Origin of the sequence: Streptomyces sp. NPDC015125 (assembly GCF_043080045.1) — a bacterium.
Lineage (GTDB): Bacteria > Actinomycetota > Actinomycetes > Streptomycetales > Streptomycetaceae > Streptomyces.
Genome location: NZ_JBIBVF010000022.1, coordinates 1 through 57671, shown reverse-complemented (window position 1 = coordinate 57671; position 57671 = coordinate 1). Strand labels below are relative to the sequence as shown.

The window sequence follows — 57671 nt, the reverse complement described above, 5'->3', positions numbered from 1 at the left end:
GTGGTCCTCCGGCCGGGCCTCGGTGATCGACATCGCCTCGGCCTGGCCGTACAGCCCGAACAGGACCGGGCCGAAGGCCTCGGCGGCCTGTGCCAGCCGGGTGGGTGAGGCCGCACAGCCGCCGTAGGAGATACGGGTGAGGGAGCCGAGGTCGGTGGCGGGGAGGGTGGGGTCGTCGAGGAGCCGGTAGAGGAGCGGCGGCAGCAGCCAGAGGTGGGTGATGCGGTGGCGGGCGACGGCGGCGAGTACGGCGGTGGGGTCGAAGGCGCGGTGCAGCACGACGGTGCCGCCGGCCACGAGCGTGGCATCGGCCAGGATGCCCGCGAGGTGGGCGAGCGGGGTGCAGGCCAGGAAGCGGGGCGGATCGCCGGCGGCCTCCATACGCTGGTGGATCACCATTCGGGCGTACGGCGCGTGTCGCATCCGGACGCCCTTGGGGATGCCGGTCGTGCCACCGGTGTGCCGGATGCACCAGTCGTCCTCGGGGCGCGCCGCGCTCGGCACCTCGGGAGTGGCGGGGAGTGCGGCACCGGCGGCGAGCAGGTCGGCGCCCAGATCGCCGGACCCCTCCCCCAGGGTCATGACCTCGGGGAGCGGGCCCCGGAGGTGGTGGAGCAGCGCCCGCGCGGTGTCGTGGAGGGCAGGGTCGACCAGGAGCACGGCGGCCTCCACGCTGGTGGCGATCCGGGCCAGGGTCTCGGCGGCCATGCCGTCGTAGAGGAAGACCACACGGGCGCCGAGGAGGCCCGCAGCGTAGCGGGCGGCGAGCGCCTCGGGGCGATTGCCGCTGAGGAGAGCGACGGTGTGGCCGCGGCCGGTGCCGTGGGCGGCGAGCACCGCCGCCATGCGGTGGACGGTGGCGTGCAGGGCGCCGGCGGTGATCTCTTCGCCGCCCTCCCCCACGGTTACCGCGGTGCGGGACGGGTCACGGGCGAGAGCGGTGAGGAGAGCGTCGACGTAACTGGTGAAGCCGGTGTCGGGCGTCATGGCGGTAAGTCCCTTGGTCCGGTGACGGGGCGGGTGAGGAAGCGGTCACGCCTTGACGCTACGGACGTTCGCTGATGCCCTCCACGACCAATGTCGCTATGTGGTCATGACCCGTCAGGCATGACTTGTGCTCATGACCCGTCAGGTATGACTTGTGCTCATGACCCGTCAGGCATGAGAGGGGGAAGCGTCTCCTCCGCCGCCGCCAGGATTTCGGTGACCCGGAGGCCGAAGCGGAGGTCGCAGGCGTTGGGCAGACCGGTCTCGGCGGCGGTCAGCAGGGCGTCGACCGCGTGGCGGTAGGCCACTTCGGGGCCGTCCTGGCGACGGGGCAGCGAGGTGATGCCCGCGGTGCCGCGAAGGGTGACCTCGACGCCGGACGCCGCGGCGGGCGCGGTCAGGCCGAGCGTCGCCGAACTGGCCGCTCCGCTGCTGTGCCGCATCGTCAGCAGCACGGCGTCGGCGGGGCCGCGGGTCGCGGTGACCGCTTCCGCATCGCCGAGGACCGGCAGGAGCACCGACAGCGCATGCGGGCCGACGTCCCACAGGCCGCCCTTCTCGCGGCGCCAGGGCGAGTCGGAGTACGGGCTGGAGCTGTCCTCGGCGAAGACCGAGCCGAGCCAGTCGGCGTGGGCGGTGAACCAGCCGCCGGCCGCGGCCTGGGCGGCGATCCACTCCCCTTCCTGCGCACCGAAGCGCGCCGTGAAGAACACCACCGAGGCGATACCCGCCCGGTCGGCGGCCGCGACGAGAGCGCGGGCCTCGGGCACGGCGGTGGCCACCGGCTTGTCCAGGAGGAGATGGCAGCCGGCCTCGGCGGCGCGGACCGCCAGCGGGACCTGGACGGACGGCGGCAGGGCGATCGCGAGGGCGTCGCAGGCCGCGAACAGCTCGTCGGGGCTCTCGTACGGGCGGGTGCGGTGGGCCTGGGCCAGCGCGGCTGAGGCCTCCGCCCTGCGCCCCCAGATGCCGGTGAACTCGACGCCGGGGTGGGCGGCGAGGGCGGGGGCGTGGACGCTCCGCGCCCAGGGTCCGGTGCCGAGGAGTCCGATGCGCGGGGTCGTCATGGGGCCAGTGTCTCGCGGGGTGCGGGCCGGGGCGTGGAGGAGGCACGGACGGCGCCGCGAGCCGGTGGCCGGTGGCTCTGCCGCCCGCGCCCCCTGGCCGGGGTCCGGGCGACGGGCGACGGGCGACGGGCAATGGGCAATGGGCAATGGGCGACGGGCTACGGACTACGGGCGACAGTTGGCAGGTGACCGGCGGCAGGCGGCAGGTGACCGGCGGCAGGCGGCAGGCGGCAGGCGGCAGGCGGCAGGCGGCAGGCGGCAGGCGGCAGGCGGCAGGCGGCAGGCGGCAGGCGAGGGTTGCGCCCCCGGCGTAATCCGTATGCCCCGCGCGCCCGGCCGGTGTTACGTTGCAGCGGCCGGCCGCGGGACTCCGGTGCGACTTCCGGACCTGCTCTGCAAAGCAACGATTCGCTGTTCGTGCCCCCATTCCCCGGCCGGCATCCGACTACGGGGGAGGAAGAGGGCGTGGAGAGCTCCGCGGATCTGGTGGCGGCCGAAGACGTGCTGCTGTTCGTGAACGCCGCGATCACCTCCACCGGGCAGCGCGAGTTCCACTCCGGCGCCTACGAACAGCGGCTGTCGCTGGACTTCCTGCACGACTACGTACGCGTCAACTACCGCCCGCTGTACGCCGCTTCGCTCGCCCTGGACATCAACGACCACAATGCGGCGCTGATCGTGCTCCGGCTCCTGGAGACAGCGGGTGAGGCCACGCCGGAGGAGCGGCACGTCGAGGGGCGGCTGATCGCGGCCCGGCTGGCACGGCTGCCGCCGCCACGCGTCTACCGCCTGTTCCGTGCGCTGCGCGCCGCCAAGGTCAACAACCGCCGCACCCGCGCCCTCATACGCGACTGGCTCGCCGCGCGCCCGGATCCGGCGCTCGACGCGGTGAAGTACCGGGCCGGCCTCAAGTGCGCGCTGCGGCATGCGCACCTGCCACCGCCCGGCGCGCCCGGAGACGACGGCGAGCTGGGCGACTTCCTGTTCGCGCCGGGCCGGCGCAAGCAGTACGCCACCCCGCTGCTGGACTCCTGGCGACGGGCGCACTACCAGCAAAAGGCGCTGTATCAGCTGCCGTTCACCGTCGCCGAGGGGTTCGCCGCGGCGCACCGCATCGAGCGCCGCGTCTTCCTGGAGCGCATCGCGCCGCAGATGACGCGGCTGGAGCGGCTGCGGGTGCAGGAGGCGGCGCGCGGCCGCGGTGCCGAGGTGGCCGCCGACCTGTCCCGGATGCCGTTGACCCGGCTCGCCGGGTACGTCCTCGCACTGCCGCTCGACGACCGCATCGCACGCCGCGCCGAGCTGACCGGCGCGCTGCGCACCGCGGCGCGGCGTACGGCGGGTGCACAGGCCGGGACCTGGGGGCGGGTGGCCGCCGTACTGGACGACAGCTTCTCCACGACCGGCTCGCGGCAGAAGCAGCGCCGTCCGCTGGTGACCGCGCTGGCCTGCCACTTCCTTCTGGAGGCGCTCGCGCCGTCGTACCTCCCGCTGTGGACGTCGGGGCGGCAGGACGCGCTGCTCGCCTACCCCTACGGGGCGACGCCGCTGGGCATGCGGCTGCTGGACGCGCTGGAGTACGCACCGCAGCGGCTGGTGATCGTCTCGGACGGCTTCGACAACGCGCCGCCCGGTCTGGCCGGGGAGGTGCTCCGGGTGTGGCGGACCAGGCTCGACCCGCAGGGCCGCACCTCGGTCGTGCACCTCAACCCGGTGTTCGACGCCGCGGACTTCGACGTCCGCAGGCTGGCCGCCTCGGTGCCGACCGCAGGGGTGCGCGATGCCGAGGATCTGCCGGCGCTGGTGCAGCTCGCCGGATTCGCGGAGGGGCATACGGGGCCGGCCGAACTGCGGGCCCATCTGGACGACAGGGTGCGGCAGTTCCTGGCCGCGGAAGAGCCGGCTCGGGCATCCGGGGGCGGGGAAGGGGGTACGGGGTGAGCAGGCTGGATCTGGAGGGGCTCAGCGCCCGTCCGGCGCAGCGATGGGGTGCGGTGCGGCTGGTGCCGCTGGTGCGTGCGGAGCCGATCTGCGAGCTGCGGCTGCACCGTGAGCTCTACCGGGACGGGCCGGGGACGGTACGGGCCGGCCGGCGGATGTCCTACACCTCCTACATTCCGCATGGATATGTGGCGAACTGGACGAGCGACGGCACACCGGCGGCCTCGTACGGCTCGCAGTTGAGCGCGGAGCGCGGACCGGTGGTCTGTGCGCCGCTGCACTTTCCGCGCAAGCTCGTCCAGAAGCGCGGCTGGCGGTCGCGGCCGGTCGGCGGCACCTCGGGCGGGCTGCGGTTCCTGCCGCTCCACCTTGCGCTCGACGGCTATCTGTCGCTGCACTTCGGGGGGCCGCCGATCGTGTGGGAGGAGTGGACCCGGCGGGCGGTGCGCGACGGCCTCTCGCCACGCGCGGAGCGGGCGTACCGGGGCGAGTCGGTGCCCGGCCTGGCGGATGCACTGCGGGTCTTCGAGATCCATCCGGGGCAGTGCGGGGTGATGGTGTACGTCGCCGACGCCCTCGCCGCCGCCTTCGTGGTGCCGCATCCGGACGACTACCGGGCGCTGCATGCCTCGCTGCTGCAGGACATGTACGGCGAGCTGATGTACCAGTACGGGCTCTACGGCGGACCGGTACCGGAGTTCCCGGTCCGGCTCTCCGCGGAGTACATCACCTCGCTCGCGGAGCTGCGCGCCGCTGCCGGGCGGCGGCAGCGGGAGTGGGAGGCCCAGCATTCCCAGCTGATGGCGGCCGAGCTGCTCGACGAGTCCTACGACGTGCGGGAGGTGCACCGGATGGGACAGTTCCGGCTGTCCCGCTTCCTGCCGCCGTTCGCACTGCACCGCGTCCAGCACATCGGCGAGGCGATCACGGACGGGAAGGGCCGGGTCGCCTACCTCAAGTCGTTCCGGCTCACCGACAAGCAGGTCCGCCGCGGCCATGTGCTGCACCGGCTCGCGACGCACGACTGGCACCTCGGGCGCACCGCGGAGGCGATGGGGATCGCCGTCGAGGAGCTGGCGCACCGCATTGAGCACCTGGGGTTCGAGGGGCTGCTGAAGCGGCGCTCCTGAGGCCTGCGCCACATGGGAATGATGTGAAGACGCCCACATTGAGGCCAAGAATCTCAGGCTCACAAGGGAGAATTCCTTGGAAACGGCTGGATGTCCGGCTCGGTAACCTGTGGTTCACAAATGGGCAACGGACGGGAAATGGCGCGTTGCGAGAGTGCGGCGGTACGCCCGCACCGTACCCGCACCCACGCTGAAGAGGACCCCGTGAGCATCAAGGCCGAGTACATCTGGATCGACGGCACGCAGCCGACCGCCAAGCTCCGCTCCAAGACCAGGATTCTGGCCGAGGGCAGCAAGCTGCCCCGGTGGGGCTTCGACGGGTCCAGCACCAACCAGGCCGAAGGTCACGCCTCGGACCTCGTCCTGGAGCCGGTGTTCAGCTGCCCGGACCCGATCCGCGGCGGCGACCACCTGCTGGTGCTGTGCGAGGTGCTCCACACCGACCTCACTCCGCACGCCTCCAACACGCGGGCGCTGCTGCGCCCGGTGGCGGAGCGGTTCGCCGGCCAGGAGCCGATCTTCGGTATCGAGCAGGAGTACACCTTCCTCAAGGGCGAGCGTCCGCTCGGCTTCCCCGAGGGCGGCGGCTTCCCGGCTCCTCAGGCCGACTACTACTGCGGCGTGGGCGCCGACGCGATCTTCGGCCGGGAGATCGTCGAGAAGCACCTCGACCTGTGCCTGGCGGCCGGTCTGGGCCTGTCCGGCATCAATGCCGAGGTCATGCCCGGACAGTGGGAGTTCCAGGTCGGCGCGCTGCCGCCGCTGGAGGTCTCGGACCACATGTGGGTGGCGCGCTGGCTGCTGCACCGGGTGGCGGAGGAGTTCGGCGTCACCGCGTCGCTGGACGCCAAGCCGGCCAAGGGCGACTGGAACGGCGCGGGCGCGCACACCAACTTCTCCACCCGCGCGATGCGGGAGGGCTACGACCCGATCATCACCGCCTGCGAGGCGCTGGGCCAGGACGGCAAGCCGCTGGAGCACGTCCGCCAGTACGGGACCGGCATCGAGGACCGGCTGACCGGCGCGCACGAGACCGCCCCCTGGGACGCGTACTCCTACGGCGCCTCCGACCGCGGCGCCTCGGTGCGCATCCCCTGGCAGGTCGAGGTCGAGAAGAAGGGCTACATCGAGGACCGGCGCCCGAACGCCAACGTCGACCCGTATGTCGTCACCCGGCTGATGGTGGACACCTGCTGCACGGAGCTGGCGCGGCGCGAGCAGATCTGACGGCTGCCGGAGCGTGGTGAGGGGCCGGACCGCTGCGGACGCTGGGAGTACCCACCGCGTCCGGAGTGGTCCGGCCGTTTCGCCTGTCCGTGCGCGCGTAGGGGTCGCGCGAGGTGCAGATCAGGGGCCGATTGTCAGTGCCGGCTGGCACGCTGGGGTCATGCTTGCGATCAGCGTCAAGACCGAGTCCGGACCGGACCGATCACGCCCCGACGAAGCGGAACTCACGGGGCTGCTGCGGCGGATCGGCGCCGACGACGACCATTTCGTGGTCGTCGAGCGGTTCCCCGAGGAGGACCAGGCGTTCGTGCAGGCCTGGCGGGACGACGACGGGCCGTTCACGGTCGAGTACCGCGACGGTGCGCCGGAGCGGCACTTCCGCGCGGAGAGCGGTGATGCCGAGCGGGTCGTGGAGGTCTTCCTGGACTGGGCGCGCGGCGGGGAGGCCTGGCGTACGGCGCTCGACTGGCAGTGGGCGGACCTGTATTCGACGCCCGGTCTGGCCCCGGAAACCCGTGCTCGCGCCGAGCAGCGGGCGCGTCTGGACATCCTTGGCGGTTTCCGGGACTTCCACGAGGTCGCGCAGGGCGTCTGCGAGGCCTTCGGCCCCAAGGACCCCCCGGTCTCGCTGGACGACGCACGGCGGATCGTCGGTGGCCTGTGGGAGGAGCGGCTCGCCGCACAGGCCGAGTGGCCCGAGGTGACCGACGCCGACCGGGTGGAACGGGCCTTCGAGGCCCTGGACGCCCAGGGCCTGACCGCCCGGATGAACTTCAGCTGTTGCAGCAACTGCGCGGTGGGCGAGATAGCGCACGAACGCGCCGAAGGGGACCGGGGCTTCGTCTTCTTCCACTTCCAGGACACCGAGGCGGCAGCGGAAGGCCATGGGCTGGCCGTGCGCTACGGCGCCTATGCGGATACCGGCGAGGCCGCCGCGGGGGACCGCGCCGCGGTCGGGCGGGCGGTGGTGGCGGCGCTCACCGGGGCGGGCCTGCCCGCCCTGTGGGACGGCGACCCGGACCGGGTCATCGAGGTCGCCCCACTGGACTGGCGCAAACGGCTACCGAGAACGGGAACGGGGGCCTGAGATGCCGATGGCCACATCACGGATGACGCCCCGTGGTCCCGTGTCCGGCGGTCCCGTGTCCGGCGGTCCCGTGTCACGTGCCGTATCGCGCGTCCTGACGACCGCCCTCCCCCGTGGTCTGCCGACCGCCGTGCCCTGGGCCGCGCCGCTCTACGTCGGTGCCGTACAGCTCGCTGCGTACGCCACCGCGCGGCTGCCCGGCCACCGGCGCACGGAACTGCTGCGTGCGCACTCCACCAATGTCGCCAATCTGCGGGCCGGAAAGTGGCAGACGCTGGTCACCAGCGCGGCATTCGTCGAGGAGCCGCTGCCGGTGGCCTACGGCGCCGCACTGCTCGCCGCCCTCGGCACGGCCGAGACGCGCTGGGGCACCTGGCGTACGGCAGGGGTGTTCGCGGCCGGTCACGTAGGGGCCAGCCTGCTCGTCTACGCGGCCTTGCGCTGCCGGTCGCCGGGAGGTACTCCCCCAACCGGCGCCGGGGCCTGCGCCGTTCACGCCCCCGAGGCCGCGGAGGAGGAGCCGCCGGACGCGACCGCGCGGGCCATCGATGTCGGCGCCAGCTACGGCTTCAACGCCACGGTGGGCGCACTCGCCGCGACCGTCCCGCACCGTGGCGCGCGCGCCGCGGCAACGGCCGGCCTGCTGGCACTGGGGACATGGCCCGTGCTGCGCCGCCGGCGGACGTTCACCGACGCCGGGCATCTGGCCGCGCTCGCGCTCGGGGTGGCAATGGGGACGGGGATGCGGGCCGGACAGGGGAGCCGGGCGGGAAGGGGCTGAGACGAGCACGGGCCGACGCGGGAGGAGGCCGAGACGGGAGGGGGCCGAGACGAGCGCGGGCCGAGGCGGGCGCGCAAGCTCCCGCTCCCGCTCCCGGTCACGGTCACGGCACCTGCGCGGCTTGCGCGCGGCGGAATCCCGTCACAGGGTCCACCGCACCAGGGACAGATCACCGACCGTCTGGTTCAATAGGCCCATGGCCAGCCTTACCGACACCGCGACAGGTCGCAGCGACCTTGAGCCTTTCTGGCCGTCCCGGCAGGCGCACGCATTCGACCGTCTGTGTTGCCGCGCGCACTGAGCGCGGGCCCGCACACCCCTCATCGACGCCGCTGACCGGCGTTTTACGCCCTGCCCGCGCGCACGACGTCCCCGACGCCCCTCTGCGCGAAAGAGCTGACTTCCGATGACGAACCTCCATACCCTCACCGCCGGTTCCGCCACGGCTCCCCTCCCGCCCCTCCCGGCTCACCCCGCCTCGCACCCCGCGCATCCCCCGCGCCACCGGCTGCGCGCCGTGGCGCCGGACGAGGCCCACGCATCGCCCGCCACCGCCCCGGGCGGAGGCGCTTCACCCCATGGCGTCCCCTCGGTCGCCGAGCTGCTGGACTCCGGCGCCACCTGGCTTCCGGCCCCGCAGCACAGCCTGCCCGCACTTCCCGGCCGGCCGCCGATGGTCGGCTATCTCGTCCTCGTACCGGCCGAGCAGGTCGCGACCGCCCCGGCGCCGGCCACCGGGCCCGGCGTGAGCGCGCCGACCGGCGACGAGATCGTGCGGATCGACCCCGAACAGCGCACCGTGCAGGTGCAGGGCCGGCCGCTGGACCTGACGTACCTCGAATTCGAGCTGCTGGCCCATCTGGTCGGGCATCCGCACCGGGTGCACACCCGCGACCAGCTGGTGTCCACGGTGTGGGGATACGGGCACGTCGGCGACGGCCGGACGGTCGATGTCCATGTCGCCCGGCTGCGGCGCAAGTTGGGCGCGGCGCACCGGTCGTCGATCGTGACGGTGCGGCGGGTCGGCTACAAGTACGTGCCGGGCATCTGAGGCCACGAGGCCCTGAAGCCCCGAGGCCCGGAAGCCTCAAGGCCCCGAAGCCTCAAGGCCCCGAAGCCGGGGCCCGGTTGCCCTCCGTCCCGGTGAGGGCGCGGCCGGGCAGGGGGAACCGCTCCCCCCGCCCGGCCTCACAGCGCGCGTATCCGGGGCCCGCACCGCTTCGGTGTGCCCCGTTCCCCGTCCTGTGATGCGGACCGGCGGTGCAGAGCACCCACGCAGCCCGCCACCACCAGCCCGGTCCCGGAGGCCAGCAGCATCCCCTCGGCCGGGGAATCGCTGAGCGCCGTACCGCCCAGACCGCCGAGCGCCGCGCTGCCCACCGCCCAGATGCCCGCGCCCACCGCGTCCAGCGCGACGAAGCGGCGCAACGGGAAGCGGACACTCCCGGTGGACAGGGCGGCGACCACCCGGCCGCCGGGCAGGAAGCGCCCGGCGACGATGAGCAGGGCGGCATGCCGTTCGACCCGCGCCCGGGCCCTGGCGTGCCGGGCCCGGCCGCGCTCCCCCCGCAGCAGCCGGGCGACCGCACGCGGGCCCGCGTACCGTCCCACGGCATAGCCGAGGCAGTCACCGGCCAGTGCCCCGGCCGCCGCCACGCCCGCGAGCAGGGCGAGCAGCGGCAGGTCGGGGCCGATGAGCACGGCGACCAGGACGACGGTGGTCTCGCTCGGCATGAACGGCAGCAGCGCGTCGAGGCCGGACACCAACAGGACGACCAGCCACAGCCAGGGCGAGCCCAGCATGCCCTGCAGGGGCTCGGTGAGCTGGTCCAGCTGCTCAAACATGGGCCGGGGTATCCGGTCTGGCAGGCCCCCGTACCGGAACCTCCGGTACGGGAACTTCCGGTACGGGAACTTCCGGTACGGGAACTTCCGGTACCGGCCCGGCAGGTACAGGTGGGAGAGCGGCGCGCGCGGGTGCCTGCCGTGGCACCGCCCCCGCTACCTCCCCCGCCACGGCCACCGCGCCCGACTCCGGCCGGCCGCCCAGCACCAGGCGCGCCGCCCGCTCCGCCAGCTCCCGCCGGTCCCAGAACCCGTCCGCCGCGTTCAGCACCGGATGGGCGGTGACGCGAACGGTCAGCGCCCGGGCGGCGAGCACCCTGCGCAGCGAGGCGGCAAAGGTGTCCTCGCCGCAGAACGCGGCCACCGTGCTGGGCAGGCCCTGCTGGGTGTAGCCGAGGGTCACCGGGCGGACCGGCGCACCCGCGTCGAGGGCGGCCTGGAAGGTGGCCCGGCGGAAGCCGCCCCGGTCGGCGGTGCACCAGGTGGTGGCCTGCGGGAAGACCGCCACCGACCGCCCGGAGCCCAGCAGTTCGGACACTTCCCGGACGGTGTGCTGCAGCCGGCGGGGGCTCGTACGGTCGATGAAGTGCGTACCGGCTCTGCGGGCCAGGCCGCCGACGACCGGCCAGGTGCCGACCTCGCGCTTGGCGAGCAGGGTGACCGGTTCGACGGCGAGCAGGGCGAGGATGTCGAGCCAGGAGATGTGGTTGACGACGATGAGGGTTCCGGGGCCGGTGTCGCCGGGGCCGGCGCCAAGGCCGAGGCCGGGGCCGGCGCCAAGGCCGAGGCCGGAGCCGAGGCCGGAGTCGGCGCCAAGGCCGGAGCCGGAGCCGGTACCGAGGCCGGGGCCGTTACCGGTGCCGGTGCCGGTGCCGTCCCCCGCCGTGAGCGCGGCCGCGCCCTCGACGCGGACTCCGAGCGCATCGAGCAGCGCCCCGGCGTGGGCCCGCAGCCGTACCGGATCGGCCATCCGCTCACCGTCCGTCAGCGCCCGCCGTACGGAACGGGCGAACGCGGCGCCGCGCCGGGCGATACGCGGCGCCGGGACGCGCGGCAGGGCGTGGGTGGCGCAGTCCGGAGTGCAGTCGGACCAGACGTCCCAGGGGCCGTTCACCGCTCCCCCAGGAAGTAGCGGCGGTAGCGGTCGCCGAGCCGTTCCATGTCCAGGACGACGAAGAAGTCGGCGACGTCGAACTCGGGGTCGTGGGCGGGCGCGCCGCAGATGAAGGCGCCGATCCGCAGATAGCCGCGGAGCAGCGGCGGCAGCTGGGCCAGGGTGGGGCGCGCGGGGACGGGGACGGTGGGGTGCCAGGGGTGGTGCGGGGTGACCTGCAGCTCGGGCGGGGCGGCGTAGCGGGTGCGGCCCAGCCCCCAGGCGTGGGCGGCGGCGGTACCGCCGTCGGCGAGCGGGACGGAGGCGCAGCCGGCGAGGTAGCGGTGGCCGGAGAGCAGGGTGTAGCGGGCGAGCGCGGCCCACATCTGGGTCATGACGGCGCCGCTGCGGTGGGCGGGATGGACACAGGAGCGGCCGGCCTCGATGAGGGAGGGGCGCAGCTCCGCCAGCGCGCCGAGGTCGAACTCGCCGTCGGAGTAGAGCCGCGGGCTGCGGCCGGGCGGCAGCAGCCGGTAGGTGCCGACCACGTCGCCGGTGGCGGTGTGGGTGACGACGAGGTGGTCGGCGAGGTCGTCGACGGCGTCGATGTCGTGGCCGGCCAGCGGGGAGTGCAGGGTGGCGCCCATCTCGCCGGCGAAGACCCGGTGGCGCAGCCGCTGTGCGGCGCGGATCTGCTCGCGGGTGTCGGCGATCTCCGCGGTGTAGCCGGGGTCGGCGGCGGGAGCGTGGCCGGGACCGGCGGGGGCGGCGTCGGGTGTGGGAGCGGGTACGGATACGGGGGCGGAAGCGGTGCGGGGAACGGCAGTGGACGCGGTCGATGCCATGCTCATGAGAGCCCTCCGGGGGGAGTGGGGAGGCTGTGCGAGTCGACGGGCGGTGAGACAGCGGGGCCGGCGGGCCGCACGGAGCGAGCAGCCGGTGCACTGCTCCGCTGCTCCGCGGTCGTCCGGGTACGCCCTGGGTGCGGGCGCACACCGATGACCTGGCCCTTCTCTACGCGGCAGACTGTTCCCGGGCCCGCCGGCCGGGCGCGTGAAGCCCAGGGAGCGAACGGGTGAGGGTCCGCGGAACACTGGTCGCCGCGCTCCGGGGCCGGGCGCGCGCCGGCCGCGCGGGGTGGTGGCCGCGCGGGGTGGTGGCCCGGCCGGTGTGTCCGGGGCCCGTCGCATACCGTCTTGGACTGAGGCCGGGCGACCGTTAGCGTGCCACCCGCACGGAGACTGTTTGTTACCACCGAGCAGTGGGAGCACACATGAGCCGACCGTCACGACGCGCACTGTTGGGAACCGCCGGAGCGATCGGGGCCGGGGCGGCGCTCGGCGGTGCCGCCCCCGCCTCCGGCTCCACGGCCGCCGCGAAGCCCGCCCGCCGCCAGGAGCGGACACCGGCGGATGACACCGGAGCGGCGTACGACACCGGAGCCGCATACGACACGGGACCCGCGCGGGCGGCGCTGGCCCGGCTGCTGCCCCGGCACGCCGATCAGTTCCAACTGGTGCCGCTGGCCCCGGACGGCGGCACCGACCGCTTCCGGGTGGACGGCCGGGCGGGGCGGATCACGGTCTCCGGGACCACCCCCGCCGTACTCCTGACCGGCGTCCACTGGTACCTCAAGTACACCTGCCGGGCCCAGCTGTCCTGGGCCGGCGACCAGGTGGAGCTTCCCGGCCGGCTGCCCGCCCCGGCCTCGCCGGTCGACCGGTCCACTTCGCTGCGCCACCGCTTCGCCCTCAACGACACCCACGACGGCTACACCGCCCCGTACGCGGACTGGCCGCACTGGGAGCGGATGATCGATGTGCTGGCGCTGCACGGGGTGAACGAGGTGCTGGTCACCCCGGGCGCCGAGGCCGTCTACCACCGGCTGCTGACCGACTTCGGCTACTCCGACACCGAGGCCCGCACCTGGCTCCCCGCGCCCTCGCACCAGCCGTGGTGGCTGCTGCAGAACCTGAGCGGCTACGACGGCCCGCTCAGCCGCCCGCTGATCGACAAACGCGCCGAGCTGGGCCGCAGGATCACCGACCGGCTGCGCGAGCTCGGCATGCATCCCGTCCTTCCCGGCTACTTCGGCACCGTCCCGGACGGTTTCGCCGCCCGCAACCCCGGCGCGCGGACCGTGCCGCAGGGCACCTGGTCCGGCCTCAAGCGCCCCGACTGGCTCGATCCGCGCACCGAGGTGTTCGCCGCGGCCGCCGCGTCCTTCTACCGCCATCAGCGCCAACTCCTCGGCCCCGCCGACCACTTCAAGATGGATCTGCTGCACGAGGGCGGCGACCCCGGGGACGTTCCCGTACCGGATGCCGCCCGCGCCGTCGAGAAGGCGCTGCGCACCGCCCGCCCCGATGCCACCTGGGTGATCCTGGGCTGGCAGGGCAATCCCCGGCGCGATCTGCTGGACGCCGTCGACCACGACCGGATGCTGATCGTGGACGGCCTCAGCGACCTGGAGACGGTCACCGACCGGGAGCGGGACTGGGGCGGGGTGCCGTACGCCTTCGGCTCCATCCCCAACTTCGGCGGCCGCACCACCATCGGCGCCAAGACCCAGATCTGGGCCGAGCGCTTCACCGCCTGGCGCGACAAGCCGGGCAGCAAGCTCGCCGGGACCGCCTACATGCCGGAGGCCGCCGAACGCGACCCGGCCGCGTTCGAGCTGTTCGGCGAACTGGCCTGGCGGGAACGCCCGGTGGACCGCGCCGCCTGGTTCGACGGCTATGCCGACCTGCGCTACGGCGCCCGCGACGACGGGGCCCGCGCCGCGTACGCCGCGCTGCGCACCAGCGCGTACGAGATCTCCAGCAAGGACGGCCGGCCGCACGACTCGGTCTTCGCCGCCCGTCCCGGCCTGGCGGCCCGCTCCGGCACGATCTACGCCACCCACACCCCCGCCTTCGACCCGGCGGCGTTCGACACCGCCTTCGCCGCGCTGCTGACGGTCCGCCCGGCGCTGCGCGGCAGCGACGCCTACCGCCACGATCTGACGGACGCCGCCCGGCAGGCCCTCGCCAACCGGTCCTGGCAGCTGATCGGGCAGCTCCAGGAGGCCTACCGGCGCAAGGACCGCACGACGTTCCGTGCGCTGTCGGAGCTGTGGCTGCGGCTGATGCGGCTCAGTGACGAGGTCACCGGCGCACACCGGCTGTTCCTGCTCGGGCCCTGGCTGGCACAGGCCAAGGCCATGGCGACCGGCGCCGAGGAGGAGGCGCGGCTGGAACACAGTGCCCGTGCGCTGATCACCACCTGGGCGGACCGGGCCACCGCCGACGGCGGTTCGCTCGCCAACTACGCCAACCGCGACTGGCACGGCCTGATCCGCGAGGTCCATCTCCCGCAGTGGCAGGCCTACCTGGACGAACTCGCGGACGCGCTGGCCGCGGACCGGCCGCCGAAGACCTTCGACTGGTACGCCCTGGAAGAGCCCTGGACCCGCGCGCGCACCGCCCATCCGCTGCGCCCGACGACCGATGCGTACCGCACCGCGCGGCGGGTCCGCGACACCCTCGCCACGGCCCCCTACCAGGGCACCGTCACGGTCACCGCCGACCCGTCCGCGCTGCCGCCGGGCGGCCGGGCCACCGTCACCGCGGCGCTGCGCAACGTCAACGGGCTGCGGGCGACCGGCCGGGTGGACTTCGCGCTGAGCGGCGTCGAGGCCACCGCGTCGAGCCCGGTGTCGCTGCCGCAGCTCCCGCCAGGCGGCACCGGCCGGGCCCGCTGGCAGGTCACCGCCCCCGCCGGTCCCCTGAACGCCCCCCTGCACCCGCTCCCGTACGACCTCACCGTCGACTACGGCCCGAAGGGCGCGCCACGGGTCCGCGCGGCGCAGCACGGCACCCTGTTCGTGGCAGGGCCGCTGGACGACGCACTGCGGACCGTCACCACCAATGCGGCGGTTTTCGGCCAGTTGGACGACCGACTGGCCGTCCACGGCGGGGGCGCGGACCTGTGGAAGGGCACCGCCGAGTTCGGCGCGGTCTACCGGCCGGGCGCGCTCACCGCCGGCGGCTCGGCCACGGTCGAGGTGACCTCCCAGGACCCGACCGGCCCCTGGGCCCGCGCCGGCCTCGTCGTCCGCAACCGCCTCGCCGCACCGTCCTCACCCTCAGCCCCGGGCGCTCCGTCCGCCCCGTCCGCCCCGGACGCCCCGGACACCCCGGATGCCCCGTCAGCCGCAGGCGCTCCGGACGCCCTCGGCTTCCTCAACCTGTCCGTGACCCCCGCCAACGGCGTCGTGCTGTCCTACGACGCGGACGGCGACGGCACCCTGGACACCTACCGGCGGATCACCGGCGTCACCGCGCCCGTCCTGCTCCGCCTGACCCGCGGGAAGGACGCCGCGGCCGCGGGCACCTACACCGGCTCCTGCTCCACCGACGACGGCGCGACCTGGCGCGAGATCGCCACCGTCTCGGTCCCCGGAGCCGCCGCCCGGCAGGACACCGGTCTGCACCAGTGTGCCGCCAACTCCGCGGCCGGGGACCGCGGGACGGCGGAATTCCGCCGCTGGAAGCTCGCCTGACCGCCGCGTACCCTGACCGGGAACGCACCACGAGCGAGGGGATCACGGTATGAGTGCCGCAGCTGAGAAGGAGTGGCTCTACGCCCTCGACATTTCCGATGCCACCTGGCAGCGCGCCCCCGGAGACGCCGAGGAGGCCGTGGAGATCGCCTTCCTGGAGCGGGGCGCGGTGGCCATGCGCAACTCCACGGACCCCGATGTGGTACTGCGCTACACCGAGGCGGAATGGCGGGCGTTCGTACTCGGCGCGCGGGACGGCGAGTTCGACCTGCAGCGCTGAAGCCGGCCCGTCCGGCAGTCATTGCGGCCACCGCGGTCCACGCACCGCGGTGGCCGCGGCCGTGTGATCGTCACCCGTCAGGGCGCCCGGGAGGGCCGGTGACCATCACAGGAATCACTCGTTTCACCGAACGTGAAGCAGCAGCAAGCGACACCCCAGCGTCCGGACCGCACCTCCCCCGGCAGCCTTGAGGACATCGGTGACGTCATCGACGTCGAGCAGGCCGAGGCGGCGCTGGTCGAGCACTACCCCCGGCTGGTCCGGCTGGCCTACCTGGTCCTGCCGCCGGGCCCCAGCCGCGGCCGGCGGGTGCTGGCAGCCCACGCCGTAGTGCAACGGACCCTGCCGCGCCAGCGCAGCTCCACCCGCGGGCTGGGACTGCCCGCCCAGCGCGCCGGCACGGACGCGGCGATCGACGCCGGCTATGCCTTCGTACGGCTGCGGGTCCTGCGGGCCGCCCTGGCCGCCGGCCGCTCGCGCCGGTGGCTGCCGGTGCCGCCGCCCCCGTTCCCCCAGGTCTGGGGCCTGCGGCTGTTCCCGCGCTCCGGCGGGGCCGATGAACTCGCGTTGGACCAGGCGCTGTCGGCGCTGTCCGGGCCGGGGCGGGCCGCGTTCGTGCTGCGCGATCTGGAGCGGCTGAGCGCACCCGAGACGCGCCGGGTGCTGGAGGCCGCCGGGGTGGCACACCCCCGTGAGGCGCTGGACGAGGCGGAGCGGGCCACGACGCCGGCCGGCAGCCGGGATCGGTCGCTGCTGGAGTCGCCGGAGTTCGACCCCTGCGCGCTGCAGGCCAGGCCGACGGACCTGATCCGGCGGCGGCAGCACGGCCGGGCGGTGCTGACCGCCGGTGTGGCGGTGCTGGTGTGCGGGGCGCTGCTGGGGATGCCGGGCGACGGCTGGGGCCCGGACGGCGCCGCCGCCCCGACGTACGCACGCAACGCGGCGGCCGAAGCGGCCCTGGACCCCGGCAAGCTCGCCGTGACCTCCGCGACCGCCTGGAAGAACGCCGCCCGGCAGGACTTCTCGGCCTGGCCGGCCCGCGGCGACCGGATCCACGACAAGGCGCTGCTGCGGCGGGCCCTGGCCGTGTGGGCCAGGCCCGGTGCCGGGGTGCCGGTCTCGGCGACGCCCGGCACCCCGTCCGGACCGGCGGCGGGCCCGGCCCAACTGCTCTTCGCGGGCGTGGTGGACCACGTCGTGGTGGTGCTCATGCACGACGGACTGCGGGTGGTGCGCTACGCGGAGGCGGCCGACGGCGAGGGGCAGAGCGACGGCACGGGCGCGGCGGTGGACTTCGCGCGGACCGACGGTGCGACGGCGGATTCGGCCAGCGCACTGGTCGTGAGCCGCACGCAGGGCAATGTCCGCTACCTGACCGCACCGTGGGTGAAGTCGGCCCGGCTGGTCGATCTGGTCAAGCCGGACGCGCGGGGCGGTCGGTTGCGGATCGGGGCCGACGGCACGACCGATCCGGTGCCCACACCGCTGCCCGCGGCGACGTGCACGACCTGGCCGGCGCTGCGAATGGGCGGCCACCTGCTCACCGACCTCGGTGAACTGACCCCGGCACGGCTGACGTACGGCACCCCCCGCAAGCCGGGCGGGGTGACCACGCCGCGCGCCAGGACCGCCTGGGCGCGCACGGCCTGCCAACTGGCTGCGGTGCGCGGTCAGGGCGTCCGCGCGGTGAACTCCTGGGAGTTCGCCCACCAGCCCCTGCCCGGGGGCGCGGGCAGCGCGGCCTGGCTGTGCACCCGCGCCGAGACCTGGCGCGGTCCGGGCAGCCGGACGATGGCCCAGATCCAGACACCGGCAGCGGGCGGCCGGCCCTACGCGGCCGGCACGGTGGCGGCCCGCGCCGAGGGCGGTACGGCCTGCGGCCCCCGGGCGCCGCGGGCCCTGGCCGGGGTGCTGTGGAAGTCCGCCACCGGGCAGTGGTGGCTGCTGGCCGCGGGCAGCAGCCAGGTCAGGTCGATCACCACCACCGGCGACGTGCACGGCCAGTCCCCCGGACGCCTGCTGACCCTCCCGGCGAAGTCGGGCTACCGGGCGGAGCTGAGAGGGCGGCTGGCGAACGGGAAGTCGATGGGGGCGGTGGGCTAGAGGGGGCCTGCCCGGTCTAGGTGGGCTGCCGGACACGTCGGGTGAGTCATGAAGGCTGCGGCGAGTCGCGCTGGGGCGTGAGGTGGTTCTTCTCGGCGAGGACGCCGGCCTGAAAGCGGCTGTCGGCCCCAAGGCTCTCCATGATCTCGGCGATGTGACGTCGGCACGTACGCACGGACAGCCCGACGCGCCGGGCGACCACTTCGTCTTTCGCCCCCGTGGCGAGCAGGCGGACGATCGCCCGCTGGAGTTGGCCGGAGACATTCTCATAACCGGTCGTATCGGCGGCGAAGGGACTGGCGGAGGACCAGATCGTCTCAAATGTGCGGAGGAGGAAAACCAGCATGGAGGGCTCTCGCACAAGGAGGGCGCCGTTTCCGTCCAGCGTGGTGCGATCAGGGAGGACGGCCAGCTCTCCGTCGAACACGATCATCTTGTCCGGCAGTTCGTCCGTTGTGCGCACGACGGCGCCTGCTTTGCTCACCTGCTCTACGTACAGGCGCGTAGGAAGGCTGCCGCGGGCCGTGTGCTGATAGAGAGTGCGCATCCGTACACCACGCCGGAGCATGTCCAAGTCACGGCTCAGGGCATCCTGCAGCTTGCCCGGGTCTCGACCGCCGCCGGGCTGAATCGTGAGAACCTCCTCGGCGCAGCGCCCCGCCGCTTCATTGAGTACCGAGTGGACCACGTCGGCACTGGCGAGTGCGTCCGTCGCGCGATCGCGTCCGCGCTCAAGAGCGGTCCGCTCGTACAGCGGCGCCAACGCCGCAAGCTCTGACCGTGCCTTGTCGATGGTCTGCTGCCGACGCAGGACCTCGTCCTCCATGGGGCGCAGTAACTCCGCCGCGGCAGCCTGCGGGCTTGCGGGAACCATGAGCCCGTCACCGCCGGGGACCTGCCGGAGGAGCCCCCATGCCGCGAGAGTTGCCGCCGCTGCCCTTGCTTCACCGTCGTCTATCCCTAACGCGGCGGCGACGTCGCCAGCCCGGAAGGCTCCGGCGGTGAGGGATGCACGCAGGACCGACGTATCGAGCGGCCCAAGAGCCGGCAAGCTCGGCATGGATAGGTCGCGACTATTCACTTATGCCCCTTTTGCTCTGATGCGATAAAGGTGTCATGCAGTTTAGTGCCGGTGGTATCTGCATGACTCATCAGGCTCGGCCGGTGCAGTCTTGTCATGTCGACGAAAGCGCGGCGAATCCAGAGGACACAGGGGCGACTTTAGGCCCTCGAAGGGGGAAGAAATGAAGGCCGAGAGAACCGGAATGATCATCTTCGCAATTCTCGGATTTGGCTTCCTTGCAGGGTCCGCTTCCACTTCGGGCGCCGGACATGAGCCGGCCGGTGTCCTCGCGAGCGCAGCGTCGACAGACACGGGCTGGGTTGCACCCGCCGACACAGGCTGGGTTGCGCCGGCCGACACGGGCTGGTGAACACCTCACAACGGTGAAACTATGGGGAATGGCGCAATGACCTCACAGAGCAGTGCCGTTTTTCAACATTCACCCACTCCGTGGACAGTTGGAGAGCTTCGGCAGTCCCTGGAGGGTCTGCATCCAGACGCCATCCTTGCGATCTACGTTGCCACGACTCCAGGCAGAGAAGCCTGGGAGGAGCAAGTGGTCGTAGGCCTATGGAAGCCAGAATCCCTGAACTGCTCCAACCACATGGCGATAGTCCTCGCCGATATGCCGGCAGGGCTGTACCTGAGAACGGCAGAGCAGTGATGTGACCCAGCTCCCTTTACCCGCAACACCACTTACCCACTCACGAATCTTCCTCCTTGGGAGGTGAGTTCATGCAGATCCAGATCCGCAAGGTCGAGCACATCAAGGCAACCGGAAACGGCGCCAACTGCTGAGCTCCGACATCCAGCCCTTCCCAAGCCAGAGGAGGTGAACTTCATGCAGATCCAGATCCGCAAGGTCGAGCACATCAAGGCAACCGGCAACGGCGCCAACTGCTGAGCTCCGACATCCGGCCCAATCAAAATGAAAGCACGTATCGGGTGGTGCCGAAGACGCGAAACTGCGTCTTCGGCACCCGCCGCTTGGCGGAAGAGCAGGAGAGCTTGGAGTGGACACTACGAGAATCGCACTCAAAACCTGCGAGTGGGGGCGTGTCGACGACGCACTGCTCGTTGTCTGCGACCCGGCAGTTCAGATCGAGCTTGAAGACCCGAAGGGGCAGACCGAGACGTTTTTACGAGTCCTTTCGGCCGGCCCCACCACTCGCCGAGAGCTTCAGCAGAATCTGGCGGACCAAGGCCTCACCATTTCGATGCCGGACATTCTCGCTGCTGTGCAGACGTTGGACTCTCTTCGATTGCTCGAAGACCCAAGCCGGCAGTCCTTGGGCGACCCAAGGGAAGATGAGCGATACCACAGCAATTTGGCATTCTTTGATCTTTTCGCTTCTCTCAAGCGTTCCAGGACCGAGCTTCAGCAGCAGTTGCTGGGGGCTCACGTCCTGCAACTGGGCACCGGCGGCATGGGCTCCTCGGTGATCCAACACCTGGCAGGTCTGGGTGTAGGGCACATCACGCTGTTGGACTTCGATGTCATCGAGCCCCGGAACTTCTCTCGCCAGTTCCTGTACAGGAACAGCGACATCGGCCGGCCCAAAGTCCAGCGGGCCGCGGAATGGCTTCGCGCATTCGATCCCGGCATTCGGGTTGACGTGGTGGAAGAGAAGGTTGGCGGTCCGTCGGACGTGGCCGCCCTGCTCGATGGGGTGGACGTCGTCTCCGCCGGTATCGACCGCCCCGCGGCAGTGGACGACTGGGTGAACGAGGCATGCATGGAGGCTTGTGTTCCCTATGTCCGTGGGGGCGTCAGCGGCAGCCGCCTGGTCTACTTCTCCGTGGACCCCGGGCACAGCCCGTGCCTGGCCTGCATCCGGAAGAGTGAAGAGGAGGCTGCAGCCGGATCGGCGATTGAGGCTTCGGTCAACAGGCTCAGCAGTCAGCTGTCGTTTCTGAACCGTGCGATCGGTCCCGTGACGGGATTGCTGGGATCCGTGGTGGCCTTTGAACTACTGCGTTACGTGACACGGTACGAGGAGCCTCAAGCGGCAGGCACGTGGGTCACCTGGGACGCCGCCAACGGCCTTGCGCAGCGCCGGGAGCCGTGGCGTGCAGATCCCGGCTGCCACCTTTGCCGGCGCGCCCGGCAGCGCACAGCACGTCCGGTCGAGGCCGTCGCATGACCACGTGCTCTGCAGAGCGGGTCCGGCTCCGCCCCTTGACTCTGGTGGAGGAGACCACGGACCAGGTACTCGTGGGAGACCCTGAAACTGCCACGTTCATCACCGTCCCTACTGTCGGCGCACTGGTGATCCGCGCACTCCAGCGGGGCGCGAGCCCGGAAGAGGCAGCCCGGGAGGCGGAAGCGAGTGCGGGTGAGCCGGTCGACGTGGTGGCGTTTGTCGAGGCACTTCATGAACTCGGTTTCGTCGACGAAGGAGATGGGGAACCAGCCGAGACGTCCGCCGGCCCCGAGGTGCAGCGGACGGCGCCGATCCAGCAACGCCGCTGGGTGAGTGCCCTGGACCCACGTCGGGCCCGGCCCTTCTTCTCTCCGGCCGCCTGGACGTTATACGGGGCAGCGCTGGTGTTCTGCATCGGCCTGTTCATTCTTCGACCCGACCTGATTCCGCGACCGCAGGACACCTTCGTGTTCGAGAATCGCGGACTGGCCCTGCTGTTCCTTCTGCCACTCAGCTACCTGCAAACCGCGCTGCATGAGGCATGGCACTGGTTGGGCGCACGGGCTGCAGGCGTTTCCGCCCGTTTCGGAATCGATCGGCGTCTGTGCTTCCTCGTCTTCGAAACCGATCTGTCGCAGCTGTGGTCTCTTCCTCGTCGCCGACGATATGCACCGCTGCTCGCCGGTTTGGCGATTGATTCACTTCTGCTGGCAGTCCTGCTCGCCGTCCAACTCGTAGGTGAAACCGCCTCCCTGCCACTGCTGCATCCGCTGGCAGAGCTGGCATCCGCGATGTCATTTGTGACGTTCAGCGCCATTGCCTGGCAGTGCATGATCTTCATGCGGAACGATCTGTATGCCGTGCTGGTCACCGCGACGGGATGCAACAACCTCTGGGAAGTAAAGAGTCTCCTGCTGAAGCGATCCATGGGGCGGCTTTCCCCCGACCAGCACAGGCAGCTTGCTCAGGCGCACCCTCAAGATGTGGCAGTCGGACGATGGTTCCGGTGGCTCTACCTCCTTGGCGTACCCCTTGTCCTCGCCTACTACGCGGTGTTCCAAGTGCCGATTCTCCTCGGTGCTTTGCATTGGACGGCCGAGGGTCTGTCAGGAGATCCCACCAGCGGGGCATTCTGGCTGACGTTCGGAGAGTCGCTGCTGATCTACTTGCCGCTGTTGCTCGTATTCATCACTTCCGTCAAAGCCCGGATCGACAAGAACAGGGCACACTCTGCGCGTATGTGACAGCCGGGTAACGGACCCCCACCCGACAGGTCACGGGCGAGTGGCCACCAACAGGTCCACCACATAGGCCTCTTCCACCGCCGCGTCGGGGAACACCCCGTGCAGTCGCCTGCGCTCCTCGCGGAGAAAGGCCCGCCTGTCGTCCTCGGCAAGGACGAGGAACGCCGAGCGGCTGGTGATGTTGGCAAGGTGCGTGTCGAGCGGGACCCTGCGGCTCCACCGCACCTGGCGGCGCGCGACCCGGAGCCCCGACAGGCCCGCGAGCCGGATGGCGTCGCTGTCGTCGGGACGCGTCCGGGAAGAGGGCGTCACTCCGCAGTGGTGCGCGATCCGCTCGTGCTGGTCACGGATCCAGGGCACGTCAAAGGCGGTGGTGTTCCACCAGATCGCGAGTGCACCGCCCGGACGCAGCACCCGCAGCGCCTCCGGGACGGAGCGGGCGGCGTCGGTCCACTGCCAGGACTGTGCGAGGTGATGAGGTCGTGGGAGACGTCCGCGAGCGGGAGGGCGATTCCGGTGCCCGCGCCGACATCGGCGACGCGGGCACCCGCCAGGGGCCGGCGCATGACCTGTGCGACGAAATCGAAGAGCGCGGGCGGATACGAAGGCCGGCCTGCCGCGTACTGGTCAGCGGCCGCGTTGAACGCATGGGCGCGGGAGTCGGCGGTCATCCCCACATCATCGTCCCCCGCCCGCCCCGCCGACCACCGGCCGATCGCCTGCCCGCCTGCCCGCCTGCCCGCCCCGGTGACATTTCCGGTCGCACGCTACGGACGCGCAGCGTCGGCTCGCCGTACCGGGGGCCGGGACGCCGCCGCCCGCTCGTCGGCGTCCGACAGCCAGAAGTACAGCGGCGGCAGGGCGAGTTCGAGGACCGTCAGGACGACCTGGAAGCTCTGCGGCGGCCCGTGGAGCGCCATCGACAGCAGCCGGCCGATGCCGCCGAGCAGGAAGATGCCGGCGAGCCACCGCACCGCCGTGGACGGGATCGGCGACTGCCGCGCCGCCCAGATCCAGGCGAGTCCGTAGCCGAGGAAGACCGCTCCGTAGTACCGCTCCCGGCTGTCGACGGTCGCGCCGGCCGAGCCCTCACCCGGTACCGAGTCGATGCCGAGCACGAGATGAAAGACGCCGATCGCCGCGCAGGCGGACCCCATTGCCAGCACCAGCCACTTGAGAAGTCCGGCCATCAGGCGGCCACCTTTCCCCACTAGTGGATGCCTGTCTACCAGCGGGAACGTACGACTGGTAGTAGACAGGTGTCAAGTAACCTGGGGGTGTGACCGCGCGCCGCAGACTCGACCCCGCCGAACGCCGGAGCCAACTGCTCGGCGTCGGCGCCCAGCTCTTCGCGGCGAAGCCGTACGACGAGGTGTTCATGGAGGAGGTCGCCGAACGGGGCGGCATCTCCCGCGCCCTGCTCTACCGCTACTTCCCGAACAAGCGCGATCTGTTCGCCGCGGTCTACCGGCAGGCCGCCGACCGGCTGCTGGCCCGGACGGAACTCGACCCGGCCCGCCCCGTGCGCGAGCAGCTGTCCGCCGGACTCGACGCGCACATCGACTACTTCGTCGCGAACCGGAACACCGTGCTCGCGGCGAACCGGGTGCTCGCCGGCGACCCGGTGATCCAGGCCGTCATCACCGACGAGCTGGCCGAGCTTCGACGGCGGCTGCTCGACTCCACGGAGCTCGGCGAGGGCCCCCGTCACATGGTGTCGGCGGCACTGATGAGCTGGATGGTGTTCGTCCGCACCCTGTGCGTGGACTGGCTGACGCACCAGGCGTTCAGCCGCGGCGAGCTGCACGACATGTGCGTCGGCGCCCTGCTGGGAGCGCTGCGGCCGGTCATGAACCTCGACCGGCCGCCGTCCGGCGGCGAGGAGTGGCCCACGGACCGTCGGCCCGGCCCTGCCGAGGCCCGTTGACCCCTACGGGGGGGAGCCCCACGGCGGGTAAGCCGACAGCGCGGGAGACGGAACAATCGCTCCATGGATGAGATCACCTTCCGGCTCGCCGACGACGGCGACGATCTGCCGGGCCTGGTCGCGCTGTACGACGCCGCGGCCCGCTGGATGCAGGCGTCCGGCATCGACCAGTGGAAGCCCGGCAGCAAGGACGAGGAGCACTTCCGGCTGCGGCGGAAGGACGGCGAGGTCTGGCTTGCGGAGGTCGCCGGGCGGCGGGTGGGCGCTTTCGAACTGTGGTGGCGCGACGAGCCCGCCTGGGGGCCGCAGCCACCGGTGGCGGGCTACGTACACCGGCTGATGGTGGACCGCGACCGGGCACCGGCCGGAACCGGGCGGGCGATGCTGGCGCATGCCGAGCGGCGGATAGCCGGGGCGGGCCGCGCGTGGGCCAGGCTGGACTGCCTCGCATCCAACCCGCGGCTGCGCACCTACTACGAGGGCGCCGGCTACACCGTCGTCGGCGAGCAGCCCTTCAAGGAGGGGAACGGCGGCAACCGGTACGCCGTCACCCTCCTCGAAAAGCGGCTGAAGGCCTGACGCGGGCCTCAGCCGCGGCGGAAGACCGCGACCGTGCGGCCCGGCACGGTGAAGGTGCCCGACGACCGTGCGTACGACGCGGTGGCGGTGGTCCGGTCCGCGCCGTGGGCCTGGACGGGATGCAGGGCGTAGCGCTCGCCAGCGAGTGCGCGGACGGTCTGGTCCTGGCGGGCCGGGGTGGCGTTGAGAACGACGACGAGGTTGCCGAGGCGCATGGTGATCACGCCGGGGGTCTCGTCCTTCCCGGAGAGCGGGAAGGACAGCGCCGACTGGACCCGGGCGGTGGTCGGAAGGCCGAAGGCCGGTTCCGTGGCGTGGATGCGCAGCAGGTCGCGGTAGGCGGCGGAGGCGTGGTGGATCGCGGCACAGCCGGGACGGAGCGCGGGGTCGGCCAGCAGGGGCCGGGCGTAGGGCCACTTGTCCTTGTTGCCGGCGGCCGGGGGCAGTCCGCGGCCGAAGCCGTTGCCGTCGGCGCAGTTCCAGTGCAGGGCGTTGAACCAGTCGCCGCTGTCGAAGGAGTTGCGGTCCAGGGACTTGGAGCGCAGGAGGTCGGATCCGGCCTGGGAGAGCGCCGGGCCCTGCGAGAGGGCGGCGGTGGCGAGGGCGAGCACCTGCATACGGGAGCGGTCGGCGGCGCCGGTGTGCTGCGGGAGTTTGTAGGCGAGGGCGTCGTAGAGCGTTTCGTTGTCGTGGGCGTCGGCGTAGGCGAGGGCGTCACCGGGGGCGGCGGCGTAGCCGGCCGGGGCGCCGTTGTAGTCGACCTGCGAGCCCTTGACGCGGTGGCCGGTGGTGTCGGTGAAGGTGTAGTCGGCGAGGTTGCCGGTGAGGCCGACCTTGATGAGGTCCTGGTAGTGGAGGAGCCGTGCGCGCTGCTCGGCCGGACTCCCGTTCTCCTTCGAGGAGTTGGGGTCGGTGTACAGGCCCGAGGCGAAGCCCTGGATGCGGGGGTCGCCGTCGAACGGGCCGCCGCCGCGTACCGCGTCCCGGGCCCGGTCGCTGAAGGTCGCGATGCCGGTGCCGGCCATGTTCCGCTGGGTGGCCTGGACGAAGCGGGCGTCGTTCGCGGCCTCCCCGAAGTTCCAGCCCTCCCCATAGAGGATGATCTTCTTCCCGTCGACGCCGTCCTTCTCCGGGGTCAGCGCGTCGAGGGCCTCCCTGACGGCCAGGATGTTGGCCTTGGGGTGGTGACCCATGAGGTCGAAGCGGAAGCCGTCGACCTTGTACTCCTTGGCCCAGGTGACGAGGGAGTCGACGACGAGCTTGCCCATCATGGTGTGCTCGGGCGCGGTGCCCGAGCAGCAGGTGGAGGTGGCGACGCTGCCGTCGTCCATGAGCCGCTGGTAGTAGCCGGGGACGATGCGGTCCAGTACGGAGTGCGGGTCCTGGCCGCTCGCGGCGGTGTGGTTGTAGACGACGTCCATGACGGTGCGCAGTCCGGCGCCGTTGAGGCCCTGCACCATGCGGCGGAACTCGACCGTGCGGGCCGCGCCGCCCGGGTCGGAGGCGTAGGACCCTTCCGGGACGGTGTAGTGGAGCGGGTCGTAGCCCCAGTTGTAGGCGTCGCGCCCGGCCGTCTTGCCGACGCAGTCCTGCTGGCGGTCGGAGTCGGGGGCGTACGAGGCCGGATCGCAGCCGGGACGGGCCTGGTCGGCGCGCCGCTCGGGGGTGGTGGCGAAGTCGAAGGCGGGCAGCAGGTGGACGTAGGACGTGCCGGAGCGGGCGAGGGCGGCGAGGTGCCGCATGCCGTCCGAGCGGCGGTCGGTGAAAGCGAGGTACTGCCCCGGGTGGCGGGAGGTGCGGTCCTCGACGGAGAAGTCGCGGATCTGCAGCTCCTGGATGCGGGCGCGGCGCAGCGGCACCGCGGCGGGTTTCGTCAGCCGTGACCAGCCGGGCGGGGCGAGCTCCGGGGCGTCGAGGTCGGTGACCAGGCTGCGGGCCGAGTCGGCGGTCAGTGCGGTGGAGTAGGGGTCGGTGACCTTGTTGGTGACGGTCTTTCCGACGGTGGGCGCCCAGACCGTGACGAGGTAGCGGTACGGTTTTCCGGCCCAGTCGCGGGTGCCGGTGACGCGCCAGATGCCGGTGGTGTCATCGCGTCGCATCGGGACCGTACGGCCGTCGAGTTCGAGGGCGACCGTGCGGGCGGTGGGCGCCCAGACGGAGAGGGCGGGACGGCCGTGGCGGAAGACCGGACCGAGCGCGGCGTGCCGGGCGCGGGCGCCGTAGAGGTCGTCCAGGACGCCGGGTATCTGGACGCCGGTCGTGGCACTCCCCCCGTCGGCCGTGCGCTGGGTGGCGCGGAGTCTGCCGCGCAGGGCGGTACGGGCGAGGTGCCGGTCGCGGGGGTCGACGGTGAAGGCCGGGTAGCCCGTCAGCTGCGGATAGGCGAGCCGTTCGGACGGGCCGAGGGTGCCGGGCGTGAGCCGTATCCGCTTGCCGTGCGCCCCGAACTCCAACTGGGAGGCGGTGTGTTCCGCGCCCTTCCAGACGACGGTGTCGCGGTCGATCCACTGGGCCCGGGCCTGCTCCGGGCCGGCCGCCTGCGCAGGGTGCGGCGGGGACGAGACGACCAGGGTCGCCGCGCCGAGGGCAACGGCGAGGGCGGCGGCCAGGTTCCGGCGGGAGCGGGGGCGGCGCGCAGCGGGGAACCGGCGTGTGGTGGAGGACATGGGTCATGGTTCTATCCGCGCCGATTCCTTACTGCAAGACCTTACGCAAGACATTGCAAGGGTGTTACGTTCCCGCAGTAGCCGGTCCGGCCGACCGGAGGCCCGCCTTGCGGGTCCACGCGCCTGGACGGTCGGACCGGTGCCACTCCCCCCACCCGACTCCCCTACGGCCCCGCTACAGCCCCGCCGGGATGTCCAGTTCGGCGCGGACCACCTTGCCCACCGGGGCCCGGTCGACGACCTCCCAGCGGTCGGCGAGCGCAGCCACCAGTGGGAGACCGCGCCCCGTTTCACAGTCCGGGGGCGGGAGCGTAAGCGCGCCGGGGGACGGCGGGCGTTTCTCCGTGCGGGTGTCGGCGACCTCGATGCGGAGGGTCGCGGGGCGCGCGGCGGCGGCGCCGGGGTGGACGCAGGACAGGGTCGCGAGGCGCAGCTCGAAGTCCCGGCCGGGGACCCGGCCGTGTGTCACGGCATTCGCGGCGAGTTCGGCGACGACCGCGGCGGCCGTATCGGACAGCTCGCCGCCGTAGGGGAAGCCCCACTGATCGAGCCGGTACACGGCAAGGCGGCGGGCGAGACGGGCGCCGAGGCGGGTCGCGCTGAACCGCATGGTGAACACACGTACGGTAACCGGGGCTTGGGTAATCCGGAAGGTTGCTTGGACTGGCATGCGCCCTACGGTGACGCCCCCATGGCAGCCGTGGCCAGGGTTTCCGCCCCTACGGAGCTCGTACGCAGGGTGAGCGTACGAGTGCAAAGGGTGGACATCGGCGATAACGGAACGTAACCATGGGTGAGTTGTGCGCGTGGCACGACAGACGCAGGGGAGGTGGCCGGTATGGCCGGCAAAGCGGGCAACAGCGAGCCCGAAACCACCGACAGCCTCAGGGCCTTCGGGGCCGTGGTCAAGGCGTTCCGGAAGCGAGCGAAACTGACGCAGGAGGGGCTGGCGCGACGGGTGGGATTCTCCGCCGGGACCGTCGCCTCGATCGAGCAGGGGCGCAGGCTCCCGCCACCGGAGTTCATCGAGCGGGCCGAGCGGGTGCTGGACGCCTTCGGGGTACTGCGGGCGATGGCGACGCAGTTGGCCCGGCAGCCGGGATTGGCCGCGTGGTTCCGGCAGTGGGCCCGGCTGGAGGAGCAGGCGATCAGCCTGTACACGTACGAATGCCGGTTGATGCCGGGGCTGTTACAGACCGAGGCGTACGCGCGCGAGCTGTTCGAGCACCGCATTCCGCTGCTGACCGACGAGGAGACCGAGACGAAGGTGACCGCCCGACTGGACCGGCAGAAACTGCTGCGGGACCGGCCGAACACGGCGTTCAGTTTCATCGTCGACGAGCATGTCTTCCTGCGCCGGACCGGCGGCGCTGACGTGGCCCGGGAGCTTCTTGACCATGTGCTGGAGACCGCCCGGCGCCTCCGGAATGTCGAGCTGCAAGTCATGCCGCTGGCGAGGGGAGTTCATGCGGGGATGGACGGACCGCTGCGGCTTCTGGAGACGCCGAGCAACCGGTGGTACGGCTACTGCGAGGGGCAGGAGAGCGGCCTCCTCATTTCTGACGCGAAGACCATCAGCACACTGCACATGCGCTATGCGAAACTGCGTTCGCAGGCCCTCACTCCGGAGGACTCCCGGAGCCTGCTGACGCAGATGCGAGGAGCGCTATGAACACCACCGAACTGGCCTGGTTCAAGAGCAGCTACAGCGGCAGCTCCGGCGACGACTGCGTGGAGGTCGCCCTCTCCTGGTACAAGTCCAGCTACAGCAGCGGCGATGGCGACGACTGCGTCGAGATCGCCGCCTGCCCCACCACCGTCCACATCCGCGACTCCAAGGACACGGCCGGCCCGCAGCTCGCCGTGCCCGCCCCGGCCTGGGCGGAGTTCGTGGCGTACGCCGCTCACGGGGCCTGACCGCCCCCTCGTACGGCACCGTCCGTCGGGCCCCTCGTGGCTCCGGGGGATCGGTGCCTGTGAGGATGGGTGATCATGAACCTGTGGATTCTTGCGGTCACGCTGGTGAAGATGGCCATCGGACGGCCGGCACACAAGCGCTACCCCGCCGTCTTGACCAGCCATCAAAAGTGGATCGTCTCGCTGGACGCGATCCTTACGGAGCGCAATTGGGGCGGTCGCCATCTGGCGCTCTATCCGTTGAAGCGGATCAACCCCATGCAATCCCGTGTGAGCCTGAAGACCGGCTGGGGCGTCACCTCGCCCGAGAGTTTCCACTCGACCCTGCAGTGGTTGGCCACCGAGGGCCACCGGATGCAGCTGGCCTCGGTGCTCGGGCGCCCGCCGGTGGCATGGGACTTCGGCCGCTACGTCTGGGTCGTCCGCGCCGGGTTCGCCGCCGGGTACGTCGACGAGCCGGGCGCCTGGCGGTTGCTGAGCACTGTGGTGGCGCCCGTGGCCCAGACCTACCGCTCCTGGCAGCAGTTCGCCGACGACTTCGTGGCCGGACGGGAGCTGTGGATGCGCTCGGCGGGCAGCGAATGGTCCGGAACGCAGGAGGACACCGTCAGTGCGGTGCGGAGCCTGCTGGACCCCACGAACGGTGAAAGTCCCTGGCAGCAGGTGCCGTGGGAGACCATCTACCAGGTCGACCAGCAGATCGGCCGACACTGACGGAGGGCCCCGGCTCTCACTGCTCAACCGCCCCCGTAGCCCCCCGGCACCACCAACTCCGGCTGGAAGACGAGCTGGGAGTCGCCTCCTCGCCGTCCGGCCCGGAGGGCCGTCCGCCGCTGCTGCCACCGATGGCGGCGGAGGGCCGCCCCACCCGCGGTCTACCGGCCCGCGGCCTCCGCGAGGGTATGGGCGACCAGAGCGTTGGCGTGGCCGTGGCCCAGGCCGTGTTCGGTCTTGAGCCAGGCCACCAGCTCCATGTGCTTGGTCAGCGGTGAGGCGGTGATCAGGCTCTTCCACTCGGCTATCGGACGGCCGTACTTCTTCTCGATCGACGGGAAGTAACTCGCGGGGCCCTGCACGGTGTTGGTCATGGTCGCAGCATGACACCCCCCACTGACAATCCGGCGGGCCCGCGTCCGCCCCGGCCCCCGGGGCGCGCGGTCAGGGCCGCACCGCCGCCCCCGTGGAACCCCGCACCACCAGTTCCGGCTGGAAGACGAACTCGGTGCGGCGGGGCGGTTCCCGGCGGCCCGCCGCCCGTTCGTGGATCTCCTCGATCAGGGCGCCGACCGCCGCCGTCGCCATGGCCTGGACCGGCTGGCGGACGGTGGTCAGCGGCGGGTCGGTGAAGGCGATGAGCTGGGAGTCGTCGAAGCCGACGACCGAGATATCGGCCGGGACGGCCAGGCCGCGCTGGCGGGCCGCGCGGACGACGCCGAGCGCCATCAGGTCGCTGCCGCAGACGACGCCGGTGCAGCCGTCGTCGAGCAGTGTGGCGGCGGCCGCATGTCCGCCTTCCACGCTGAACAGGGTGTGCTGGACGCGTCGTTCGGCCTGCCCCCTCGACAGGCCGAACGACTCGCCCAGTGCCGCCGCGAAGCCCTCGGCCTTGCGGCGGGAGGGCACATAGCGGGCCGGGCCGACGGCCAGCCCGATCCGCTCGTGGCCCAGCTCGGCCAGGTGGCGCACGGCCATCCGGGCCGCCGCGCCGTCGTCCGGTGAGACGAACGGCGCGTCGATGTGTGCGTTGTAGCCGTTGATGAGGACGAACGGGACGCCGCGGGCGGCCAGGCGGGCGTAGCGGGACGGGTCGGCGCCGGTGTCCGCGTGCAGGCCGGACAGGAAGACGATGCCGGTGACACCGCGCTCCTCCAACTGCTCGACGAGTTCGTCCTCGGTGGCGCCGCCGGGCATCTGGGTGCACAGCACCGGGGTGTAGCCGTGGCCGGCCAGCGACTGCTCGATGATCTGGGCGAAGGCGGGGAAGATCGGGTTGGTCAGTTCGGGGATGACCAGGCCGACCAGCCCGGCGCTGCGCCGCCGCAGCCGGACCGGGCGCTCGTAGCCGAGCACGTCGAGCGCGGCGAGCACCCGCCGCCGGGTGCCCGCCGCGACGCCCGCCTTGCCGTTCAGGACCCGGCTGACGGTCGCCTCGCTGACCTGCGCCTGGGCGGCGATGTCGGACAGCCGGGGGACGGCCGTGGCGTCGGCGGGATCGGGCAGGGTCATTCCTCCCACCAGACGGTGGTGTCGGCGGGCAGTTCAAAGGCCCTCTCGGAGGTGTGCGGTTCGACGCCCCCCTCGGACGTGTGCAGTTCGACGTCCCCCTCGGACGTGTCCAGTGGGCGGGAGGAGAGCAGCAGCCGGCCGTGGGCGGGCAGGCGGGCCGGGGTCCCGGTCGTGTTGACCGTGCAGACCAGGCCGCCGGGGCGGCGGAAGGCCAGGACGCCGTCGGGGGCGTCCAGCCACTCGACCGCGTCGCCCGCGCCGAGGCCGGGGTGGGCGCGGCGCAGGGTCAGGGCGGTGCGGTAGAGCTCCAGGGTGGAGGCGGGGTCGCCGGTCTGGGCCGCGACGGTGAGCGGCGCCCAGTCGGCGGGCTGGGGCAGCCAGCTGTCACCGTCGCCGAAGCCGTACGGGGCCGCGTCGCCGCTCCACGGGAGCGGGACCCGGCAGCCGTCGCGCAGGCCGTCCTGGCCGGTGGCCCGGAAGAAGGAGGGGTCCTGGCGGACCTCGTCGGGCAGGTCGGTGACCTCGGGCAGGCCCAGTTCCTCGCCTTGGTAGAGGTAGGCGGAGCCGGGCAGTGCCAGCATCAGGAGGGTGGCGGCGCGGGCGCGGGCGAGGCTGCCGCCGAGGCGGGTGGTGTGGCGTACGACGTCGTGGTTGGACAGCACCCAGGTGGTGGGGGCCCCCACCGGGCGCATGGCGTCGAGGGAGGAGTCGATCGCCTCGCGGAGGGCGGCCGCGTCCCATTCCGCGTTCAAGTAATGGAAGTTGAAGGCCTGGTGGAGTTCGTCGGGGCGGAGGTAGCGGGCGGTGCGGTCGGCGGTGGGGGTCCAGGCCTCGGCGACCGCGATCCGTTCGCCGGAGTACTCGTCGAGGACGGTGCGCCAGGAGCGGTAGATGTCGTGGACGCCGTCCTGGTCGAAGAACGGCAGGACCTGGTTGCCCAGCAGCTTCAGTTGTTCGCCGTGGCCCATGTCGGGCAGGCCGGGGGCCTTGACCAGGCCGTGGGCCACGTCGACCCGGAAGCCGTCCACGCCCAGGTCCAGCCAGAAGCGGAGGATGGAGCGGAACTCGTCCTGGACGGCGGGGTGGTCCCAGTTGAAGTCGGGCTGTTCGGGGGCGAAGAGGTGGAGGTACCACTCGCCGTCGGGCACCCGGGTCCAGGCCGGGCCGCCGAACAGGGACTCCCAGTCGTTGGGCGGCTCCTCGCCGTTCTCACCGCGTCCCTTGCGGAAGTGGAAGCGCTCGCGCAGTACCGAACCCGGGCCCTCGGCCAGTCCGCGGCGGAACCATTCGTGCTGGTCGGAGCAGTGATTGGGGACGAGGTCGACGATGATGCGCAGGCCGAGTCGGTGGGCCTCGGCGATGACGGCCTCGGCGTCGGCCAGGGTGCCGAACATCGGGTCGATGGTGCGGTAGTCGGCGACGTCGTAGCCGGCGTCGGCCTGCGGGGAGGCGTAGAAGGGGCTGAGCCAGACGGCGTCCACGCCCAGGTCGCGCAGGTACGGCAGTCTGCTGCGGATGCCCGGCAGGTCCCCCATGCCGTCGCCGTTGCCGTCGGCGAAGCTGCGCGGATAGACCTGGTAGATCACCGCGTGGCGCCACCAGTCGGTGGCCGGAGTGGTGGTGTGCTGTGAAGTCATGTCAACCCTTGGTGGTGCCGGCGGTCAGTCCGGCGACGAGGTGGCGCTGGGCGAAGGCGAAGACGAGGGCGGCCGGCACGGCGATGATCACGGCGGCGGCGGTCATCGAACCCCAGTCGTTGGTGTACTGGTTGACGAAGGTCTGCAGGCCGCCGGCGAGCGTCAGGTTCTCCTCGCCGGTCATGAAGGCGGAGGCGTAGGCGACCTCCGCCCAGGCGGTGACGAAGGTGTAGAAGCCGGTCACGGCCAGGCCCGGTCGGGCGAGCGGGAGGACCAGGCGCCAGAAGGTGCCGAAGGGGTTGAGGCCGTCGACCCGTCCGGACTCGTCGATCTCCACCGGGATGGTGTCGAAGTAGCCCTTCATCATCCAGGCGCAGAAGGGGACGGCGATGGTCAGGTAGGTGATGACCAGGCCGGCCGGCTGGTTGAGCAGGCCCAGGCTCGCCAGCAGGTTGTACAGCGGCACGATCAGCACCGCGACCGGGAACATCTGGGTGATCAGCAGCAGCCACATCAGCGGGCGCATCCCGGGGAAGCGGAAGCGGCTGACGGCGTAGCCGGTGGTGGCGGCGAGGAAGACACCGAGGACGGTGGTCAGCCCGACGATGATCACGGAGTTCTTGAACCAGGTCAGGAACTCGGTGTCGGCCAGTACGTGGGTGTAGTTGGCGGCGGTGAAGTGGGTGACGAGGCTGGTGGAGAAGGCGTCGTTGGTGGGTTTGAAGGACGTCACCAGCAGCCAGAGCGGCGGGAAGACGGCGACGAACGCGGCGATGATCAGCGCCGCGTGCAGCCCCAGGGACGCCGGGCGGGAGCGTTGGTGGCGCTTACGGGGCGCGGGCCGGTGCGAGGCGGGCGTCCGGGGCGCGGACGTCCGGTTGCTTCGTGTGCGGGTCATGGTCATGGTCACCACACCTCTCCCTGCTTGCGCAGCGCCCGGCGGTAGACCACCGCGACGACCGAGAGCAGGACCAGGATCAGGACGCCCCAGGCCGCGGACTCGGAGAAGTTGCGGGGGCTGTCGAGGAAGGAGAGCCGGTAGGCGTAGGTCACCAGGATCTCGGTGGCGTCGCCGGGGCCGCCCCGGGTCAGCAGGAAGATCACCGGGAACATGTTGAAGGTCCAGATGGTGGAGAGCAGGATCACCGTGCTGCTGACGGCGCGCAGTCCGGGGACGGTGATGTTGCGGAACCGCTGCCAAGGCCCTGCGCCGTCCATCTCGGCGGCCTCGTACAGCTCGCCGGGTATGGACTGCAGTCCGCCGAGCAGCGCGACGAGCATGAAGGGCACGCCCAGCCAGACGTTGACGGCGATGACCGAGAGCTTGGCCCAGGTCGGGTCGTTGAGCCACGGGACCGCGTCGATACCGCCGCCGGCCAGCAGCTTGTTGAGGATGCCGTTCTTCTCGTTGTAGAGCATCCGCCAGGTGAAGACCGAGATGAAGGCGGGGATGGCCCAGGGCAGGATCAGTGCCAGGCGGTAGAAGGTGCGGCCGCGCAGCGTGCGGTTGAGCATGTTGGCCAGGGCGAGGCCGATCAGGAAGGTCAGCGAGACACAGCCGACGGTCCACAGGACGGTCCAGCCCAGGCGGTCCCAGAAGACGCCGTCGGCCAGTACGGCCTGGTAGTTGTCCAGGCCGGTGAACTTGTAGGTGGCGGGGAGGTGGTTGACGCCGATGTTCCGCTCGACGTTGGCCTCGTTGGCGTCGGTGAGCGAGAGGAAGACGCCGCGCACCAGCGGATAGCCGATGATCACCCCGATGACGAGTACCACCGGGGCGACCATCGTCCATGCGTACCAGTGGGTGCCCAGCGCCCGGCGCACCCGAACAGCAAAGGTCACTTGTAGTCCTTGAGCAGCTTCCGGTAGGCGTCGCCGGTCGCCTTGGCGGCCTGCTCGGGCGTGGAGGCGCCGGTGAGCACCTTGTTCATCTGGACCTTGATCGGCTCGAAGAGGGAGTTGCCCTCGGCGATCCAGGGGCGCTGGACGGCACCGTCGACGGCGGGCTTGAAGAACTTGACCATCTCGTTGTTCTTGACGGCCGGCACCTCGTACACGGACTTGCGGGTGGGCAGCAGGCTGAGCTTCTCGTTGGTCTGCTGCTGGACCTTGGCCGAGCTCATGTACGTGACGAAGGCGTAGGAGGCCTGGAGGTTCTTGCTGCCCGCATAAACGGAGAGGTTCCAGCCGCCCTGCGGGGAGCCCTGGGCGGTGCTGCCGGCAGGCACGGGGGCGACGCCGAGGTTCTCCTTGTCGGCGGGGGACTTGAAGGCCTTGCCGGCGCGGGCGCCCTCGATGTCCCAGGGGCCGTCGACGGCCATCGCGACGGTGCCGTCCTTGAGGGCCTTGAGCTGGTTCTCCTGGCCGTCGGTGGCATCGGTGACGGCGGCCTTGGAGTCGACCAGGCTCTTGAGGGTCCGGAAGGCCTTGACGCCGGCGCCGTCGTCGATCTCCACGACCTTGTCGCGGGCGTTGACCAGGTCGCCGCCCTCGCCGTAGAGGTAGGGCAGGAACCAGTAGGGGTCGTCGCCGCGCAGGTAGAGGGCGGTGGCGCCGGTCTTCGCCTTGATCTTCTTGGCGGCGGTGGCCAGTTCGGCGAAGGACTTGGGCACCTCGACGCCGGCGTCCTTGAGGAGCTTCTTGTTGTAGAAGAGGCCCAGGGTGTCGATGACCTGGGGTGCGGCGTAGGTCTTGCCCTTGAACTTGGTCGAGCCGACGGCCTGCGGGAGGTAGTCGTCGGTCTTGTCGAGGGCGGGGGTGCCGTCGAGGGGCGCGAGGTAGCCGAGGTTGGCGAAGTCGGCGACCCAGGCGACCTCGGTGCGCATCACGTCGGGGGCGCCGGAGTTGCCGCCGGCGGCGTTCTTGAACTTGGCGTTGGCGTCACCGAACGGCACGTTCACATACTTGACGTGGACCTTCGGGTGCTCCTTCTGGAAACCTTCGGCAAGCTTGCGGTACGTCGCCTTCTCGGCGTCGTTGGAGGTGTCCCAGAAGGTAACGGTTCCGGACAGTTCGCCCCCGCTGTTGCCGCCGCTGCCGCCGTCACCTCCGCCGCACGCCGTCGCCGCCAGCGCCAGGCCCGCTACCAGCGCGGTGGCCGCTGCACCCCGTATGCCACGCCGCATGTGAACTCCTTAGGGAAATGCCTCAGATGGCGGTCAGGAACGTAACAGCGCGGAAAACAAACCGAAAGACCTTGCGGCAAATTTCTGCAAGACTGCGGGAACGAAGTGCAACGAGATGGCTGGAAGGGGACCCTCCGGGCGCTCCCGGCACCGTCACCCCGCGCCCGCCCGGGCGTTGATTCCTTGAAGGCACCGACGCCTCTTGACCTCGACAGGGACGGCAGATGACCCAGGAGCTCACTTCCCCCAGCCCCGCCCCCCAGGCCCCCGGACCGGGCCGAGGTCCGGGATGGTGGCGCGACGCCGTCATCTACCAGGTGTACGTCCGCTCCTTCGCCGACAGCGACGGCGACGGCATCGGTGATCTGCGCGGGGCCCGCGAACGGCTGCCGTACCTCAGGGACCTGGGGGTGGACGCCGTCTGGCTCACCCCCTTCTACGCCTCACCCCAGGCCGACGGCGGCTACGACGTCGCCGACTACCGCGCCGTCGACCCGCTCTTCGGCACCCTCCAGGACGCCGGCGAACTCCTGCGCGACGCCCACGACCTGGGCCTGCGGGTGATCGTCGACATCGTCCCCAACCACACCTCCGACCGGCACCCGTGGTTCACGGACCCGGAGCTCGCCCGGCAGCGCTACCTCTTCCGCCCCGGCAAGGGCGAGGGCGGCGAACTCCCGCCCAACGACTGGGAGTCCATCTTCGGCGGCCCGGCCTGGACCCGCACCGACCGGGGCGACTGGTACCTGCACCTCTTCGCCCCCGAGCAGCCCGATCTGAACTGGGACAACCCGGAGGTGCACGCCGAATTCGAGGCCATCATGCGCTTCTGGCTCGACCTCGGGGTGGACGGCTTCCGGGTCGATGTCGCCCACGGCATGATCAAGGCACCCGGTCTGCCGGACATCGGCCACGGCGCCCAGGCCCAGCTGATCGGCAGCCAGGTGCTGCCGTTCTTCGACCAGGACGGCGTGCACGCCATCCACCGCGCCTGGCGGCGGCTGCTGGACGGCTACGGCGACGCCCACGGCAGGCAGGTGATCGGCGTCGCCGAGGCCTGGGCGCCCACCGCGGAACGCCTCGCCCTGTACGTACGCCCCGACGAACTCCACCAGGCCTTCAACTTCCAGTTCCTGAACGCCCCGTGGCAGACCGACGCGCTGCGCTCGGTGATCGACGCCTCGCTCGCCGCCACCGCCTCGGTCGGCGCCCCCACCACCTGGGTGCTGTCCAACCACGACGTCGTACGCCACACCACCCGCCTCGGCGGCAGCCTCGCCCGCGCCCGCGCCGCCACCCTCCTGATGCTGGCACTGCCCGGCTCCGCCTACCTCTACCAAGGCGAGGAACTGGGCCTGCCCGAGGTCACCGACCTGCCCGACGAGGTCCGCCAGGACCCGGCGTTCTTCCGCGGCGGCCGGGCCACCGGCGCGGCGGGCCCCGGCACCGACACCGAGTCCGCCCCGGACGGCGTCGCCTCCACCAGCGGCCAGGACGGCTTCCGCGACGGCTGCCGGGTGCCGCTGCCCTGGTCCGGCGAGGCGCCGCCGTACGGCTTCGGGCCCGGCGGCAGCTGGCTGCCGCAGCCCGCCGACTGGGCGCCGCTCACCGTCGCGGCCCAGACCGGCGACCCCGCCTCCACCCTGGAGCTCTACCGCACCGCCCTCGATCTGCGGCGCCGGCTGCCCGGGCTCGGCGACGGCACGATGAGCTGGGCGCCCGCCCCCGACGGGGTGCTCGCCTTCACCCGCCCCGGCGTGCTGTGCACCGTCAACACTCTGGGGCACGACATCGAACTCCCCACCCCCGGAACACCGCTGCTCTCCAGCGCCCCGGTGCCCGTCGACGGCGCCGCCGCCCACCTCCCCGGTGACAGCTGCACCTGGTGGGCAATCTGACAGCAGACCGGTACAGTCCCACCCATGACCGCCCGGCTCTCCGATATCGCAGCACAGGCGGGTGTCAGCGAGGCCACCGTCAGCCGGGTTCTCAACGGGAAGCCCGGGGTCTCCGCCACCACCCGCCAGTCCGTGCTCGCCGCCCTCGACGTGCTGGGCTACGAGCGCCCGGTGCGGCTGCGGCAGCGCAGCGCGGGGCTGGTCGGACTGATCACGCCGGAGCTGGAGAACCCGATCTTCCCGGCCTTTGCGCAGGTCATCGGGCAGGCGCTGACCCGCCAGGGCTATACGCCGGTCCTTGCGACGCAGACGCCGGGCGGCTCCACGGAGGACGAGCTGACCGAGATGCTGGTGGACCGCGGGGTGGCCGGCATCATCTTCGTCTCCGGGCTGCACGCCGACACCTCCGCCGATATGCAGCGCTATGAACAGCTGCGCGGCCAGGGCGTGCCGTTCGTCCTCATCAACGGCTTCTCCGACAAGGTGCAGGCGCCCTTCGTCTCCCCCGACGACCGGGCCGCGGTGGACCTGGCCGTCACCCACCTCAGCGCGCTCGGCCACCGGCGGATCGGGCTGGCGCTCGGCCCCAAGCGCTTCGTGCCCGTGCAGCGCAAGATCGAGGGCTTTGTGCGCGCCCTGCAGGAGCGGCTGCAGACCGGCCCGGCCGAGGCGGAGCGGTTCATCCAGCACTCCCTCTACACACTGGAGGGCGGCCAGGCCGCGGCGAGCGCGCTGATCGAGCGGGGCGCCACGGCCCTCGTCTGCGCCAGCGACATGATGGCGCTCGGTGCGATCCGGGCGGCCCGGCAGCGCGGGCTCGACGTCCCGCGCGAGATCTCCGTGGTCGGCTTCGACGACTCCCCGCTCATCGCCTTCACCGACCCGCCGCTGACCACGATCCGGCAGCCGGTCACGGCCATGGGGCAGGCGGCCGTGCGCGCGCTGCTGGAGGAGATCGGCGGCACCCCGGCCCCGCACAGCGAGTTCGTCTTCCACCCCGAGCTGGTGGTGCGCGGATCGACCGCCTCGGCCCCGAAGCCGGCCGGGATCCCGAAGCCGCTGCGGGCTACCTGAGGGCTCCCTGAGGGCTGCTTCCCCCAGAAGTACCGGGGTCCGGCGTCCCTCTTGAGACCGATATGCCGCTTCGAATACCCGACCGAAGGATGATCGCCGGTACGCCCCTTTCTGGCAGACTGTCTGCCTATGGGTGAAGCGAATACGAGGACTTTGGACGGCCTGCCGACCACCCCGCCGCCCAAGGGGGAACGCGCGGACCACCCGGTGGCCGAGAGGCGGATGGCCCGTCTGCGTGCTCCTCGCACCCCCCGGCTCTGGTTCGAAATCCTGCTGATCGGGGTCGGTTACTGGACGTACTCGGTGATCCGCAACGCGGTGCCCGAGCAGAAGGCCAAGGCCCTGAGGAACGCCGACTGGATCTGGCAGGCGGAGCACTCCCTCGGTATCGCCGTCGAACACACCGTCAATCACGCGGTGAACTCCGTGACTTGGCTGATCGTCACGATGAACTACTACTACGCGACGCTGCACTTCATCGTGACGATCGGGGTGCTGGTCTGGCTCTACCGCTGGCACCCCGGCCGCTACGCCGCCGCCCGGCTGGCGCTCTTCGCCACCACCGGCGTCGCCCTGATCGGCTACTACTTCTACCCGTTGGCGCCACCCCGGCTGATGCCGGACGGCGGCTTCGTCGACACCCTCGTCCACCACGGGACCTGGGGCTCGATGGCGTCCGGCAACCTCGCCTCGATGTCCAACCAGTACGCCGCGATGCCGTCGATGCACATCGGCTGGTCCCTGTGGTGCGGCATCACCATCGCCCTGCTCGCCAAACCCCTGTGGGCCAAGGCCCTCGGACTGCTCTACCCCGCCACGACCCTGCTGGTCATCGTCTCCACCGCCAACCACTTCTGGCTGGACGCGATGGGCGGAGTGGTGTGCCTCGCCTTCGGGTTCGGGCTGGCGTGTGTCTGGTACGGGACGCTGCCGCACCGGCTGACACGGGTTGCGGTGGCTTAGGCCTCCCACGCTTTCGGCTTTCCCGCCGTGGTTGTTCCTCGCCGTTTGTCGCCCGCTGCGGGTCCGCTGCGGGTCCGCTGCGCTTTGCCTCTGGCCCACGTTTTTGGCTGGCCCGCCGTGGGGGCTGCTCGCCGTTGCGCCTGGCGGCGGGCGGGGTCCGCTGCGCGGGGCGGGTCCGCTGCGCGGGGCGTTGCCGCTGCGCGGGGCGTTGCCGCTGCGCGGGGCGTTGCCGCTGCGCGGGGCTGTCGGGGTGCGGTGACGGGCCTGCGCGGGTGGGTGTCCGGACTGCTTCGCTTTACGTCCGGACACCCACCCGCTCCGGCCCGTCACCTCCCGTTGGGGGTGGTGGAAAAGGCTGGTGGGGGTGGACGTGGGTGGTCAGGTGCGCCTCGTCGGCACGGGGAAATGGGTCACTCCGGAACGGCCAGGAAGAGCCCGCACGGCCGTGACCGTGGCCTGCCCCCACCCACGTTCACTTATCCACTCACGGGAGGGGACGGGCCGGAGGGGCCGGTGTGTGGGACGTAAAGCGAAGCAGTCCCACACACCGGCCCCGGAGGCCCGTCACCGCACCCACAGCCCCGCGCAGCGGACCCCGCCCGCCGCTGGGGGTACCTCCCACGCCCCTTAGGCAGTGGGGGAGCAACGGCGAGACGAAAACACGGCGGGAAGGCCGAAAACGCCCGCCGGGGCGTAGCCCATGGGCTACGCCCCGTAAAAGAGCTGTTCCACGACGCCCCGCGCCCGCCGCGTAACCCGGCGGTAGTCGTCGATCATCTCGCCGATGTGGCCCTCCTCGTAGCCGAGGTAGCGGCCCACCGCCGCCACTTCCCGGCCGTCGACCGGGAAGGTGTCGCCGGGGCGGCCGCGCACCACCATCACGGCGTTGCGCACCCGCGCCGCCAGCACCCATGCCTCGTCGAGGGTCTGGGCGTCCTCGGTGCCGATCAGACCGGCGGAGTGCGCGGCGGCCAGTGCCTCGCGGGTACGGGTGGTGCGCAGGCCGGGGACCTCCCAGCCGTGCTGCATCTGCAGCAGTTGCACCGTCCACTCCACGTCGCTGAGGCCGCCGCGGCCGAGCTTGGCGTGGGTGGTGGGGTCGGCGCCGCGGGGCAGCCGCTCGGCCTCCATCCGGGCCTTGAGCTTGCGGATCTCACGGACCGCGTCGTCGCCGAGGCCCTCGGCCGGATAGCGCAGCGGGTCGATCAGCTCGATGAACCGCTCCCCCAGCTCCGCGTCGCCCGCGACCGGTTCGGCGCGCAGCAGGGCCTGCGACTCCCACACCAGCGACCAGCGCCGGTAGTAGGCGGCGTACGAGGCGAGCGTGCGCACCAGCGGCCCGGACCTGCCCTCCGGGCGCAGGTCCGCGTCGATGGGCAACGGCGGGTCGGAGGAGGGGAGTTCGAGCAGCCGGCGCATCTCGTTGGCGACGGCGTGGGCGGCCTTGGCGGCCTCCTGTTCGTCGGCGCCCTCGCGCGGTTCGTGGACGAACAGGACATCGGCGTCCGAGCCGTAGCTCAGCTCACGGCCGCCGAACCGGCCCATGCCGATCACCGTGAAGCGGGTGGGCAGGGTATCGCCCCACTGCTGGCGGACCGCGGCGCGCAGGGCGCCGGCGAGGGTGGCGGCGTTGAGGTCGGAGACCGCGGAGCCGACCGCGTCGACGGAGTGGCCGTGATCGTTGTCCGCCGGGCTGAACTCCGTGCCGTACGCGCCGATGACGTCCGCGGCGGCCGTCCGGAACAGCTCTCTGCGGCGCACTCCGCGGGCCGCCGCGACCGCCGCCTCCGCGCCCTCCGCGCGGCCGACCGCGGCCAGCACCTCCTGCTCCAGCGCGGCCCGGCTGCGCGGCTGCAGCCCGTCGGGGGCACCGAGCAGCGCGACCGCCTCGGGGGCGCGCAGCAGCAGATCGGGGGCGAGCCGGCCGGCGGACAGCACCCGGGCGAGGTTCTCGGCGGCCGCGCCCTCGTCGCGCAGCAGCCGCAGATACCAGGGCGTCTTGCCGAGCGCGTCGGAGACCTTGCGGAAGTTGAGCAGTCCGGCGTCCGGGTCGGCGGAGTCCGCGAACCAGGCCAGCAGCACCGGCAGCAGCGTCCGCTGGATGGCGGCCTTGCGGGTCACGCCGGACGCCAGCGCCTCCAGATGCCGCAGCGCGGCCACCGGGTCGGCGTAGCCGAGCGCTTCGAGGCGGTGGCCGGCGGCCCGGGCGGAGAGCCGGGTCTCGCCGGGCTCCAGGGTGGCGACGGCATCGAGCAGCGGACGGTAGAAGAGCTTCTCGTGCAGCCGGCGCACTTCCCGGGCGTGCCACTTCCACTCCTTGCGGAGGGTGTCGACCGGTTCGGTCCGCAGGCCCAACGAGCGCGCCAGGCGCCGCTGTGCGGCCTCGTCCTCGGGCATCAGGTGGGTACGCCGCATCCGGAAGAGCTGGATGCGGTGCTCCAGCGTGCGCAGGAAGCGGTAGGCGGCGTCCAGGGCCGCGGCATCCTGGCGTCCGACGTAGCCGCCGGCCGCCAGCGCCGCCAGGGCGTCCAGGGTGGTGGCGCTGCGCAGCGTGGCATCGCTGCGGCCGTGCACCAACTGCAGGAGCTGGACGGCGAATTCGACATCGCGCAGGCCGCCGGGGCCGAGCTTGAGCTCCCGCTCGACCTGGGCCGCGGGGATGTTCTCGACGACCCGGCGGCGCATCTGGCGCACATCGCCGACGAAGTTCTCCCGCTCGGCGACCTCCCACACCATCGGCGCCAGCGCGTCCACGTACTCCTGGCCCAGCTGCAGGTCACCGGCCATCGGGCGGGCCTTGAGCAGCGCCTGGAACTCCCAGGTCTTGGCCCAGCGCTGGTAGTAGGCGAGATGGCTGGAGAGGGTGCGCACCAGCGGTCCGTTGCGGCCCTCGGGGCGCAGATTGGCGTCCACCGGCCAGATCGTGCCCTCGACGGTGTTGTCCGAGCACAGGCGCATCATGCGGGCGGCGAGCCGGGTCGCGGCCTGCATCGCCTGGGCCTCGTCCACGCCCTCCTTGGCCTCGGCGACGAAGATGACATCGACGTCCGAGACGTAGTTCAGCTCACGGCCGCCGCATTTGCCCATGCCGATCACCGCCAGCCGGCACACCGCGGCGTCCCCGGGCGCCTCCTCGTAGCTGATCTCCAGGGCGGCCCGTACCGTGGCGGTGGCCAGGTCCGCCAGCTCGGCGGCGGCCTCGGCGACATCGGTCGTGCCGCACACATCGCGGGCCGCGATGCCCAGCAGGGAGCGGCGGTAGGCGGTGCGCAGCGCATCGGCGCGCGGGCGTTCGGCGTTCTGTCCGGCCCAGATCCCCTCGGCGAGCGCCAGCTCGAACTCGGGGGTGGTGGGGTGCAGATCGACCGACTCGTAGGTGACCAGCGACTGCCAGTCGTGCGGGTGCCGGACGAGATGGTCGGCGAGCGCCTCGGAGGCGCCCAGCACCCCCAGCAGCCGGTCGCGCAGCGGTTTCGCCGCGACGATCGTGCTCAGCAGCGCCTGCTGCTCGTCCGGTTCCTGTGCCTCCACCAGCCGGACCAGGCTGTGCAGCGCCAGGTCCGGGTCGGCGGTGGCGCCCAGCGCTTCGAGCAACACCGAGTCATCGCGTACGGAGGCGAGTTCGGGCACGTCGAGCAGCTGCCCGGCCGCCGAGGGGTCGGTGAAACCGTGTCTCAGCAGCCGGGCGAAGGTGCTGCTCCGCCGGCCCTGCGGAGCGGGAAGTGCCATGGGTGCAGCCTCTCGGTGGCGCGGTGGCTCAGAGCACGGGCAGCATCTTGCGCAGCTCGAAGGCGGTGACCTCGGAGCGGTACTCCTCCCACTCCTGCTTCTTGTTGCGCAGGAAGAAGTCGAAGACGTGCTCGCCGAGGGTCTCGGCGACCAGTTCGCTGCGCTCCATCAGTTCGATGGCCTCGCCGAGGTTCTGCGGCAGCGGCGCGATGCCCATCGCCCGGCGCTCGGAGTCGGACAGCGCCCAGACGTCGTCGTCGGCGCCGGCCGGCAGCTCGTAGCCCTCCTCGATGCCCTTGAGACCGGCCGCGAGCAGCACCGCGTAGGTCAGATAGGGGTTGGCGCCGGAGTCGATGGAGCGGACCTCGACCCGCGTGGAGCCCATCTTGCCGGGCTTGTACATCGGGACGCGGATGAGTGCGGAGCGGTTGTTGTGGCCCCAGCAGATGTACGAGGGGGCCTCGCCCCCGGCGCCCGCGGTGCGGTTGGCGCCGCCCCAGATGCGCTTGTAGGAGTTGACCCACTGGTTGGTGACGGCGGAGATCTCCCCCGCGTGCCGCAGCAGACCGGCGATGAACGAGCGCCCGACCTTGGAGAGTTGGTACTCCGAGCCGGACTCGTGGAAGGCGTTGCGGTCGCCCTCGAAGAGGGAGAGGTGGGTGTGCATGCCCGAGCCCGGGTACTCCGAGAACGGCTTGGGCATGAACGTGGCCTGGACGCCCTGCTCCAGGGCCACCTGCTTCATGACCAGCCGGAACGTCATGATGTTGTCGGCGGTCGAGAGGGCGTCGGCGTAGCGCAGGTCGATCTCCTGCTGGCCGGGGGCGCCCTCGTGGTGGCTGAACTCCACCGAGATGCCCATCGACTCCAGCATCGTGATCGCCTGCCGGCGGAAGTCCATGCCGACGTTCTGCGGGGTGTGGTCGAAGTAGCCCGAGGAGTCGCCGGGGGTCGGCCGCTGGCCGTCCACGGGCTTGTCCTTGAGCAGGAAGAACTCGATCTCCGGGTGGGTGTAGAAGGTGAACCCGAGGTCGGAGGTCTTGGCCAGGATGCGCTTGAGGACATAGCGCGGGTCGGCGTAGGAGGGGGAGCCGTCCGGCATCAGGATGTCGCAGAACATCCGGGCGGTGCCGGGGGCCTCGGCGCGCCAGGGCAGGATCTGGAAGGTGCCCGGGTCCGGCTTGGCGATCATGTCGGACTCGTACACCCGGGCAAACCCCTCGATGGCCGAGCCGTCGAAGCCGATGCCCTCGTCGAAGGCCTGCTCCAGCTCCGCGGGAGCCACCGCCACGGACTTGAGGAATCCGAGAACATCGGTGAACCACAGCCGTACGAAGCGGATGTCGCGCTCCTCGAGCGTTCGGAGCACAAACTCCTGCTGCTTGTCCATGGGTCACCAATCCTTGCAGGTCAATCGGCCTGTCCACACGCGCCGGATCACGCGACGTGGCACACCAGTATCACGTGAGGGGGTTACCGTCACATTACGCACCCTTGGCCTGAATCAGAACCGCCGTCCCGTAACCCTCACTCCGCATCCTTCCCGCGGCGAGCGGGCTCAGCGCAGCGGACGGGGGCAAACGGGGGGCTTGGCGGAGTCTTGAAGCGGGCCTGAGCGGCCATTTACCCGGTGTTGAAGGGTCCGTTCCCTGCCCTTCCTGCGTATCCCGGAGCCTGAACGGCCCGGATCGCCGGATCGCCGGATCACCGGATCACCTTCACCGGCCAGCGGCTGCTGCTACTGCTACTGCTACTGCTACTGCCGAGCCGTCCCGTGCTGCCGGACCGGGAAGCGGCGCAGCCGCTCGGCGCGCTGCCCCGCGGGCGGTTCATTGCGGCCCCAGGCACATCCTGCGCAGCCGGCGTTCCCCTGGACACGGGCGCGGCCGGGTCCGCCCGGGTCCGCCCGGGTCCGCCCGGGTCTTCCCGGATCTTCTCTGATCTTTCCGGGCTGCCATCTGGGCTCCCCCGGGCGCGCGAGTGGCGTGGAGTGCCAAGAGTAAGGCGGGTGGGGAAATCCGAGCGGTGATACCGGCGCGGGGCACCGCAAGCGACCGGGGCGGGAGGGCCCCGATCACCCGCCGGACGGCGCAATGGCACTCCGCTCGGCGGGCCACCACGAGACCCATACCCCTCGGGGGTAGATTGCGTCAAGCGGACCTCCTCCCGCGTCCGCCGGTTCGCCGTCCGTCGAGAGGTCCGCGATGCAGGAACAGGGCAAGACCGCCGCGTGGTGCGGCCGTTTGCTGCTGTTCACCCCGCTGCTCGCCGGCGTCGCCACCGTGCAGGCGTCCGGGCACCCGGTGACCGGATACTGCGGGCACGGCGGGTACCGCGGGCACGGCGGGTACCGCGGACGCAGCGGGCACAGCGGGCACCGCGGACGCAGCGGGCACCGCGGACGCAGCGGGCACAGCGGGCACCGCGGACGCAGCGGGCACGAAGCAGGCGGCGTCACGGTCCCCGGCAGCGTCCGCCGTGCCGTCCTCTCGGTGCGGGCGCTCGCCCTGCCGGTCGCCCCCGGCGTCGGCGCACCGGCCGGGCGCCGACAGTCCGGCCTGCGCACGGCCGCGGGCACCGGTCCGCTGCGCGGCCGGTGGCCGATATCCGGGCCGCCGCGCCCCACACTCCTCGCCTGACTGTCGGTGCTGCGCGTGCAGGAGCGCGCCCCGCCGCCGACGCCCACCGGAGCCCGCGGCAGTGCCCTCACCCCGCCCAGATCACCACCGACATCGTCTCGAGGTGTTTCTCCCCATGCGTACGCACTCCCGCCGCACCCTGCTCGGCGCAGGTCTCGCCGTCGCCGGCAGCGGTCTGCTGTCCGCCTGCGCCACCGGCAAGACCGGCCCCGGCGCGCACTCCGGTATGGACGGCATGAACGGCATGAACGGCACGGCCCCTTCCACCGGTCCGGACGGCCACCCCCCGTCCGGCTATGTGACCCCCGACGGCCCGGAGGTCGCCGACGCCGAGCGCAGGCGGGGTGCGGGCCCCGTACGCCGCTTCGCGCTGACCGCCGGTATCAGCCGGTTCGACCTGGGCGGCCGTACCGTCGAGACCTGGGCGTACGGCGATGAGCTGCCCGGCAAGATCATGCGCGTCACCGCGGGCGACCGGATCGCGCTGGCCCTCACCAACCACCTGCCGCAGTCCACGACGCTGCACTGGCACGGGCTGACGGTGCGCAACGACATGGACGGCGTACCCGGGGTGACCCAGCGGTCGGTCAAGCCCGGCGGCACGTTCGACTACCACTTCGCGGTCACCACCCCCGGCACCCACTGGGTGCATCCGCACTCCGGTCTCCAGTTGGACCGCGGGCTGTATGCGCCGCTGATCGTCGACGACCCCAGGGAGGCGCTCTCCTACGACGAGGAGTGGATCGTCCTGCTGGACGACTGGGTCGACGGGGTGGACGGCAGCACACCCGAAGCGGTGCTCAAGCAGTTGCACGGGGGCGTGGACCGCGGGCCCATGAGCCATGGCGAGACGGAGATGGGCCACGCCCGCGACAGCGGTCGCGGCGCCCACGCCATGGGCGGAGCGGTCGTCCCCTCCGACGGCCCGTCGCGGATCCTCAAGGGCGCCCGGAGCAGGCTGCTCGGCCACGACGCGGGGGACGTCGACCACCCCTACCACCTCGTCAACGGCCGCACCTTCCGTGACCCGCGGACCTTCCGCGCCAGGCCCGGCGACCGCATCCGGATCCGCTTCATCAACGCGGGCAGCGAGACCGCCTACCGCGTCGCGCTCGGCGACCACCGGATGACCGTGACGCACACCGACGGCCTCCCCGTCGAGCACGCCGAGACCGATGCGCTGCTCATCGGGATGGCCGAGCGCTATGACGTCCTGGTCACGGCCGGGGACGGCGTCTTCCCGCTCACCGTGCTCGCCGAGGGCAAGGGGCGCTCCGCGCTGGGCCTGCTGCGCACCGGGAGCGGCGAGGCACCCGGCCCGTCCGCCCGGCCCAAGAGCCTGTACGGCAGGATCATGACGGCGGACCGGCTCACGGCCGCCGAGTCGGTACGGTCCGTGTCGCGCCGACCCGATCGCACCCTCGAAATGACCCTCACCGGGACCATGGAGAAGTACGACTGGGCGATCAACGCGAGCCCGTACACGCCCTCCCAGCGGTATCCCGTCGAGGCCGGCGAGCGGGTCCGGATCATCTTCCGCAACCACACCAGGATGTGGCACCCGATGCATCTGCACGGCCACACCTTCACGCTGCCCCATGGCGGGCCCCGCAAGGACACCACGATCCTGCTGCCCGGCCGCAGGGTGGACGTCGATTTCCACGCCGACAACCCCGGTCTGTGGATGGTCCACTGCCACAACATCTACCACTCGGAGTCCGGGATGATGACGATCATCGGCTACCGCAAGAAGTAGCGGCCCGGGGCGGGCGGCAGGCGGCAGGCGGCCCGGGGGGCCTCCCGCCGGGCCGCCCGTCCCCCGGAAGCACCGTCGGCACGCCTCCACACCCCCGAAGCAGGCCGGCACGCCTCCGCCCCCTCGTCTTCTGCGCGCTCGGCATGTCTCATGAGACCTCCCCGTTTAGGCCGCTTCTGACCGATCATCCGATGCAGCTGTTCTTTCAGCAGGGTCCCGAGGGCAAGACCACCACGTACTGCCCACCTGGACGTATGCGCCGCAAGCGGCCTGCACGGCGACGCGGGCGGATGGCCGCCCACGAAGCGGAGTGCGTGCGCCTCGTCGGCCTTGGCACCACCCGCTTGCGCCGGGACGGGTCGGCGTCTGTTACCAGCGCGGGCTACGGGGTGGCGGCCGATCCGGAGGAAAGCGGGTTCTGCTGAGCAGTCCCGTGGACAGGTACCGGCCCCACTCGGACAGGGCGGGCAGCGCATCATCGTCTCGTCGTCCAGGAACACCGGCATTCCATCCAGCAGTCCCCGCCGCTTCAGCAGCGCGGCCACCTCCTCGGCCGAGACCGCCTCACCGTCCAGGTACCGGCCCAGCAACCCCGACCGTACGAAGGCGAGCTCCACCGTGATCCCTCCCGGGGCCACGGTGCACTCCCGTCAGCCCAACTGCCTCATGCGCCACATGTCGCTGAGACTGAACCACAGGCTCCGTGAGACAGAAAGGAACAGCCGAAAGAACCATTGCGTCAGAAAGACGATTACACTGGCGGAGTGCCTCAACTCCGTCTCGCCCTCAACCAGATCGATACCTGCGTCGGCGATCTCGACCGGAACGCCGAGACGATCCTGCGCTGGACCCGGCACGCCGCCGACCAGGGCGCGCACCTCGTCGCCTTCCCCGAGATGGCGCTGACCGGCTATCCCGTCGAGGACCTCGCGCTGCGCGCCTCGTTCGTCGAGGCGAGCCGCGACGCACTGCGGACGCTGGCCGGCCGGCTGGCGTCGCAGGGCCTGGGCGACCTGCCGGTGATCGTCGGCTATCTGGACCGGGGTGCGCAGGCCGGGCCGCGCTACGGCCGGCCCGCGGGCGCCCCGCAGAACGCCGCCGCCGTGCTGTACCGGGGCGAGGTCGCGCTGACTTTCGCCAAGCACCACCTTCCCAACTACGGCGTCTTCGACGAGTTCCGCTACTTCGTCCCCGGCGACACCCTGCCCGTGGTGCGGGTGCACGGGGTGGATGTCGCGCTCGCCATCTGCGAGGACCTGTGGCAGGACGGCGGACGGGTGCCGGCGACGCGCAGCGCGGGCGCCGGGCTCCTGGTGTCGGTCAACGCCTCGCCGTACGAGCGGGACAAGGACGACACCCGGCTGGAGCTGGTCCGCAAGCGGGCCCAGGAGGCCGGCTGCACCACCGCCTATCTGGCGATGATCGGCGGGCAGGACGAGCTGGTCTTCGACGGCGACTCGATCGTCGTCGACAAGGACGGCACCGTGATCGCGCGGGCGCCACAGTTCGCGGAGGGCTGTGTGCTGGTCGACCTGGAGCTGCCCGCCGCGGCGCCGGTGCCCCCTTCGGGTGTGCTGGACGACGGGCTGCGCGTCGACCACCGCGTCCTGTCGCCCCAGCCGCTGGCGCCCTACCCGCCCGAGACCCCCGGCGGTGTGGCCGAACGCCTCACGGACCTGGAGGAGATCTACACCGCACTGGTCGTCGGCCTGCGCGCCTATGTCGCCAAGAACGGCTTCGGCAGCGTGGTGCTCGGCCTCTCCGGCGGAATCGACTCGGCGCTGGTCGCCACGCTCGCCTGCGACGCCCTGGGGGCCGACCACGTCCATGCCGTGGCGATGCCCTCCCGCTATTCGTCGGAGCACTCCCTCACCGACGCCGCCGAACTCGCCCGCCGTACGGGCCTGGCATTCCGTACGGTGCCGATCGGCCCGATGTTCGACGCCTACATGGCGGCGCTGCCGCTGACCGGGCTGGCCGAGGAGAATCTGCAGTCGCGGCTGCGGGGCACCACCTTGATGGCCCTCTCCAACCAGGAGGGCCACCTGGTCCTCGCCCCCGGCAACAAGTCCGAGCTGGCCTGCGGCTATTCGACCCTCTACGGCGACTCGGTGGGCGGTTACGGCCCGATCAAGGATGTCTACAAGTCGGTCGTCTACCGGCTGGCCCGCTGGCGCAACCAGGCCGCCGCCGACCGCGGCCGGATCCCGCCGATCCCGGAGAACACCCTCACCAAGCCCCCGAGCGCCGAGCTGCGCCCCGGCCAGGTCGACACCGACTCGCTGCCCGACTACGACGTCCTGGACCGCATCCTGGAGCTCTATGTCGACCACGACCGCGGCCGGGAGGACATCGTCGCCCGGGGCTTCGACGAGGCGCTGGTGACGCGCGTCCTGCGGATGGTCGACCACGCCGAGTACAAGCGCCGCCAGTACCCGCCCGGCCCCAAGATCTCCGCGAAGGGCTTCGGCAAGGACCGCCGGCTGCCGATCACCAACCACTGGCGGGAAGGGAGCTGACGGGAAGCGAGCTGACGAGGCGTCGGCTTCCTTCCCGGGGCCTGCCCGGCCGGCGGGCCCTGCGTTGGGTGGTCAGCCGAGGTGGTCAGCCGAGGTGGTCAGCCGAGGTGGTCCCCGGTCGTGACCTGCGCGCCCGTGGTCGGCCCGGCCGCCGTCTCGCCGCTGCGGGCCACGATCCGGGAGGAGTCGTGGGCACCGCGGTCCAGGAGACCGGCCACGACGGCGACGGCCAGGCCCAGGGCGGCCAGCACCGCGCCGACCAGGGTCGGGGAGGTCCAGCCCCAGCCTGCCGCCAGGGCCAGGCCGCCGACCCAGGCACCTCCGGCGTTGGCGAGGTTGAAGGCGGACTGGTTGGAGGCGGCGGCCAGGGTCGGGGCCTGCTGGGCCTTGTTCATGACCAGCATCTGCAGGGGCGTGGTGGTCAGGAAGCCGACCGCGCCGATGAGGACGACCGTCACCAGCGCCGCCCACTTCACCTGGGCGGTGAAGTGGAAGGCCGTCAGGACGAGAGCCAGCGCGGCCAGCGAGCCGTAGAGGGTCGGGCGCAGGGCCCGGTCGGTGAGCGGGCCCGCAGCGAGCGCGCCGAGGGTCATCCCGATACCGAAGAGGGCGAGGACCAGCGGCACCGAGCCCGCGGCGAAGCCGGTGACCTCGGTCATCATCGACGCGAGGTAGCTGTAGACGGCGAAGATCCCGGCGAACCCGAAGACGGTGGTGAGCAGGCCGAGCAGCACCTGGCGGTTGCCCAGCGCCCGCAGTTCGCTGCCCAGGCCGGAGCGCTCCTCGGCCGGCAGCGGGGGGATCAGCCGGGCCAGGGCGGCCATGGCGGCCAGCCCGATGGCGGCCACGACGAGGAAGGTGGCGCGCCAGCCGAACTGCTGGCCCAGCAGGGTCGCGGCGGGGACGCCGATGATGTTGGCGACGGTCAGGCCGAGGAACATCGTGGCGACCGCACGGGCCTGGCGGCCCTCGCGTACCAGCCGGGCGGCGACCACCGCGCCGACGCCGAAGAACGCACCGTGCGGGAGCCCGGCCAGCAGCCGGCCGGCGATCAGCAGACCGAAGGTGGGAGCCAGGGCGGAGGCGAGGTTGCCGACGGTGAAGACCGCCATCAGGCAGACCAGCATCCGCTTGCGCGGGATACGGGAGCCGAGAGCGGTCAGGAGCGGGGCGCCGATGACGACGCCGAGGGCATAGGCGGAGACGAGGTAGCCGGCGGTGGGCACGGAGGTGCCCAGATCGTCCGCGACGTCGGGCAGCAGGCCCATCATCACGAATTCCGTGGTGCCGATACCGAAGGCCGAGATCGCAAGCGCGAGCAGAGCCAAGGGCATGAAAGACCTTCCAGGGTTTTGCGTGCGGGCGGGCACGCAGCGCACGGACCGTAAGTACGTAAGTTCTCCTACGGAACAAAGTCTCTCAGGCGCAGTATTCCGGCGGGGGAACGGGGCGTAACGAACCCGCGTCAGATCACCGCCGGCAGCCCGTCCGGGATCGCCCCCGGCAGCCGGTCCCGGATCGCCCTCGGCTGCCGGTCCCGGATCACCGGCGGCAGCCCGTCCCGGATCGCCGCCGGCAGTGCGCCCCGGATCACCCTCGGCAGTGCGTCAGCGCCGGTCAGATCTTCACCGTCGCCGCGACCGGAAGGTGGTCGCTGCCGGTCTCGGGCATCACCCAGGCCTTGACCGGGTCCATCCCCTTCATCATGATCTGGTCGATCCGGGCCAGCGGGAACGCGGCCGGCCAGCTGAAGCCGAAGCCGTCGCCCGCCGCGCCCTGGGCGGAGCGCATCTGGGAGGTGACCGGGGCCAGCGAGCGGTCGTTCATGGTGCCGTTGAGATCGCCGAGCAGCATGACCTTCTTCTCCGGGTCGGCGGCGATGGCCTCGCCGAGCGCCGCGGCGCTGCCGTCGCGCTGGTTGGCGGTGAAGCCCGCCGCGACCTTGACGCGTACCGACGGCAGATGCGCGACATAGACGGCGAACTTCTGGCCGTCGGCGGCGGTGACGGTGGCCCGCAGCGCCCGGGTCCAGCCCATCTTGATGTCCACCGGCTTCGTCTCGGACAGCGGGCGCTTGCTCCACAGTCCGACGGTGCCCTCGACCGTGTGGTACGGATACGCCTTCGCCAGCCCCTTCCGGTAGGCGGGCAGGGCCTCGCCGGTCAGCTCTTCCAGGGCCACCACATCGGCGTCGGAGGCCACGATGTCCCTGGCGGTGGCCGCCGGGTCGGGGTTGTCGGCGTTGACGTTGTGGGTGGCGACCGTGAGGTTGCCGCCGTTGCCGGCCTTGTCGGTGATCTGCCCGCCGAAGAGACTCACCCAAGCGAAGACCGGCAGCACCAGCGCCACCAGCGCGGTCGCCGAGCGGCGCAGCACCGCGGCGACGAGCAGCAGCGGGATGCACATCCCCAGCCACGGCAGGAAGGTCTCCAGCAGACTGCCCAGGTTCCCCACGGTGTTGGGGATCTGGGAGTGCAGCATCATCAGCAGGCCGGTCAGGACCGCGAGCACCGCGAGCACGATGCCGCGCCGCCACATACCCTCGGGGCGCCACCAGTTCCGCAGGCGTTCGGCCCGGGAACCGGCCTGCCCGGGGTTGTGCCCCTGTCCCGGCTCCGTCATGTATGCCTGCGCCATGTAGCTGTCCTCACTGCGTTGCTCCGCCGCGCCTCACCTGTGGTCTCCGACCCTAGGCGATGCTCCGTAATGCGCTTTCTTAGAAGTGAGGACGGCACGGTGGCGGGTCGGGGTTCCGGCGCCGGGGCTCCTGACAACGGCTGTGACAGAACGGGCATGTTCCGGCCATACGGGGTCGTCCGCGCACGCAGTTCCGCGGCGGGGTGGCCCTGCACCCACGCCCCCGCTGTGCCCCGGAGTTCAGCCCGCCGCCGTGTCCGGCGCCGTCGTCGTATCCGACATCGTCGTATCCGGCGCCGTCTGCCGTACGCCCTCCAGAACCATGTCGACGATGTCCGCCGGGAGGTTCTCGGGCAGTTCCTTCCACTCGTGGAGGAGGGCGCGGGCCAGCATCGGCCCGACGAAGAGATCGGCGATGGTCTCCAGGTCCTGGTCGGTGCGGATCTCGCCGTTCGCCACCCCGCGCCGGAGCACTCCGAGCAGCGCCTCGCGGCGGGCCCGTACGACGGTGTCGTGGTACTCCGCCCACAGCTCGGGCTGCGCCCGGACATGGCTGACGAGGGTGCGCAGCAGCGCGGAGCTGCGCTTGGCCAGGCCGCGGCGGCGCAGGAATTCCAGCAGTGAGACCAGGTCGTCGCGTACCGAGGTGCCGTCCAGGAGCGGGCCCGGAACGTCCAGGGACCGCATGACATCGAGCATCAGGGCGCTCTTCCCCGGCCAGCGGCGGTAGACCGTGGCCTTGCCGACGCCTGCCTCGCGGGCGATGCGCTCCATGGACAGCTCACCTATGGAGGCACCGTCCTCGATCAGGTGCAGCACGGCCTCGATGATGGCCGAGTCGGCCGCGGCGCTGCGCGGCCGGCCGCGGCGCCCGGGGACCGCCGGGCCCGGCCGCTCCCCGGCCGGCGCCCCGGAGTCCGCCGCCGCCCGGCTCATCGCTCCACGCCCGCCTTCCGCTCTTCCTGCGGCTCCGTCGGCTGCGGCGCCGGTGCCGTTTTGCCCGGCAGGAAGGCCGCGGCCACCACGAGCCCCAGCAGTGCGACGGCGGCCGAGCCGAGCGCGGTGATGTGCATGGCGTGGATGAAGGCATCGTCGGCCACGGCGGTCAGCCGCCGGCCCGCCGGCCCCATCCGGTCCGCGAGCCCGTGGGTCGCCTCGATGGATTCACCGGCCGCATGCCGGGCGGCGGCCGGTACTCCCGGCAGCCGGTCGAGCGTGTCCTGCATACGGTCGCGGTAGCTCGTCGACAGCAGCGAGCCCAGGACGGCGACGCCGAGGGTGCCGCCGACCTGCCGGAAGACGTTGTTGAGCGCCGAGCCGGAGCCGGCCTTCTCCCGGGGCAGCGCCTGCATGACCGCGACGGTGGCCGGCGGCATGATGTGCGCCATGCCTGCGCCCTGCAGGAAGAACAGCGCCTCCAGGACCCAGATCGGGGTGTCGGTGTCCAGCAGCAGCATGCCCGACATGGTGGTGGCCACCACGAACATGCTGAAGGTGCACACCGCGCGGGCGCCGTACTGGTCGACGGCGAGCCGGGCCCGTGGTGCGAAGACCGTCTGGGCGGCGGCCAGCGGCAGGAACAGCATCCCGGCCTGCAGCGGGGTGTAGCCGCGCACGCTCTGGATGTAGAAGACGGTGAAGAACGCGACACCCATCAGCGCGAAGAAGACCAGCGCGATGGCGGCGATGGCGGCCGAGAAGGCGGGGCTGCGGAAGTAGCTGATGTCGATGGACGGGTGGTCGCTGTGCTTCTGGTGCAGCACGAAAACGATCAGCACCACCAGGCCGCCGGCGATCGCGCCGGCCACCTGCGGGTCGGTGAAGTCGGCGAGCTGACCGCCCTTGATGATGCCGTAGACCAGCAGGACGAGTCCGACGACGGACAGCAGCACCCCGAACGGGTCCAGCCGGCCGGGACCGGGGTCCTTGGAGTCGGGCACCAGGATCACCATGGCGATCAGCGAGACCACCACGACCGGGGCGTTGATCATGAAGACCGAACCCCACCAGAAGTAGTCGAGCAGAAGCCCGCCGGCGATCGGACCGACCGCGATGGCCAGCCCCACCCCGCCGGCCCAGATGCCGATCGCCCTGGGCTGCTCGTCCCGCTCGAAGACGTTCATCAGGATGGCCAGGGTGGACGGCATCACGAAGGCGCCGCCCAGCCCCATCAGCGCGCGGAAGGTGACCAGCTCCGCCGGCGATCCGGACACCCCGGCGAGCACCGACCCGGCCCCGAAGACGGCCAGGCCGAAGAGCAGCATCTTCTTGCGGCCCAGCCGGTCGCCGAGCAGGCCCGCGGTGAACAGCAGACCGGCGAAGACCAGCGTGTAGGAGTTGATCGCCCACTCCAGCTCGCTCTGGGTGGCGCCGAGACCGAGCGGAGCCGGGGTCGCGATCGTCTTCATGGCGACGTTGAGGATCGAGTTGTCCAGCACCACGATCAGCAGGCTGAGCATGAGGGTGGACAGGATCGCCCAGCGGCGGCGGTGGACGGGTTCCGGGATCTGTCGGGCCGGCGGTGCGCCCGGAGTGCTGGAGGAGGAGGCCATGCCGGCACCCTAGGGATGTTCCGATACGGCACCGTTCCGTATCGGGAAGCCGCGCGGGCAGGTCCCTTCTTCCGGGCGAGCGGGAGCGGTCGTCCGGGCGAGCGGGGGCCGTCGTCCCGGACGAAGCGAGCGCGGTCACGTCCGTTCCCCTTTTCCTTTGTACGCGGGCCGTGCCAGCATGGAGGGGAGTCCGGGGACACCGTCAGGGTGCCTCGAGATGACGAACAGGAGCCGTCACCATGACGCAGCTTTCGCCTGCCCAGAAGCCGGTTGCCAAGTCTCTGTACGGGGGCTCGGGGTCGCGCCGGATCACCGTCCGGGACATCGCCGCCGCCAAGGAGCGCGGCGAGAAGTGGCCGATGCTCACCGCCTACGACGCGATGACCGCCTCCGTCTTCGACGAGGCCGGCATCCCCGTTCTGCTCGTCGGTGACTCGATGGGCAACTGCCACCTCGGTTACGAATCCACCGTGCCGGTCACCATGGACGAGATCACCCTGCTGTCCGCGGCGGTCGTCCGGGGCACCCAACGCGCGCTCGTCGTCGCCGATCTGCCGTTCGGTTCCTACCAGGAAGGCCCGGTGCAGGCGCTGCGCAACGCCACCCGGATGGTGAAGGAAGCGGGAGTGGGCGCCGTCAAGCTGGAGGGCGGCGAGCGCTCCGCCGACCAGGTGGAGCTGCTGGTCTCGTCCGGCATCCCGGTGATGGCGCATGTCGGGCTGACCCCGCAGTCGGTCCACGCCTACGGCGGCTACCCCGTCCAGGGCCGCGGCGAGGAGGCCGCCCAGCAACTGCTGCGGGACGCCAAGGCGGTGCAGGACGCCGGTGCGTTCTCGGTCGTCCTGGAGGCCGTACCCGCCGAGCTGGCGGCCGAGGTCACCCGTTCGCTCTACATCCCGACCGTCGGCATCGGCGCGGGCCTGGACTGCGACGCCCAGGTGCTGGTGTGGACCGACATGGCCGGAATGACGGCCGGCCGGGTCCCGAAGTTCGTCAAGCAGTACCTCGACCTGCGGACACAGCTCGGCGGCGCGGCCAAGGCATTCGCCGAGGACGTCGTCGGCGGAACGTTCCCGGCGGAGCCGCACACCTTTCACTGAGCGGTTTCCGGCCCCCGCCGGTCCGCTGCGCTTTGCCTCGGCCCGTTTTTGGCTTTCCCTCCGTGGAGGCTGCTCGCCGTTGCGCCTGCGGCGGGCGGGGTCCGCTGCGCGGGGCTGTGGGTGCGGTGACGGGCCTCCGGGGCAGGGGTGTGGGACTGCTTCGCTTTACGTCCCACACCCCTGCCCCTCCGG

At 71.7% G+C, this 57671-nt stretch carries 46 protein-coding genes and 1 pseudogene (1 of these 47 running past the window's edge); 24 read left to right on the top strand and 23 right to left on the bottom strand.

Annotated features, from left to right (window positions below; translation table 11 throughout):
- Positions 1-987: the 5' portion of an AMP-binding protein gene (locus ACF088_RS32720; protein WP_392379506.1), read on the bottom strand. 570 nt of this gene lie to the left of the window's left edge; 987 of the gene's 1557 nt are visible here — the first part of the coding sequence; it begins with the start codon at positions 985-987; the stop codon falls past the left edge of the window.
- A 158-nt stretch (positions 988-1145) separates the two neighbouring features.
- Positions 1146-2054 (bottom strand): Gfo/Idh/MocA family protein, encoded by a 909-nt coding sequence (locus tag ACF088_RS32715; RefSeq protein WP_392379505.1) that lies wholly within the window; start codon positions 2052-2054, stop codon positions 1146-1148.
- Between the two features lie 465 nt (positions 2055-2519).
- Between ACF088_RS32715 and ACF088_RS32710 the strand changes: the two genes are divergently transcribed.
- From ACF088_RS32710 to ACF088_RS32685, 6 genes are all read left to right on the top strand, one after another.
- The gene (locus tag ACF088_RS32710; protein WP_392379504.1) at positions 2520-3995 is read left to right on the top strand and encodes a hypothetical protein; all 1476 of its coding nucleotides are present in this window, start codon (positions 2520-2522) and stop codon (positions 3993-3995) included.
- Complete coding sequence (locus ACF088_RS32705) at positions 3992-5125, top strand: hypothetical protein (RefSeq protein ID WP_392379503.1); 1134 nt, start codon at positions 3992-3994, stop codon at positions 5123-5125. Before ACF088_RS32710 ends, ACF088_RS32705 begins: the two co-directional genes overlap by 4 nt.
- Positions 5126-5329: 204 nt before the next feature.
- The gene (gene glnII, locus ACF088_RS32700) at positions 5330-6352 is read left to right on the top strand and encodes a glutamine synthetase (RefSeq protein WP_392379502.1); all 1023 of its coding nucleotides are present in this window, start codon (positions 5330-5332) and stop codon (positions 6350-6352) included.
- Between the two features lie 160 nt (positions 6353-6512).
- Entirely contained in the window at positions 6513-7439 is a 927-nt protein-coding gene (locus ACF088_RS32695; RefSeq protein WP_392379501.1) for a DUF6891 domain-containing protein, read from the top strand.
- A gap of 70 nt (positions 7440-7509) precedes the next feature.
- Entirely contained in the window at positions 7510-8220 is a 711-nt protein-coding gene (locus ACF088_RS32690; protein WP_392379500.1) for a rhomboid-like protein, read from the top strand.
- A 406-nt stretch (positions 8221-8626) separates the two neighbouring features.
- A complete protein-coding gene (locus tag ACF088_RS32685) occupies positions 8627-9271 on the top strand; it encodes a winged helix-turn-helix domain-containing protein (RefSeq protein WP_392379499.1) in 645 nt (214 codons plus the stop codon).
- A 137-nt stretch (positions 9272-9408) separates the two neighbouring features.
- Here ACF088_RS32685 and ACF088_RS32680 read toward each other — a convergent pair whose 3' ends face one another.
- The 3 genes from ACF088_RS32680 to ACF088_RS32670 are packed head-to-tail and all read right to left on the bottom strand — an operon-like array spanning position 9409 to position 12009.
- Complete coding sequence (locus tag ACF088_RS32680) at positions 9409-10065, bottom strand: DedA family protein (protein WP_392379498.1); 657 nt, start codon at positions 10063-10065, stop codon at positions 9409-9411.
- Complete coding sequence (locus tag ACF088_RS32675; protein ID WP_392379497.1) at positions 10058-11179, bottom strand: lysophospholipid acyltransferase family protein; 1122 nt, start codon at positions 11177-11179, stop codon at positions 10058-10060. The genes ACF088_RS32680 and ACF088_RS32675 overlap by 8 nt, the downstream gene beginning before the upstream one ends.
- A complete protein-coding gene (locus ACF088_RS32670; protein WP_392379496.1) occupies positions 11176-12009 on the bottom strand; it encodes a GNAT family N-acetyltransferase in 834 nt (277 codons plus the stop codon). The genes ACF088_RS32675 and ACF088_RS32670 overlap by 4 nt, the downstream gene beginning before the upstream one ends.
- A 422-nt stretch (positions 12010-12431) precedes the next feature.
- On the opposite strand from ACF088_RS32670, the gene ACF088_RS32665 reads away from it, so the two are divergent.
- From ACF088_RS32665 to ACF088_RS32655, 3 genes are all read left to right on the top strand, one after another.
- On the top strand, positions 12432-15701 hold the full coding sequence (locus ACF088_RS32665; RefSeq protein ID WP_392379495.1) for an alpha-N-acetylglucosaminidase TIM-barrel domain-containing protein: 3270 nt from the start codon (positions 12432-12434) through the stop codon (positions 15699-15701).
- Positions 15702-15750: 49 nt separating this feature from the next.
- Positions 15751-15981, top strand: coding sequence for a DUF397 domain-containing protein (locus tag ACF088_RS32660; protein WP_030083635.1), 231 nt, complete (start codon positions 15751-15753; stop codon positions 15979-15981).
- 132 nt (positions 15982-16113) lie between these two features.
- A complete protein-coding gene (locus ACF088_RS32655; protein ID WP_392379494.1) occupies positions 16114-18084 on the top strand; it encodes a hypothetical protein in 1971 nt (656 codons plus the stop codon).
- A gap of 46 nt (positions 18085-18130) precedes the next feature.
- Here ACF088_RS32655 and ACF088_RS32650 read toward each other — a convergent pair whose 3' ends face one another.
- A complete protein-coding gene (locus ACF088_RS32650) occupies positions 18131-18910 on the bottom strand; it encodes a LuxR C-terminal-related transcriptional regulator (protein WP_392379493.1) in 780 nt (259 codons plus the stop codon).
- A gap of 628 nt (positions 18911-19538) precedes the next feature.
- On the opposite strand from ACF088_RS32650, the gene ACF088_RS32645 reads away from it, so the two are divergent.
- The 3 genes from ACF088_RS32645 to ACF088_RS32635 all read left to right on the top strand — a co-directional run bounded on the left by ACF088_RS32645 (position 19539) and on the right by ACF088_RS32635 (position 22535).
- Positions 19539-19811: a DUF6225 family protein gene (locus tag ACF088_RS32645; protein ID WP_392379492.1), complete on the top strand. Its 273-nt coding sequence runs from the start codon at positions 19539-19541 to the stop codon at positions 19809-19811.
- A gap of 349 nt (positions 19812-20160) precedes the next feature.
- The gene (locus ACF088_RS32640) at positions 20161-21291 is read left to right on the top strand and encodes a HesA/MoeB/ThiF family protein (RefSeq protein ID WP_392379491.1); all 1131 of its coding nucleotides are present in this window, start codon (positions 20161-20163) and stop codon (positions 21289-21291) included.
- A gap of 44 nt (positions 21292-21335) precedes the next feature.
- Positions 21336-22535, top strand: coding sequence for a hypothetical protein (locus tag ACF088_RS32635; protein WP_392379490.1), 1200 nt, complete (start codon positions 21336-21338; stop codon positions 22533-22535).
- Between the two features lie 30 nt (positions 22536-22565).
- Here ACF088_RS32635 and ACF088_RS32630 read toward each other — a convergent pair.
- Positions 22566-23206, bottom strand: a pseudogene (locus ACF088_RS32630) (methyltransferase domain-containing protein).
- 96 nt (positions 23207-23302) lie between these two features.
- Complete coding sequence (locus ACF088_RS32625; RefSeq protein WP_392379489.1) at positions 23303-23725, bottom strand: DUF4345 domain-containing protein; 423 nt, start codon at positions 23723-23725, stop codon at positions 23303-23305.
- Between the two features lie 89 nt (positions 23726-23814).
- Here ACF088_RS32625 and ACF088_RS32620 point away from each other — a divergent pair, with 89 nt between their 5' ends.
- Both ACF088_RS32620 and ACF088_RS32615 read left to right on the top strand, forming a co-directional pair.
- Positions 23815-24462: a TetR/AcrR family transcriptional regulator gene (locus tag ACF088_RS32620; protein WP_392379488.1), complete on the top strand. Its 648-nt coding sequence runs from the start codon at positions 23815-23817 to the stop codon at positions 24460-24462.
- Between the two features lie 63 nt (positions 24463-24525).
- Positions 24526-25041 (top strand): GNAT family N-acetyltransferase, encoded by a 516-nt coding sequence (locus ACF088_RS32615; RefSeq protein WP_392379487.1) that lies wholly within the window; start codon positions 24526-24528, stop codon positions 25039-25041.
- An 8-nt stretch (positions 25042-25049) separates the two neighbouring features.
- On the opposite strand, the gene pulA is transcribed toward ACF088_RS32615, so the two are convergent.
- Both pulA and ACF088_RS32605 read right to left on the bottom strand, forming a co-directional pair.
- Positions 25050-27707, bottom strand: coding sequence for a pullulanase-type alpha-1,6-glucosidase (gene pulA, locus ACF088_RS32610; RefSeq protein WP_392379486.1), 2658 nt, complete (start codon positions 27705-27707; stop codon positions 25050-25052).
- Positions 27708-27882: 175 nt separating this feature from the next.
- Positions 27883-28377, bottom strand: coding sequence for an ATP-binding protein (locus ACF088_RS32605; protein ID WP_392379485.1), 495 nt, complete (start codon positions 28375-28377; stop codon positions 27883-27885).
- A gap of 168 nt (positions 28378-28545) precedes the next feature.
- On the opposite strand from ACF088_RS32605, the gene ACF088_RS32600 reads away from it, so the two are divergent.
- The 3 genes from ACF088_RS32600 (at position 28546) to ACF088_RS32590 (ending at position 30338) form a co-directional block, all read left to right on the top strand.
- Complete coding sequence (locus tag ACF088_RS32600; protein ID WP_392379484.1) at positions 28546-29379, top strand: Scr1 family TA system antitoxin-like transcriptional regulator; 834 nt, start codon at positions 28546-28548, stop codon at positions 29377-29379.
- Entirely contained in the window at positions 29376-29624 is a 249-nt protein-coding gene (locus ACF088_RS32595) for a DUF397 domain-containing protein (RefSeq protein ID WP_392379483.1), read from the top strand. Before ACF088_RS32600 ends, ACF088_RS32595 begins: the two co-directional genes overlap by 4 nt.
- A gap of 75 nt (positions 29625-29699) precedes the next feature.
- Positions 29700-30338 (top strand): DUF1266 domain-containing protein, encoded by a 639-nt coding sequence (locus tag ACF088_RS32590; protein WP_392379482.1) that lies wholly within the window; start codon positions 29700-29702, stop codon positions 30336-30338.
- 161 nt (positions 30339-30499) lie between these two features.
- Here the strand turns inward: ACF088_RS32590 and ACF088_RS32585 are convergent, their stop codons facing one another.
- The 6 genes from ACF088_RS32585 to ACF088_RS32560 form a co-directional block, all read right to left on the bottom strand.
- Positions 30500-30712 (bottom strand): DUF4287 domain-containing protein, encoded by a 213-nt coding sequence (locus ACF088_RS32585; protein ID WP_392379481.1) that lies wholly within the window; start codon positions 30710-30712, stop codon positions 30500-30502.
- A 70-nt stretch (positions 30713-30782) separates the two neighbouring features.
- Positions 30783-31850 (bottom strand): LacI family DNA-binding transcriptional regulator, encoded by a 1068-nt coding sequence (locus tag ACF088_RS32580; protein WP_392379480.1) that lies wholly within the window; start codon positions 31848-31850, stop codon positions 30783-30785.
- Positions 31847-33487, bottom strand: a complete 1641-nt coding sequence (locus ACF088_RS32575) for a glycoside hydrolase family 13 protein (RefSeq protein ID WP_392379479.1) — start codon at positions 33485-33487, stop codon at positions 31847-31849. The genes ACF088_RS32580 and ACF088_RS32575 overlap by 4 nt, the downstream gene beginning before the upstream one ends.
- Position 33488: 1 nt before the next feature.
- On the bottom strand, positions 33489-34391 hold the full coding sequence (locus ACF088_RS32570; RefSeq protein ID WP_392379478.1) for a sugar ABC transporter permease: 903 nt from the start codon (positions 34389-34391) through the stop codon (positions 33489-33491).
- A gap of 2 nt (positions 34392-34393) precedes the next feature.
- On the bottom strand, positions 34394-35272 hold the full coding sequence (locus ACF088_RS32565) for a carbohydrate ABC transporter permease (RefSeq protein WP_392379589.1): 879 nt from the start codon (positions 35270-35272) through the stop codon (positions 34394-34396).
- A gap of 53 nt (positions 35273-35325) precedes the next feature.
- Positions 35326-36612, bottom strand: coding sequence for an extracellular solute-binding protein (locus tag ACF088_RS32560; RefSeq protein WP_392379477.1), 1287 nt, complete (start codon positions 36610-36612; stop codon positions 35326-35328).
- A gap of 224 nt (positions 36613-36836) precedes the next feature.
- On the opposite strand from ACF088_RS32560, the gene ACF088_RS32555 reads away from it, so the two are divergent.
- From ACF088_RS32555 to ACF088_RS32545, 3 genes are all read left to right on the top strand, one after another.
- Entirely contained in the window at positions 36837-38510 is a 1674-nt protein-coding gene (locus ACF088_RS32555; protein WP_392379476.1) for a glycoside hydrolase family 13 protein, read from the top strand.
- A 24-nt stretch (positions 38511-38534) separates the two neighbouring features.
- Positions 38535-39584 (top strand): LacI family DNA-binding transcriptional regulator, encoded by a 1050-nt coding sequence (locus ACF088_RS32550; RefSeq protein ID WP_392379475.1) that lies wholly within the window; start codon positions 38535-38537, stop codon positions 39582-39584.
- A 129-nt stretch (positions 39585-39713) separates the two neighbouring features.
- Complete coding sequence (locus ACF088_RS32545) at positions 39714-40547, top strand: phosphatase PAP2 family protein (protein ID WP_392379474.1); 834 nt, start codon at positions 39714-39716, stop codon at positions 40545-40547.
- Between the two features lie 705 nt (positions 40548-41252).
- Here the strand turns inward: ACF088_RS32545 and ACF088_RS32540 are convergent.
- Together ACF088_RS32540 and glnA are read right to left on the bottom strand one after the other, a co-directional pair.
- Complete coding sequence (locus ACF088_RS32540) at positions 41253-44276, bottom strand: bifunctional [glutamine synthetase] adenylyltransferase/[glutamine synthetase]-adenylyl-L-tyrosine phosphorylase (protein ID WP_392379473.1); 3024 nt, start codon at positions 44274-44276, stop codon at positions 41253-41255.
- A gap of 28 nt (positions 44277-44304) precedes the next feature.
- Positions 44305-45666 carry a type I glutamate--ammonia ligase gene (gene glnA / locus ACF088_RS32535; protein ID WP_392379472.1) on the bottom strand — a complete coding sequence of 454 codons (1362 nt, stop codon included), beginning with the start codon at positions 45664-45666 and terminating at the stop codon, positions 44305-44307.
- An 814-nt stretch (positions 45667-46480) separates the two neighbouring features.
- Between glnA and ACF088_RS32530 the strand changes: the two genes are divergently transcribed.
- The 3 genes from ACF088_RS32530 to ACF088_RS32520 all read left to right on the top strand — a co-directional run bounded on the left by ACF088_RS32530 (position 46481) and on the right by ACF088_RS32520 (position 51190).
- Positions 46481-46915 (top strand): hypothetical protein, encoded by a 435-nt coding sequence (locus ACF088_RS32530; RefSeq protein WP_392379471.1) that lies wholly within the window; start codon positions 46481-46483, stop codon positions 46913-46915.
- A 115-nt stretch (positions 46916-47030) separates the two neighbouring features.
- Positions 47031-48671: a multicopper oxidase family protein gene (locus ACF088_RS32525; RefSeq protein ID WP_392379470.1), complete on the top strand. Its 1641-nt coding sequence runs from the start codon at positions 47031-47033 to the stop codon at positions 48669-48671.
- Positions 48672-49435: 764 nt separating this feature from the next.
- Positions 49436-51190, top strand: a complete 1755-nt coding sequence (locus ACF088_RS32520; RefSeq protein WP_392379469.1) for an NAD+ synthase — start codon at positions 49436-49438, stop codon at positions 51188-51190.
- 98 nt (positions 51191-51288) lie between these two features.
- Here ACF088_RS32520 and ACF088_RS32515 read toward each other — a convergent pair whose 3' ends face one another.
- The 5 genes from ACF088_RS32515 to ACF088_RS32495 form a co-directional block, all read right to left on the bottom strand.
- A complete protein-coding gene (locus tag ACF088_RS32515) occupies positions 51289-52524 on the bottom strand; it encodes an MFS transporter (protein WP_392379468.1) in 1236 nt (411 codons plus the stop codon).
- 131 nt (positions 52525-52655) lie between these two features.
- On the bottom strand, positions 52656-52784 hold the full coding sequence (locus ACF088_RS32510; RefSeq protein WP_392379467.1) for a hypothetical protein: 129 nt from the start codon (positions 52782-52784) through the stop codon (positions 52656-52658).
- A gap of 23 nt (positions 52785-52807) precedes the next feature.
- On the bottom strand, positions 52808-53812 hold the full coding sequence (locus ACF088_RS32505; protein ID WP_392379588.1) for an endonuclease/exonuclease/phosphatase family protein: 1005 nt from the start codon (positions 53810-53812) through the stop codon (positions 52808-52810).
- 255 nt (positions 53813-54067) lie between these two features.
- Positions 54068-54763 carry a TetR/AcrR family transcriptional regulator gene (locus ACF088_RS32500; RefSeq protein ID WP_392379466.1) on the bottom strand — a complete coding sequence of 232 codons (696 nt, stop codon included), beginning with the start codon at positions 54761-54763 and terminating at the stop codon, positions 54068-54070.
- Positions 54760-56379 carry an MFS transporter gene (locus ACF088_RS32495; protein ID WP_392379465.1) on the bottom strand — a complete coding sequence of 540 codons (1620 nt, stop codon included), beginning with the start codon at positions 56377-56379 and terminating at the stop codon, positions 54760-54762. Before ACF088_RS32495 ends, ACF088_RS32500 begins: the two co-directional genes overlap by 4 nt.
- A 239-nt stretch (positions 56380-56618) precedes the next feature.
- On the opposite strand from ACF088_RS32495, the gene panB reads away from it, so the two are divergent.
- A complete protein-coding gene (gene panB, locus ACF088_RS32490) occupies positions 56619-57479 on the top strand; it encodes a 3-methyl-2-oxobutanoate hydroxymethyltransferase (RefSeq protein WP_392379464.1) in 861 nt (286 codons plus the stop codon).
- Positions 57480-57671: the final 192 nt, after the last annotated feature.

Bases quoted from the DNA above. Each gene is read 5' to 3' on its own strand.
- ACF088_RS32715 (WP_392379505.1), bottom strand. From the start codon at position 2,054: ATGACGACCCCGCGCATCGGACTCCTCGGCACCGGACCCTGGGCGCGG.
- ACF088_RS32695 (WP_392379501.1), top strand. From the start codon at position 6,513: ATGCTTGCGATCAGCGTCAAGACCGAGTCCGGACCGGACCGATCACGC.
- ACF088_RS32685 (WP_392379499.1), top strand. From the start codon at position 8,627: ATGACGAACCTCCATACCCTCACCGCCGGTTCCGCCACGGCTCCCCTC.
- ACF088_RS32680 (WP_392379498.1), bottom strand. From the start codon at position 10,065: ATGTTTGAGCAGCTGGACCAGCTCACCGAGCCCCTGCAGGGCATGCTG.
- ACF088_RS32670 (WP_392379496.1), bottom strand. From the start codon at position 12,009: ATGAGCATGGCATCGACCGCGTCCACTGCCGTTCCCCGCACCGCTTCC.
- ACF088_RS32665 (WP_392379495.1), top strand. From the start codon at position 12,432: ATGAGCCGACCGTCACGACGCGCACTGTTGGGAACCGCCGGAGCGATC.
- ACF088_RS32660 (WP_030083635.1), top strand. From the start codon at position 15,751: ATGAGTGCCGCAGCTGAGAAGGAGTGGCTCTACGCCCTCGACATTTCC.
- ACF088_RS32650 (WP_392379493.1), bottom strand. From the start codon at position 18,910: ATGGAGGACGAGGTCCTGCGTCGGCAGCAGACCATCGACAAGGCACGG.
- ACF088_RS32645 (WP_392379492.1), top strand. From the start codon at position 19,539: ATGGGGAATGGCGCAATGACCTCACAGAGCAGTGCCGTTTTTCAACAT.
- ACF088_RS32625 (WP_392379489.1), bottom strand. From the start codon at position 23,725: ATGGCCGGACTTCTCAAGTGGCTGGTGCTGGCAATGGGGTCCGCCTGC.
- ACF088_RS32615 (WP_392379487.1), top strand. From the start codon at position 24,526: ATGGATGAGATCACCTTCCGGCTCGCCGACGACGGCGACGATCTGCCG.
- pulA (WP_392379486.1), bottom strand. From the start codon at position 27,707: ATGTCCTCCACCACACGCCGGTTCCCCGCTGCGCGCCGCCCCCGCTCC.
- ACF088_RS32605 (WP_392379485.1), bottom strand. From the start codon at position 28,377: ATGCCAGTCCAAGCAACCTTCCGGATTACCCAAGCCCCGGTTACCGTA.
- ACF088_RS32600 (WP_392379484.1), top strand. From the start codon at position 28,546: ATGGCCGGCAAAGCGGGCAACAGCGAGCCCGAAACCACCGACAGCCTC.
- ACF088_RS32595 (WP_392379483.1), top strand. From the start codon at position 29,376: ATGAACACCACCGAACTGGCCTGGTTCAAGAGCAGCTACAGCGGCAGC.
- ACF088_RS32590 (WP_392379482.1), top strand. From the start codon at position 29,700: ATGAACCTGTGGATTCTTGCGGTCACGCTGGTGAAGATGGCCATCGGA.
- ACF088_RS32585 (WP_392379481.1), bottom strand. From the start codon at position 30,712: ATGACCAACACCGTGCAGGGCCCCGCGAGTTACTTCCCGTCGATCGAG.
- ACF088_RS32580 (WP_392379480.1), bottom strand. From the start codon at position 31,850: ATGACCCTGCCCGATCCCGCCGACGCCACGGCCGTCCCCCGGCTGTCC.
- ACF088_RS32575 (WP_392379479.1), bottom strand. From the start codon at position 33,487: ATGACTTCACAGCACACCACCACTCCGGCCACCGACTGGTGGCGCCAC.
- ACF088_RS32570 (WP_392379478.1), bottom strand. From the start codon at position 34,391: ATGACCATGACCCGCACACGAAGCAACCGGACGTCCGCGCCCCGGACG.
- ACF088_RS32565 (WP_392379589.1), bottom strand. From the start codon at position 35,272: ATGGTCGCCCCGGTGGTACTCGTCATCGGGGTGATCATCGGCTATCCG.
- ACF088_RS32560 (WP_392379477.1), bottom strand. From the start codon at position 36,612: ATGCGGCGTGGCATACGGGGTGCAGCGGCCACCGCGCTGGTAGCGGGC.
- ACF088_RS32555 (WP_392379476.1), top strand. From the start codon at position 36,837: ATGACCCAGGAGCTCACTTCCCCCAGCCCCGCCCCCCAGGCCCCCGGA.
- ACF088_RS32550 (WP_392379475.1), top strand. From the start codon at position 38,535: ATGACCGCCCGGCTCTCCGATATCGCAGCACAGGCGGGTGTCAGCGAG.
- ACF088_RS32545 (WP_392379474.1), top strand. From the start codon at position 39,714: ATGGGTGAAGCGAATACGAGGACTTTGGACGGCCTGCCGACCACCCCG.
- ACF088_RS32540 (WP_392379473.1), bottom strand. From the start codon at position 44,276: ATGGCACTTCCCGCTCCGCAGGGCCGGCGGAGCAGCACCTTCGCCCGG.
- glnA (WP_392379472.1), bottom strand. From the start codon at position 45,666: ATGGACAAGCAGCAGGAGTTTGTGCTCCGAACGCTCGAGGAGCGCGAC.
- ACF088_RS32530 (WP_392379471.1), top strand. From the start codon at position 46,481: ATGCAGGAACAGGGCAAGACCGCCGCGTGGTGCGGCCGTTTGCTGCTG.
- ACF088_RS32525 (WP_392379470.1), top strand. From the start codon at position 47,031: ATGCGTACGCACTCCCGCCGCACCCTGCTCGGCGCAGGTCTCGCCGTC.
- ACF088_RS32515 (WP_392379468.1), bottom strand. From the start codon at position 52,524: ATGCCCTTGGCTCTGCTCGCGCTTGCGATCTCGGCCTTCGGTATCGGC.
- ACF088_RS32505 (WP_392379588.1), bottom strand. From the start codon at position 53,812: ATGACGGAGCCGGGACAGGGGCACAACCCCGGGCAGGCCGGTTCCCGG.
- ACF088_RS32500 (WP_392379466.1), bottom strand. From the start codon at position 54,763: ATGAGCCGGGCGGCGGCGGACTCCGGGGCGCCGGCCGGGGAGCGGCCG.
- ACF088_RS32495 (WP_392379465.1), bottom strand. From the start codon at position 56,379: ATGGCCTCCTCCTCCAGCACTCCGGGCGCACCGCCGGCCCGACAGATC.
- panB (WP_392379464.1), top strand. From the start codon at position 56,619: ATGACGCAGCTTTCGCCTGCCCAGAAGCCGGTTGCCAAGTCTCTGTAC.